We start from the raw sequence: 57,671 nt of genomic DNA on the forward strand, positions 1-57,671 counted from the left end.
TTTAGTAATATTCTTTTTTTTAATAGCATTAACTACAGTCTTCGTAGGATCAGAATTCGCATTAGTTAAAGTGCGTACTACTAGGATTGAACAACTTGCAACAGAAGGCAACGGTAGTGCACGTGTTGTTAAAAAGATGATTAAAAACTTAGACTATTACTTATCAGCATGTCAATTGGGTATTACCGTGACATCTTTAGGATTAGGTTGGTTAGGTGAACCAACATTTAACAAGTTGCTACACCCATTATTTGAATTAATCCATTTACCTGAAGCACTAACGACAACTTTTTCATTTATAGTAGCGTTTATCATTGTGACATATTTGCATGTTGTCTTGGGTGAATTAGCACCGAAAACGCTTGCTATCCAATATACCGAAAAATTGGCACTATTTTATGCTAGAACGCTATATTATTTCGGATTTATAATGAAGCCATTAATTTGGTTAATGAATGGTTCAGCAAGAATGATTATTCGTATGTTTGGTGTGGATCCTGATGCAAATAATGATGCTATGTCAGAAGAAGAAATAAAAATTATAATAAATAATAGTTATAATGGCGGAGAAATCAATCAAACAGAATTAGCATATATGCAAAATATCTTTTCTTTTGATGAAAGACATGCTAAGGATATCATGGTACCGCGTACACAAATGGTTACACTAAATGAGCCATTTAATGTAGATGAATTATTAGAAACAATTAAAGAACATCAATTCACGCGTTATCCAATTACAGAAGATGGCGATAAAGACCATGTAAAAGGGTTTATTAACGTAAAAGAATTTTTAACCGAGTATGCTTCTGGTAAACCGATGAAAGCAAGTAACTATATCCACGATTTGCCAATGATTTCCGAAACTACTAGAATCAGTGATGCGCTTATCAGAATGCAGCGCGAACATGTTCACATTAGTTTAATTATTGATGAATATGGTGGTACTGCAGGTATTTTAACCATGGAAGATATATTAGAAGAAATTGTCGGTGAAATTCGTGATGAGTTTGACGATGATGAAGTCAATGATGTTCTCAGACTAAGTGATAATAAATACCAAATTAACGGTAGAGTGTTATTAGATGATCTAAACGATCAATTTGGTATTGAATTTGAGGATTCTGAAGATATAGATACAATTGGTGGTTGGTTACAAGCACATAATACCAACTTACAACCAAATGATTATGTAGATACACAATATGATCGTTGGGTAATATCGGAAGTGGATAATCATCAAATTATCAATGTTATCTTAGAGTTTGAATATCATGAAACACGTCCAACTCGAGAAGAAGATGAAGACGAAGAAAATAGTGATAATTAAGCTGCGAATGATGATAATTCAGTGATGTTTGAGTTTTTAACATAGCAATTATCATTTGCTAGCAAAATATCACCATATATTTTGCACCATACGCATACAACTTGTATTATAAAAATGAGTAAGTATTGCAAAAACTGGGACATCAATCAATGTCCCAGTTTTTTTATAATCATCTTAATAGAAAAATTATGTGAATAGGGTTTTTTTATTTAAAGGATGAAAATATATATTTATACTAATAAAGAGGAGGATAAATTTATGATAGAAGATACATATTATTTAAATAATGGTTATCCTATGCCGAAAATCGGTTTGGGTGTTTACAAAATCACTGATGAGGAAATGGAAAAAGCGATATCTAGCGCTTTAGATATCGGTTACCGTGCTTTTGATACAGCTTACTTTTATAAAAATGAAATTGCATTAGGCAACGCTTTGAAAAAATCCGATGTACCTCGTTCTGAATTGTTTATTACTTCAAAGATATGGAATGATTATCAAGGATATAATAAAACAATTGAATTTTTCACAAAATCTATAGAGAATTTAGGCACTGATTATTTAGATTTATTTTTAATACATTGGCCATGTGAAGAAGATGGACTTTTTATTGAAACATATAGAGCGATGGAAAAATTATACAAAGAAGGTCGAATACGCGCAATTGGTGTATGTAACTTTAAGCAACATCATTTAGAAAAATTGATGGCTGAGACAGAAATTACGCCTACAGTAAATCAGGTGGAGGTACATCCTTATTTCAATCAGCATGAATTACAAGATTTTTGTGATAAGCATGATATCGCCGTGACAGCTTGGATGCCGCTCATGCGAAACCAAGGTTTACTTGAACATCCTATCATTGTTGATATTGCCGAACGTTATAGTAAAACACCTGCGCAAATCGTGTTGCGTTGGCATTTAGCACATAACCGTTTGATTATACCTAAATCTAAAACGCCAAAACGTATTAAAGAAAATTATGAAATTTTTGATTTTAATTTAGAATTAACAGACATTGCTGAAATCGATAATCTAAATCGAGATGCACGTCAAGGTAAAGATCCTGATCAAGTGCGTATAGGTGATTTGAAATAATTTATTTAAAGTAGCAAGTTTAAATCGTTTTATCAGCATGTGTTGCTGAATAATAATTACAAAATTAATAAGTGGCAATTATAATCAATGGTCTATCTTCTGTAACATATTCCTAAAAGGTTGTAAGCCGATTATTTTATATCGTGTAAGATAGAGAATTGTTTTAATGACACTTAATTCTCTATCTTATTTTTTTAATTTTACTAATATTAGGTTTTGTTTCCATTTCTGACAAATAGTTGATAAACTAGATGGACAAAGTTACAACTTTTTACAAAAAAGATATAGAGCAATATTTATGTATATATATATAATCTGTTTTATTAGAAAAATTTGAAAATTGTATTTTAGATTTTCTTTATTATACAAATCATTGATGTTCTCTGTTTTAGCAATTTTTTTAAAAGCGTGTAAGTTTTATAATTGAATATTAAGGAAATATAAAAATTATGTAAATCTAAATGAAAAGAATGGCGAAATAACTGTAATTATTGGTAAAGTGAAATTGAAGTAATTGAAATGAAGGTGTTTATTATGCAGATAAGAGTTATAGTGCCATGTTATAACGAAGGTGAAGTAATATTAAAAACATACCATAGGTTAACTGAAATACTAGAAAAAGATAGTCTTAACCGTCACTATAACTATGATTTACTATTTGTAGATGATGGTAGCCATGATAAAACGATTAATTATATTCAAGAAATGGCAGCTCATGATGAACATGTGAAATATATTTCGTTCAGTAGGAATTTCGGTAAAGAATCAGCGATGATAGCCGGTTTCCAACACAGTGTGGAATGTGATGCTGTTGTGATGATTGATGCTGATTTACAGCACCCGCCAGAGCTTATACCACAGATGATTGATAGTTATTTGGATGGCTATGATCAAGTCGTCGCAAAACGTGATAGAACAGGTGAAAAACGTTCGAGAAAATTTTTAACTAAATGTTATTATAAAATGATTAATCACTTTGTTGAGGATATTAAATTAGAAGATGGCGTTGGAGATTTTAGGTTGCTTAGTCAACGCGCACTACACTCACTAACATCGTTAAATGAATATAATCGTTTTTCAAAAGGATTGTATGAATGGATAGGTTATAATACTAAGGTTTTCACTTATGAAAACGTTGAAAGAGAAGAAGGTACATCTAAATGGTCATTTGGTAAATTATTAAACTATGGAATAGATGGCTTGATTTCATTTAATAATAAGCCGTTACGGGCTATGATTTATTTAGGACTTATCGTATTTTTTGTGAGTCTACTTTATATTGTATTTAGTTTTGGTAATATTATGATTAATGGTGTGAAAACACCAGGGTACTTTTCAACAATTGCAGCTATTTTATTACTTGGAGGTATCCAACTTATTTCAATAGGTATTGTAGGCGAATATATCGGTAGGATATATTATGAAGTAAAACAGCGCCCAAAATATATTGTTCAAGTAACTAATTTGAAACCAATACACAAAACAACAGGACTGGGCTCTGAAATAGAAATGTCTGAATATCCAGAAGAAACAGAAGAAAATAATGAAAACAGAATAAATAGAGAAGAGCATTTTTATGTACCGTCACATAAGGTGGAAACTGAAAAAAATAAGACGCTCGTTAAACACAGGTAATTCTAGCTCTCAGTCTATGCTAAAAGCGTAGGTTGAGGGCTTTGTGTATAAACAGAATGATTATCACGATTTTGACCTTACATGCTTGGAGATATGATTTGAGGCTGTAGTCTTTCACGCATATCAATCTCAAGCATTAGCACATTACAAAATTGTATAAGAGCCAAATTAGTTAAATACTCTTAAAAGCAAAAATAAAAATGTTATAGTCAAAGAAATTTTGATACAGAAGTAATGTTTAGTTTTATAAAGGTTGTTTTAGATTTTAGGTTATTGTTGAACCCATACACACAAAGTGAAACAATAACTAAGGTTTATACGAATGACATTTTACGAAAGATAGATCATAAACCCTCAAGATAATAACACTTTAAAAAACAAAAAACGCCAATTTCTATAGTATGTTAATAGAAATTGACGCTTATTTTTGTTTTAGATTTTAGTATTCCTGAGTGCTTTCACTATATAGTCATCTTCTGTCGATATAGAAACTATGACATTAAGTTTCAGGAATTTCTTTTAAAACTAAAAATTTAACAAACCAATTATTTTTTACGTAATTTACCCAAAATAAATGATAAAAGGGCAACAAGAATAATTGTTCCAAGTAGTGCAGGGAAGATAGCGATACCGCCTAAGTGCCAACCCCAATCACCTAATATCCATGAACCTAGTGCAGAACCTACGATACCAGCAATAATATTACCTAAAATACCTCCTGGGATATCTTTACCGACGATACCACCAGCAATCCAGCCAATCAAACCGCCGACAATTAACATAATAATAAATCCAAACATAAGTATACCTCCTTTTTAAATATCATCATCAATTACTACATACCACAAAATATAATTTGCTAATCATTTTTTTGAAAAAAATATATTCTGCCATAATAAAAAAAGTAAGAATAATAAATGTACAATAATAAAGGCATACCAATAAGGTGTTAATAAAGGCATGATTGTAAAAGATAATACAATAATAATTTGCCCAATCACTACTGGTTTTCGAATACGATTCAAGATTTTAATTTGTTCTTTTTCATGTGTTTGGAATGTACTATAGAACAATAAAGTTGCACCTATGAGAAAAATAGCTGGAGCTAAATACGGAATGGACATATAGTAAGAATCTTTACTTGTATCGAATGAAAGGATTAAAGACGTACTCATGATAATCGTTAAAATAAAACCGATAAATTTTTGATCAGTTATCACATATGTTTTTGTTTTTTTATTGAGATACAATTGCAATAATGTCCAAATAATCAATTGGGTGCAAGTGTAGAATGTTATGTAATCGTATTTACCAACAAAGACTAAATTGATGATACTGTTAATAGTTATTGATAAAAGAATAGAGCTAAACTTAAGTTGTTTGAAATTCTGACGATATAAATCAATACCGAGTATGATTACTACCGTAGCTATATTTATGATTATATTTATTAGCATGTTGCTCTCCTAACCTAGATACTTCACTGCAACATTATATCAATTAAGTTAGATTTAATCATTTAATAACAGTTGATGTTTTAAAAAATTATAAGTCATTATCCGACATATTGTAAAAATGTTATTATTTTTAATAATTATATTTACAGTGACAATCATTGCTATATTTAATGTACAAAAGAAAAACCGGTTTATTGTATAGACAAAGAGCATTATACAACGAATCGGTTGATTTACTCAATTTAAACACCTTTTTTATTACTCCAAAGTAAAGTGTGTAATTGAGGTAATACATATACATTATTCATGTCACTACTATCCATAACACGATTGACAAGGGCTTCATATAGTGAAAGTAACTTTTCTGTATGAGATTCGACATATTCTCCATCTAGATATGGATTCCCAACTTGTAAATAAAATGGCACATTAGGATATCTATGATGAATCATTTTTGCGAATTCAAAGTCATCGTCATCAAAAATAACTATTTTGAGATTGAGTGTTTCTGGCTTACATTTAGCAATGACATCATCTAATATAGGTAAATTTGGTTTCATCATTGAACTAGGTGGTTTTGGACTAATTGTTAAATCATCAATTTGTGTCATCCATGGCTGGAATTTGCTTCCTTGGGTTTCTAAAGCGCTTTGTATACCTTTTTCTTCGAATAAATCGACTAAGGCTTGAATACCTTTTATTAAAGCTGGATTACCTCCTGAAATTGTTACGTGGTTAAATGATTCACCTGCAATGTCATATAATTTCTCATAAATCTCTGTTGCATCCATCATGCGTATTTCTTCTTTAGCACTGCCATCCCATGTAAAACTGGAGTCACACCAACTACAACGGTAATCACATCCGGCTGTACGTACAAACATGGTTTTACGACCGATTACACGGCCTTCACCTTGTATCGTTGGACCAAAAATTTCAAGCACAGGTATTTTACTCATCATTTAGCTCCTTTGGTCGATATATGACATAACTTGTTGGCGTTTCTCTAACATAAACTTGTAAGCATTGTGGTTTGTTTGGTCTTTGATCTAATGAGGATTGGACCATCTCATATATCGTTTGTGCAACAATTTCAGTCGATGGACTTTTACCTTCAAATTGAGGTAACTCATTCAATAATTGGTGGTCGAATTGTCCGTGAACGAGTTGCTTCAATTCACTAAAATTCACTAAAAATCCATTATGGTCTACGGTATCTCCACCGATTGTTAAGTTGACAAAATAAGTATGTCCATGCGTACGCATGCATTTTCCAGCGTCTTCACTTGGGATATAATGTGCAGCTGAAAAATTAAAATCCTTATTAAGTTCAAATTGGTAATTGTGGTTCACACTCGGATAATTTTGTTGGAACATATTAATTCGCTCCTTTTTCTTTTAAATAAGCATTAAGACCACGTGCGCGTAATTTACAGGCAGGGCATTCGCCGCAACCTTCACCAATAATACCGTTATAACAAGTTAACGTTCGATTTCTAACATAGTCTAATACACCGAGCTCATCACTCAATGCCCATGTTTGTTTCTTATCAAGCCACATTAACGGTGTATGAATAACGAAATCTTTATCCATAGAGAGCGAAAGTGTAACGTTCATTGACTTTATAAAGTTATCCCGACAATCAGGGTAACCAGAAAAGTCTGTTTCACATACGCCTGTGATAATATGTTTTGTATTTGTTTGATAAGCTAGGGCGCCAGCAAATGATAAGAACAACAAGTTACGTGCAGGTACAAAAGTGTTTGGCATACCGTCTTCATCTTCATCTATATCGATGTCATGTTGTGTGAGTGCATTAGGAGTGAGTTGAGATAATAGTGACATATCAAGTACATGGTGTTCGACTGCTTGCTCCTTGGCGATTTGTTTTGCAACTTGAATTTCTGTATCGTGCCTTTGTCCATATTCAAAAGTTACTAAGACTACTTCATCAAAATGTTTTTTTGCCCAAAATAAACAGGTTGTACTGTCTTGGCCCCCGCTAAAAACGACGATGGCTTTATTATTGTTTAATGGCTGTTGTGTCATTATAGTTTACACTCCTTAAAATATCGTGCTAGCTTTGCCATATAAAACTTATGACGCCATAAAAAAACGCCTATCTCTATAAAAAGATAGACGTCGTTCAAGTGTCTAGTTTTTTATAGAGGGTGTCAGCTAGAAACCTCTGTTATATTTATACCGTGACTAGAATAATACATTTAAGCTGTAAAATCAAGTTGAGATTTGGGATAATGACTATATTAGAACAATATATAATTATAATTGAGGTGATTCAATGCTACTTGTAATCGATAATAAAGACTCATTTACCTATAATATCGTGGACTATCTCAAACAATGTTATTCAGAGGCAATCACAGTGATTGATGTGGACGAAATTAATATAGAAAAGCTGATCAATATGAAACCGTCAGTAATTGTAATATCGCCAGGACCGGGAACGCCGTCAGATTATCCGATTTTAAATGAAGTCATAACACAATTTATGAACCATGTACCGATTTTGGGTATATGTTTAGGATTTCAACAAATTATTACTTATTTTGGTGGGCACATCGTAAAGAACTATAAGCCTGTCCATGGCCATACAACTTTAATTACGCATACAGGCAAAGGTATTTTTAAAAATTTACCAAAATCATTTAATGTAATGCGTTATCATTCATTAATGGCTGATATACATACATTTCCTGGAGAGCTAACCGTGACAGCAACCAATGATAAAGGGATTATTATGGCTTGTGAACATCGAGTATTTGCTGTTTATGGTGTCCAATACCATCCCGAATCATTTTTGAGTGAATACGGTATCGACCAAATTAAATTATTTATTGAAAGTGTGGAGGCACATCATGCAAGTAAAATTTAATTATCAATATTACATAAATGAAACACAAACCGAAACTTATCAATACCTATTTAAACAATGTGTATGTAAAAAAATAGCATATCAAAAGCAGGACATTGGAGCAGTCATTCAATTTGCTGAATTACATCAAGGCAAAGGGGAGTATGTAGCTTTATATTTACCATATGAAGCGGCAAGTTTTTTTAACGATCAGTTAGCAACAGTAACTCCCGATGGGGTATTCGTTTATGCTGCTGCATATGTATTTGAAGCAGTAGACGATGGCATAAATGAGCAAAATGTTACATATCAGCGTAAATATAACTTTGAATTTCAATATGAACATGCGCAAATGATTGAACATATAAAACAAGTACAAAAAGCGATTGTTGAAGGCAATACATATCAAGTTAATTATACAACGAGATTGAGTGATGATATACAAGGTCCGATTTCTGAACTTTACCATGTACTACAGGGTGGGAATCATGGCCATTATTCAGCACTGATTGATACAGAAGAAGTTCAAATTGCATCATTATCACCAGAGTTATTTTTTCAATATGGGCCCTTTAAAAATCAATCAAATATTGTATTAAGCAAACCCATGAAAGGGACAATAGCTAGGGGAGAAACAGAATTAGAAGATAAGGAACATTTTGAAAAATTAAGAAACTCTACCAAGGATAGAGCGGAAAATGTAATGATTGTTGATTTGTTGCGTAATGATATAAGTAGAGTAGCCAATACTGGAACAGTTAAAGTATATAAACCGTTTCATATTGAAAGATATCAAACAGTTTATCAAATGACATCCATGGTAACTGGACAATTACCAAATCATATGCGTTTATTGCGTGTTCTAGAAGCCATTTTCCCCTGTGGTTCAATTACCGGTGCACCGAAACTGAATACAATGAAATATATTAAACAATTAGAGCAAACACCAAGAAATGGTTATTGTGGAACTATAGGCTTATTGCTACCTGATGGGAAATCTATTTTCAATGTACCTATTCGAACAATTCAATATATTAATGGGAAAGCTGTTTACGGCGTTGGAGCAGGTATTACCATTGATTCTAATCCAGAATCTGAAGTGCAAGAATTTATAGATAAGACAAAAATATTGGAGAGATTATAATGCAGTTATTTGAAACATTACGATTAGATTCTGGCAATTTTTCAAGGCTGACATATCATTATGACAGAATAAAACATTCGGCAAATCAATTCCAAATGACTTTCGAAGATGAGCAATGGAACAAAACGATTTCGGAAATTAAAGGCTTATATTTTACAGGAACTTATAGAGTGAAAATTATATTACATCCTAATGGTGTTTTTAAATATGAAGTTGCTGAATTACCTCAAAAAGATAGCTTTACGGCAAAAATTGTACCATTAACCACAATTCAAGATAAACGAGTACTTACGAATAAAACAACAAATAGGGATCATTTAGCGCATAATCATGAAACTGATCTCATCTTACTCTATGACAAATCAGGAAAAATATTAGAATTTGATATTGGAAATATTATGATCAAAGAAAGAAATTATTATTATACACCAGTATATAATGAAGACTTTTTAAAAGGATGTAAGAGACAAGAGTTAATAGAAGAAGGTAAATTAATTGAAAAAGATTATAGTTTGACAGATTTTAAGCACAAGTTAAGGCAAAATCAAATTCAAGTTTTTCTGATAAATAGTTTGAGAGAGGTTGCCGATGTTACAATAAATCTATAGAATATAGAAAGTATAAGAAAAATATTAATTTTAATTCTAATAATTGTGATAAAACGTTGTTGCGAGTGTGTTTGATATCAATAGTTGGAAGTATCAAATATGCCACACATAGATATGGTTTAACTGTATGAGGTGAATTAAGATAAACAAAGTTATACGAGTCTTAAAAAATCTAATGTCAGCAAGCGAGGCAAAATAATGATATTGATTTGGATCTTATTAATTATTACGCTAATCGGCCTTACAAAATGGTATGTAACCTATTTAATGAATCAACATAAATATTCTGCTACTAAGTTAATCATCACTATTTCATGTGCTATTCAGTTGATATTTATCTATGGTTTAGTTAAAGAATTAATACGCTACTTAACACAAATATTAAATGTATTTTATCGATAGTCACAAATAGACACAATAGATGAGGTGAATTTATGAAGATATACAGTCAAGGTGACCAAGCAATTGTGGTTTCTATAGAAAAAGAAGTCTCCAAAGATTTAACTGACGATCTACTCGCGTTAAAAACATATCTTGTTAACAAAAATTATCCTTTTATTACAGAAATTGTGCCAACAGAGTCAGATATGATGATTTGCTATGACGCTAGAGATATGATTAAACATCACAACATAAAATCACCATTTTTATATATGAAAGCATTGTTGCAATCTGTGCAATTAGAAATAAAACATGTAGAAGAGGCGTCTGAACCAATTCAAATACCTGTAGTATATGGTGGTGAATTTGGTCCAGATTTAGCGTCTTTGCTAAAATATTATAAAATGGATTTCGACAAATTTGTAAAATTACATACAAATTCGAACTTTTTCGTATCAATGATGGGCTATTCTCCAGGATTTCCATATTTAACAGGGATGGATAAGCGTTTATTTGTAAATCACACAGGTGGTAAAAAAGCATTTATTCCTGCGGGATCAGTAATCATTGAAGGTAAGAAAACAGGTATTACTACGATTGATACTTATGGCGATTGGCTAGTGATAGGTTATACGCCAGTTGAATTATTTAATCCACATCAAACAGATTTTACGACTTTAAAATTAGGTGATAATGTGCAATTTCAAGCTATGACAGCAGAAGCATTGGATTTAGGAGGATTTAAACCATGTCAATCATAATAGAAAATGAAGGATTGTTCTCAAGTTTTCAAGATTTTGGTCGTATCGGTTTTGAACACAATGGTGTAATCCCAAGTGGTGCTTTAGATCCATTATCACATGAAATTGCTAATCGGCTAGTAGCCAACGATAAACATGAAGCAACATTAGAAATGACCAATAGAATGGCCAGTATTCGTTTTACTGAACCAACTTTAATCGCATTAAGTGGCGGCAGTTTTAAAGCTAAAACCTCTAATTTAAAAGTCTTACCTAATAAACTTTATTTAATGGAAAAAGGTGATGTACTTGAGTTTACAGAGACTTCACGGACCTCAAGAGTTTACTTAGCTGTTGGTGGAGGGTTCGAGTTAGACGAATGGCTGGGTTCTACTTCTACTGATTTTATGTCTAAACTAGGTGGTTTTCATGGTCGCAAACTAGAAATAGGCGATGAAATCAATATGAAACGTGATTATACAGAACGTCACCATAAACTTTTTGAGAATCTTGAACATACACATCAAACAGATTGGGGTATAGATGGCTATGCACTTTCTTTTAATTATATGTCAGATGTATTTCATGTCATTAAAAACAAAGGAACAGAAGATTTTAATCAAGATGCTTTAAATCGTTTTACTTATGGGGAGTATAAAGTGACAAGTAAAGCGAATAGGGTGGGCATGTATGTTGAAGGCCAACCTGTTAAAGCATTTTATGAAGATATGCCTGCACATCAATCTGTACAAATAGGAACAATTCAAGTTAAGAGGGATGGTACACCTATTATATTGTTAAATGATCATTACACATTGGGAAGCTACCCGCAAATAGGGACAATCGCCAGTTATCACTTAACGAAGTTAGGCCAAAAACATCCTGGTACTAAGTTGAAGTTTCAATTCATAGATGTTGAAACTGCAGAAAAGAATTTAATAAAATATACCAATTGGTTAAATCAACTGTTTCATGGCATTGAGTATAGAATGCAATTAGAAATGTTAAAATAGTATACGCAATCAAAAAATAAAACGTATTAGTGTATAGCAATACGTTTCGAAAGTGTTCATTTAAAATTAAAAATCTTTTAGCCATAAAATAATTATTATATCAATATGTCTTTTGGTTAATGAATTTTAGAATGTATCCAAACCTTAGGTGATAAATTACCTGAGGTTTTTTACATTAGATGATTTACTCAATATGCATAAATCTTAGACAAATGTTTGACTAAAATATAGTTCTGAAATTTATTTAGTGATACATATTCAGTGATTATTCGATAGACATTCAGATATAGTGATTAATTCTTAAATATTTGAACTCATTTATCTAGTATAATAAACGGTAATCGTGTTGAATATGATAAGATTAAGTAATTACATAAGTCATTCAGTATAAATTAACCATTATCTAAATAGGTCCAAGGCCTGATTAATTTATTAAATAGAGCAAGTATAATTATAAAGGAAATTTAAATTTTAATCTTCTTTTAATCATGTATTCACAATAGGTTAATGATACCTTCATAAAACGGTTAAATCAGCGTTTTTAATTAAAAAAAGTGTGTTTTTACTTGATATTAGACAAGAATTGCTTTATATTTATTAATTGAACTATAATCGTTTTATTACAAGGATGTTACAGAGTGAATGCAGTGTAAAAACGATGTAAAACATAATAAAATGCATTAACATAATTTACATTACAACAAATATAATTTTTCAAAAAGAATCAATAAATTTCATTAAAAATAAAAATTGCTACTTTATAAAAATAAATTAGTGACAAAAGACAAAAAGATGTGTTTTAGAGGAAAGATACAGGATGTCGCCCTATTTTTCTTACTTAAATTTTAACTTTCGCAAATAACGATAAAGACATTGTTAGATAATCTAAGCTACGCATTAACAATGATTACAAAGCATTTTAATTGGGCTAGGTATTAGCACCAACTTTTATTAATTTATATCGGGGGAACAGACATGAGTCTACACAAAAAGAAACTAACTCTTTTTGCGTTTTTTATTTTAACTGTATTAACAGTTACTGCTAAAACGTATTTTTCATACTATGTTGACTTTTCTTTAGGTGTTAAAGGGTTAGTTCAAAATTTAATCTTATTAATGAATCCATATAGTTTAATTGCATTAGTATTGAGTATTTTCTTATTCTTCAAAGGTAAGAAAGCATTTTGGTTTATCTTTATAGGCGGTTTTATTTTAACCTTCTTATTATACGCAAATGTTGTATATTTCAGATTCTTCTCAGACTTCTTGACTTTCAGTACGTTAAATCAAGTAGGTAATGTTGAATCAATGGGTGGTGCTGTATCAGCTTCATTTAAATGGTATGACTTTGTTTACTTTATCGATACAATCATTTATTTATTTGTATTAATATTTAGACAAAAATGGTTAGACAAGCGTGTGTTTAGCAAAAAATTTGTTCCAGTGATTATGGCAGCATCTGTTGCATTATTTTTCTTAAACCTAGCTTTTGCTGAATCTGATCGTCCGGAATTATTAACACGTACATTCGACCATAAATATTTAGTTAAATACTTAGGTCCATATAACTTCACAGTTTATGATGGTGTAAAAACGATACAAAATAATCAACAAAAAGCATTAGCAAATGAAGATGATTTAACTAAAGTCTTAAATTATACGAAACAAAAGCAAACACAGCCGAATCCAGAATACTTCGGCGCGGCTAAGAAAAAAAATGTGATTAAAATACACTTAGAAAGTTTCCAAACTTTCTTGATTAACAAAAAAGTAAATGGTGAAGAAGTTACACCTTTCTTAAATAAACTTTCTACTGGTAATGAAGATTTTAGATACTATCCAAACTTCTTCCATCAGACAGGACAAGGTAAAACTTCAGACTCAGAGTTTACAATGGATAATAGTTTATATGGTTTACCACAAGGTTCGGCATTCTCACTTAAAGGTGATAATACGTTCCAATCATTACCAGCGATTTTGCATCAACAACAAGGTTACACATCTAGCGTGATGCACGGTGATTATAAAACTTTCTGGAACCGTGACCAAGTTTATAAACACTTTGGCGTAGATAAATTCTATGATGCAACGTACTATGATATGTCAGAGGAAAATCAAGAGAATTTAGGTCTGAAAGATAAAGAGTTCTTTGATGAATCAGCAGATTATTTAGCGAAGGAAAAAGAACCTTTCTATAGTCATTTGATTACACTAACGAACCATTATCCGTTCACTTTATCTCCAGAAGATGCATCAATTGATAAACCAAATACTGGTGATTCAACAGTTGACGGTTATGTACAGACAGCGAGATATTTAGACGAATCGTTAGAACAATTTGTAAATGAATTGAAGAAAAAAGGCGTCTATGATGATTCAGTTATCATGATTTACGGTGACCATTACGGTATTTCAGAAAATCATAACAAAGCAATGGAAAAATTATTAGGTGAAGACATTACACCAGCTAAGTTTACAGATTTAAATCGTACAGGTTTCTGGTTGAAAATCCCTGGTAAAGAAGGTACTGTTGATAAAACTTATGCTGGACAAGCAGATGTAATGCCTACATTACTACATTTAATGGGTATTGATACTAAGAATTATCTCATGATGGGTACAGACTTATTATCAAAAGATCATAACGATACTGTGCCGTTTAGAAATGGTGATTTTGTAACGAAAGATTACAAATATGTAAATGGCAGAATATATGATAATAAAAATAATGAGCCAGTAACAGAAAAACCTAGTGATTTTGATAAACGTAAGCAACAAGCTGAAAAAGACTTGCAAATGAGCGATGATGTCCTAAATGGTGACTTAATGAGATTTTATGATAACCCTGATTTTGATAAAGTGAAACCATCAGATTATAAATATGAAGTAGGTCCAAAAGGACAAGAGAAAAAATAATAACTAAATTAAGCCCTAATCCATTTTAAATAATGGATTAGGGCTTTTATATATGTAAGCGTATTGAATGGTGTTTTATAGTGAAGTTTAAGAAGGACAGGATAACGGATTAATCCATATCTCAAGCCAGCACTTACGTTTAAAATAGCAAAAAATGAATGTTAAAAAGGGCTGGGGGATAAATCCCCATTCTCAAAATAAGATTGCCTGAGATATATAGTTCTTGTATAAATATGACGTATTCTGGCGAGACGCTTGTGGGAACAGGACAAGCTGAAGACTATAGCCTCAAGCTGTCTCCTAGGAAAGCGAGCCAACAATACGAAATATTGAATAAAAAAGAGGCACTCAGATGAATTGAATTAAATCATCTGAGTGCTATTTTTCTGGGATTTATGTCCTAACCTCTTTATTTTGAGCTTGAGATGGTTGTCCCAGACTCATCATTTTTATTTGAAGAAATGGATCCAAGTTATTTCTTTTTCTTTTACCTTTTATCCAAGTGCAACGTCTAAAATCATCATAATAGTAAAACCTAGCATTAAACTTAATGTTGCTAAATCAGTGTTATTACTAGCTTGAGAATCTGGTATAAGCTCTTCTACAACTACAAATATCATTGCTCCAGCGGCAAAAGCGAGTGCATAAGGTAACATAGGCGTAATGAAAAGCACTGCAGCAGCGCCTATTGTAGCAAAAATGGGCTCAACAATTGCAGATGCTTGTCCGTAGTTAAATGCTTTCCATCGTGATGCGCCAGCAGCTCTGATAGGCATTGAAAGTGCAGCACCTTCGGGGATGTTTTGAATCCCGATACCAATTGCTAAACCGAGTGCGCCTAAAAAAGTTGCTTGGCCATTACCAGCTACTACGCCACCAAATGCTACACCAATAGAAAGACCTTCTGGTATGTTATGCAATGTAATAGCTAATACAAGTAATGTATTTTTATTGAGTTTTTTCGTTCCTACACCTTCTTGGTATTGGTTAGAGTCTTGGGTGTTTGGGTGAATGTGTGGAATAATTAAATCTAACGCGCGTATAAAAAAACCGCCCAATAAAAAACCTATTGCTGCTGGTAACCATGCAAAAGATGATCCAGAACCGTAATCGATTGATGGTTGTAATAGAGACCAGAAACTTGCAGCAATCATAATGCCTGCAGCAAATCCTTGCATTGAATTCAGTATTTTATCATTTACTCTTTTAAATATAAAGACTGCTGCAGCACCTAATGCAGTCAATAACCATGTGATGATACCTGCGATTAGTGCTTGGATAAAAGGAGGTAAGTCTTGGAAAAAATCTGACATAAGCTACGCTCCCTTGTATCATTTGAGTTCAAAAAGGTGTATAATATATAGAACTGAAATTAAGTTTAACAGAATTAATTATAATTTTCGATATTAAAAAGGATGTTGGACGATGGAAGCCTACAAAATTGAACATTTACATAAATCTTACGCTGATAAAATCATTTTCGATGATTTACATCTGTCTATTTCTGAAGGAGAAAAAATAGGTCTTGTAGGTATTAATGGTACAGGCAAAAGTACTTTGTTAAAAGTAATCGCTGGTTTGGATGAAGACTTCGAGGCAGAGGTCTCACATCCTAATGCATATCGCATACGTTATTCTTCTCAAAAACAAGAGTTTGAAGGAGATTTAACTGTTTTTGAAGCGGTATTAACGTCAGAGACAAAGACACTTCAGGTGATTCGCTCATATGAAGCTGCTGTAACAAAATATAGTGAGACGCAGAATGAGACAGATTTTCAACAAATGATGCAAGCACAAGAAGCAATGGATACATATCAAGCTTGGGATTATAGTGCTGAAATTAAGACTATTTTATCAAAGCTAGGCATCAATGATACGACTAAAAAAGTGAGAGAACTTTCAGGTGGGCAACAAAAACGTGTTGGTCTTGCTAAAACACTTATAGAGCAACCAGATTTATTACTTCTGGATGAACCTACGAACCATCTAGATTTTGAGTCAATCAACTGGTTAATTAATTATGTTAAACAGTATCCGCATACAGTGCTGTTTGTAACACATGATCGTTACTTTTTAAATGAAGTATCATCTCGCATTATTGAATTAGATCGTGGTAAATTAACTACTTATCCAGGTAATTATGAAGATTACATTGCACAACGTGCTGAAAATGAAGTTGTTGAGCAAAAACAACAAGCGAAACAGCGCGCATTATATAAACAAGAATTAGCTTGGATGCGTGCAGGAGTAAAAGCGCGTTCTACAAAACAACAAGCACGAAAAAATAGATTTAAAGATTTAGAACACGATGTGAAAAACCAACAACAACAAGATAAAGCATCTTTAAATCTTGCGTATTCACGTTTAGGTAAACAAGTTTTTGAACTTGATAACGTGTCAAAATGTATCGGCGATAAAATATTGTTTGAACATGTCACTGAAATTATTCAAAATGGACAACAAATTGGTATCGTCGGACCAAATGGTGCTGGTAAAACAACATTGTTGAATATTTTGAATGGTGATGACCAAGCGTTCGAAGGGGAATTGAAAGTTGGTCAAACTGTTAAAGTTGCTTATTTCAGACAGACTGAAGCACGTTTAGACCGGGACATCAGAATGATTGATTATTTGCGTGAAGAAAGTGAAGTAGCGAAAGAAAAAGATGGAACTGCTGTGTCAGTTACGCAATTATTAGAACGCTTTTTATTCCCAAGTGCAACACATGGTAAAAAAGTTTACAAATTATCAGGTGGAGAACAAAAAAGATTGTATTTATTAAAATTATTAGTGCATCAACCTAATGTTTTATTATTAGATGAACCAACAAATGATTTAGATACAGAAACGTTAACTATTTTAGAAGATTATATCGATACGTTTGGCGGCACAGTTATCACGGTGAGTCATGATCGCTACTTTTTAAATAAAGTTGCTCAAGAATTTTGGTATATTCATGATGGAAAAATAGAACGTATCATAGGAAATTTTGATGACTATGAAGCATATAAAAAAGAGATAGATAAATTACAAACGCAAGAAAAACAACAAGCTAAAGTGAAACCAACGTATGAAAAGAAAAAGAAAAAAGGTTTATCGTATAAAGAAAAACAAGAATATGAAACAATTATTGCGCGTATTGAAACAACCGAGCACAGATTAGAAGAAATCGAGCAAGAAATGGTTGAAGCAAGTTCTGATTATGCTAAAGTAAAAGAATTAAATGAAGAACAACAAAATCTTAATATGTTGTATGAAGAAGATATAACAAGATGGAGCGAACTTGAAGAATTAAAAGAACAATGAGGGATTATATAACATGGAAGCAACATTATCACATTATTTTGGCTATGACACATTCCGTCCAGGTCAAAAAGAAATAATAACTAAAGTAATGGATCATCGTAATGTGCTTGGCGTTTTACCAACTGGTGGGGGAAAATCAATTTGTTACCAAGTGCCAGGATTAATGTTGGGTGGTACGACAATCGTAATCAGCCCATTAATTTCACTTATGAAAGATCAAGTTGATCAATTAAAGGCCATGGGCATTCGCGCAGCATATTTAAATAGTAGTTTGACTCAAAAGCAACAAAAAGAGATTCAAGCACAACTAAAAAGTGGAGAAATCCAATTTTTATATGTTGCACCGGAACGTTTTGACAATGCTAATTTTATGCGCTTATTACAGCAGTTAGATATACACTTAGTTGCCTTTGATGAAGCCCATTGTATTTCAAAATGGGGACATGATTTTAGACCAAGTTATCAGGAAGTCATCCATAAGGTTTTTGCCTTGCCACAAGATTTTTCAATTGTAGCATTAACAGCAACGGCAACAATTGAAGTACAAAAAGATATTATGGATCGTTTAAATATCGATAAGCATGACGAAATTAAAACAAGTACAAAACGACGTAATTTAATATTTCAAGTTAATCCAACGTACCAACGTCAAAAGTTCGTATTAGAATATGTTAAAGATCATCAAAAAGAAGCAGGCATTATTTATTGCTCGACACGTAAACAAGTAGAAGAACTACATGAAGCACTTGAAAACAATAAAATTAGTAGCACAATATACCACGCTGGTTTATCCAATAAAGAGCGTGAAGCAGCACAAAATGATTTTGTATATGATCGCGTGCGTGTCGTTGTAGCAACGAACGCATTTGGTATGGGTATTGATAAATCTAATGTGCGATTTGTGATTCACTATAATATGCCTGGTGATTTAGAGTCTTATTATCAAGAAGCGGGACGTGCTGGTCGTGATGGATTGAAGAGTGATTGTATTCTTTTATTCAGCGATAGAGACATTGGATTACACCAATATTTCATTTCATCTTCAAAAGCAGACGATGATTACAAAGAAAAAATGGGTGAAAAATTGAATAAAATGTTGCTATATACGAAAACTAAAAAGTGTCTAGAAGCAACACTTGTACATTATTTTGAACCTAATGAAAAACTAGAAGAATGTGAACAATGTAGTAATTGTGTTAGAGAAAATAAAACATATGACATGACGAACGAAGCGAAGATGATAGTGAGTTGTATTGCACGTATGAAACAGCAAGAAAGTTATAGTGTCATTATTCAAGTTTTAAGGGGCGAAGACTCTGATTACATTCGTTATTGTGATTATAATCAATTGACAACGCATGGTATTATGAAAAACTATACGACTTCTGAACTCAGTCATCTTATTGATGAATTGCGATTTAAAGGATTTTTGAATGAACACGATGAAATATTAACCTGTGATGTTTCTGTAAAGGAACTGCTTAATAACCAAATTTCGATATATACAACACCATTTAAACGCAAATCAAAAGAAAAGGTTAACATCAACACTGTAGAAGGTGTAGACCGTGCTTTATTCGATGAATTAGTTGCTGTACGTAAACAATTAAGTGAAAAATTAACTATTCCACCAGTAAGCATTTTCTCAGATTTCACTTTGGAAGAATTTGCAAAGAGAAAACCAGAATCAAAACAAGATATGATATTAATTGATGGTGTTGGAAGTTATAAATTAAAACACTACTGTCCAATATTTTTAGAAACAATACAATCTTATAAAGCTCAAATTTAGTTGAGCAAATAATTGTTTTTAGAATATATAATCCCATATACTTAATTTTAACGGTATTGGTATTTTACATTGAAATGATTGCAAAAAATACGAAGTTAATTTGACAACGATTAATATACTATACAGGCACAAATGTAATAGTAATATTGATGAGTTTGAATTAACTTCGTATTTGTTTTATTTAACTGTGATTAAAAAGGTTAAATTGTTAGTAAATCGGTTATGTGTTAACTATGTGAATTTTTTTAAGTGATAGTAAAGGCAATGAGAAGAGTGAGGGTGACAAATTGATAGAATTTAAAAATGTTATGAAACGTTATGGGGATAAGAAAGCTGTAGATGATCTTAGCTTTAATATAAAAGAAGGTGAATTTTTTGTTTTAATCGGACCTTCAGGTTGTGGTAAAACAACGACATTAAAAATGATTAATCGTTTAATTTCATTAACAGAGGGATTTATTTATTTTAAAGGGAAACCAATTAGTGACTATCCAGTATATGAAATGCGCTGGGATATTGGTTATGTTTTACAACAAATTGCATTATTTCCGCATTTAACGATAAAAGAGAATATTGCACAAGTGCCACAAATGAAAAAATGGAAAGAAGCAGATATTGATAAACGTATAGATGAGTTATTAAATATGGTTGGCTTAGAGCCAGAACTATTTAAAGATAGAAAACCAGATGAATTATCAGGTGGACAACAACAACGTGTTGGTGTGGTACGTGCATTAGCTGCAGATCCACCAGTTATTCTGATGGACGAACCTTTCAGTGCATTAGATCCAATTAGCAGAGAAAAGCTGCAGGATGATTTAATAGCATTACAGCAAAAAATTAAAAAAACAATCGTTTTTGTAACACATGATATACAAGAAGCGATGAAGCTAGCTGATAGAATTTGTCTATTAAACAAAGGACATGTAGAGCAAATAGATACACCTGACAATATGGTTAATCATCCTAAAAGTGATTTTGTAAGACAATTTGTTGGGGATAAATCACTGAAAATAGAAAAAGACGTAAAACTATCAGAACTTATCGGTGAATTAACGATTAATGAACAGGAAGCTACCAAAGGTTATCCTATTGTTAATAGTAACGCGTCTATTAAAAGCATTTATAGTGATTTAGCTAACCACGATGCAATCATTATTAATGATGATTCGACTGCTACACAGCATGTGCTTAAACGCGAAGATATGTTTAAATATCTATCGGAGCATACAGGGGGTAGTCAAAGATGAATGAATTAATAAATACACTTTCAGATCGGAAAGGACAATTGTTAACTACCATATTTGAACATATCCAAATATCGTTTATTGCATTGCTCATTGCTGCAGTAATTGGGGTACCGCTAGGCATTTTACTCACAAAGACACGCAAGGTTTCTGAGGTTGTGATGAATATCGCAGCCGTGTTACAGACAATTCCATCATTAGCTTTGCTTGGTTTGATGATACCGCTGTTTGGTATAGGTAAGGTACCAGCAGTGATCGCATTAGTAGTTTATGCATTGTTGCCGATATTAAGAAATACATACACAGGTATCAATGAGGTAGATAGCTCGTTAATTGAAGCAGCTAAGGGTATCGGTATGAAACCAGGTCGAAGATTAACGAAAGTGGAATTGCCAATAGCCATGCCAGTAATTATGGCAGGTATTAGAACAGCAATGGTATTGATTATAGGTACTGCTACATTAGCAGCGTTAATTGGTGCAGGTGGTCTTGGTGATTTGATTCTTTTAGGTATAGATCGAAATGACACATCATTGATTATTATTGGTGCGATTCCTGCAGCTTTATTAGCAATTCTATTTGATTTAGTTTTACGTTATATGCAAAAACTATCCTATAAAAAATTGCTTATTTCTCTTGGTGCAATTATTATAATACTGTTATTAGTGATTATTGGACCAATGTTTGCTCAAAAAGGAGATAAAATTACATTAGCAGGTAAACTTGGGTCAGAACCATCTGTAATTACTAATATGTATAAAATTTTAATTGAAGAAGAAACAGATGATACAGTAGAAGTGAAAGATGGCATGGGGAAAACTTCATTCCTATTTAATGCCTTGAAATCTGACGATATAGATGGCTACCTTGAGTTTACGGGTACAGTACTTGGAGAGTTAACAAAAGAAGATTTGAAGTCTAAACAAGAAAATAAAGTATATCAACAAGCAAAATCAAGTTTAGAAGATAAATACGATATGACTATGTTAAAGCCAATGCAATATAATAATACTTATTCATTAGCGGTGAAAAAAGATTTTGCGAAAAAGCATAATATTAAAACGATAGGTGACTTAAACAAAGTGAGCGATCAAATTAAACCAGGTTTCACATTAGAGTTTAATGATCGTGAGGATGGTTACCCAGCTGTTAAAAAAGCATATGATTTAGATTTCGGTGACGTGAAGACGATGGAGCCGAAATTAAGATATCAAGCAGTTGAAAGCGGAGATATTAATTTAATCGACGCATATTCAACAGATGCTGAATTAAAACAATATGATATGGTTGTATTAGAAGATGATAAAAAAGTATTCCCTCCATATCAAGGCGCTCCTATGTTTAAAACATCGTATTTAAAAGATCATCCTGAAATTAAAGCACCGCTTAATAAATTAGCAGGTAAGATTTCTGATGAAGATATGCAAGAAATGAATTATGAAGTTACAGTAAAAAAAGAAGATCCATATGAGGTAGCAAAAAACTATCTAGAGAAACATCATTTAATTGATTAATTCATAAGACAATACGAGTTTAACAATGCATTTTACTACGTACAAAAATGCATTAAGTTGAACTCGTATTTATATTTGATTAAATTCTAGCTTTAAAAATTTAAGTTACATTGATTTCCAATGGAAATAAGGTATATAATGGTTACTAAGTTTTGAAATTTCTGTAAATTCAAGGAGGCCCGAATCAACAATGAAAAAACAAATAGAGCAATTATCAGCATATCAACCAGGTTTATCACCAAGAGCACTAAAAGAACAATATGGGATTGAGGGTGAACTTTATAAATTAGCTTCTAATGAAAATTTATATGGACCGTCACCTAAAGTGAAAGACGCAATCACGCAGCATTTAGATGAATTGCAATTTTATCCTGAAACGGGTTCTCCGTTAATTAAAGAAGCGATAAGTAAACATTTGAATGTTGACCCAGCACGTATTTTATTTGGTGCAGGATTAGATGAAGTGATATTAATGATTTCACGTGCTGTTTTAACCAAAGGAGATAAAATTGTTACAAGTGAAATGACTTTTGGTCAGTATTATCATAATGCCATAGTTGAAGCAGCAGATGTTGTACAAGTACCACTAAAAGATGGTGGATTTGATTTAGAAGGCATACTTTCTGAAGTTGATGACTACACTAAGCTTGTATGGTTGTGTAACCCTAATAATCCTACCGGCACATACTTTACTCATGAAGACTTGCAACGATTCTTATCACGTGTACCTCAAGATATACCGGTAATTATAGATGAAGCTTATGTTGAATTCGCGACAGCTGAAGACTTTCCGAATTCATTAGCTTTACAAGAACAATTTCCAAATGCTTTCTTACTGAGAACATTTTCTAAAGCATATGGATTAGCCGGCATGCGTATTGGATATGTGATTGCTGCTCAAGAAGCGATTGAAAAATGGAATATTATACGACCACCATTTAATGTAGGGCGATTATCAGAACACGCTGCACTTGCTGCGTTAGAAGATCAAGATTATTTAGATTCTATTCGTGAAAAAAATGCACAAGAAAGAGCAAAATTCTTTGATTCAGTTAGTAGTCATAAATTAAATCCAAGCCAAACGAACTTTATTTTTGTGAACACGTCGCGACCTCACGAATTATATGAAGCATTGTTAAAACAAGGGTGCATTACAAGAGAATTTCCGAATGGTGTCAGAATTACGATTGGTTTCCCTGAGCAAAATGATAAAATGATCGAAGTATTAAATAACTTTGATTTATAAAAAGTAGTATTTATAACGTTCAATAAATTAAAATGTATAAAGCTTAAACTATATAATGAAAATAATTAATTTATATAGTATATTATGATATGCTCATATACAATTTTGGTTTCATTGAACGTTTTTTGCTATACTAATAGTGATAAACAAGATCATGTTCTAAGATGACCAATGTAATAATGCGTTATCATTGTTAATGAACAAGAACTTAAAAGGGAGTAGAGTACGAGATGACTAGAAAATCAATTGCTATTGATATGGATGAAGTACTTGCTGATACAGTAGGTGCATTGATTGAAGATGTGAATAAACGTACAGATTTAGGAATAACATATGATATGTTGGATGGTAAAAAATTACGTCATGCTATGCCTGAACATGATGGGTTATTGCATGAAATTTTACGCGAACCAGGTTTTTTCAAAAAATTAAAAGTGATGGCACATTCACAAGAAGTTGTGAAAAAACTAACTGAGTATTATGATGTCTATATTGCTACTGCTGCAATGGACGTTCCTACATCGTTTCATGATAAATATGCATGGTTAAGAGAGTATTTTCCGTTTTTAGACCCACAGCATTTTGTTTTTTGTGGTCGTAAAGATATCGTAAACGCGGACTATCTCATAGATGACAACCCTCGTCAGTTAGCTATATTTACTGGTAAACCAATTATGTATACAGCATCACATAATGTTAACGATGATCGTTTTACACGTGTGAATGATTGGTATGATGTTGAAAAATATTTCTTGGGTGATCGTGATTACGATATATAATACAAATGACATGAATATGTTTTTGGTGTTTAAATATAAAATTTAATGATGTTATACTTATAATGTGGGACATTTGAATATGTTATGAGTGAAAGGTTAAGGGCTATCTATATTTCAAGTAAGTAAACACGTTCTAACACTATATCAAAAGGACTAATCCATATGTACGTGGATTAGTCCTTTTTTATTAATCATTATATATAGTGTGTTTATTCATATTCAGTGTCAGGTGTGTTTTCAGGTAACGTCAAAATTTGAATTGCTTTTGGTATAACTTCGATATGGATGGGTGTTTTTAATGCAATTTCGCCATCGATATCTACTTTCATTTCAGGTTTAGTCTCTATTTTGATATCTTTGGCTAATAAATGCTGAATACCGTTTGTCATGTGGTTCCAGTTCATACTATCTCTTTGTTTAAATATATCACTCAGTACACTTGAACTGTGTTCTTTGAAGATAAATAAATTCAGATAACCATCACTAGGTGAAAGGTCTGTTAAAGGTATACGACTGCCTCCTATAAATGACCCATTAGCAACAACAAGCATGGCAGTATTACCATCAATTACTTTACCATCAACGGTTAATTGATAATCAAAGTGCTCCGGATTAAGTAAAGTTTTAACAGTAGACCCTACGTAGCTCAATTTCCCAAAAATGTCTTTATTGCCATTTTGAACATTTTCTGCATTTTGAACAATGAGACCCAATCCAGCAAAGTTTAGTGCATACTGATCATTTATTTTCATAACATCATAAGATTGTAACTCTGATTGAATAAGTTGTTGACTGGCTATTTTATGACGTGGACTTAGGTTTAATGTTTTAACGAAATCATTAAACGTACCACCTGGAATAATACCAATAGGGATATTCAATTCATGTTGCATCATGCCATTGATTAATTCGTTGACAGTACCATCTCCACCAAGGAGAAAAATGATATCTACATCGTCACTGTAACTTTGATCTTTAATCTTCTGGCAAAATCTTATGATATCACCTTCATCTTCACTTAGTTGGATTGACAGATGTTTACAAAACGTAGTTAAAGAAGCTGCTACATCTCCCAGTCCTCGATATATATCTTTAATACCACTATATTCATGATAAAATAAGACACCGTGTTTGAATTTAGTATTTTCCAATTTTCTTCACCATATTCTTTTAAATTTTGTTGCTTATTCACTTTACCCATATTTCTATAGTTATAAATATATTTTGGCGGGCGAAACATATATTTCAATTCAAATGATTTCTTCATACTATTATACAAGGATAATTAGGTCGATGTTTACCTAAGCTTTAGCACATGGAAAAAGCCCACTAACTCAATAAATTGAGAAGAGGGCTTTTTGCATGCGCTATTTAATGCCACGCATACCTTTGATGATTTTTGGTACAAATGCTAAAACAATTAAACTAACTACAACTGCAATACTACCTAAAAATAGGAAGTAGTTTTTGTGTCCAAGAGGTTCGATTAGTTTTACTAATGTACCATTTATAGCCTGCGCACAGGCATTAGTTAACAGCCATAAACTCATCATCTGTGTGTTGAAAGCTTTTGGAGCAAGTTTAACTGCTGCACTGTTACCTGTAGGTGATAAACAAAGTTCACCGATTACACAAATGATATAAGATAAAATAATCCAGTTGACACTAATATCGGTACCGCCAGCTGAATGACCGATAAAACCAATCATTATGTAAGAAGCACCTGCTAATATTGCGCCTAGAACAAATTTTGTGGCTATACTTGGTTGGCGTCGAGCCATTTTTGCCCAAATCAATGAAATCACTGGTGCTAGTAATACAATAAATAATGGATTGATCGACTGGAAGAGCGTAGGACCGAAATCTGCTTTCCATCCAAATATATTTAATTTCATATCACTGCTTTCAAACGCAAAGAGGTTAAGTACGTTGGCACCCTGTTCTTGAATTGACCAGAATATTACACCGAGTATAAATAGTGGTATAAACGCTATTACTCTTGAGCGTTCATCATCTGTGATTTCTTTACTTCGAATCATAATTGTGAAATATATGATAGGTAATGCCACACCTAGTATGAGTACCGTTGTACTAACTAAGTTAAATGATAATGTACCTGTTAAGCCGGTAATTAATAATACCGCTGCAATGATTACGATGATTGCAGCAAATAAAATGCTATATTTCTTTTTCTCGCTTTTATTTAATGGGTTTGTTGGTTTTGAACCAATTTGCCCTAAATTTCTTTTATTGAAAAATATATACCATACGAGTCCAAGTGCCATACCAATCGCAGCGATTAAGAAACCACCGTGGAAGTTACCTGTATGTACAAAGCGATCTAAAATAATTGGTGAAATTAATCCACCTAAGTTAACAGACATATAGAATATAACAAAACCAGCATCTATACGTGTATCTCTATCAGGGTATAATCTACCGACAATATTTGAAATGCTTGGCTTCATTAAACCAGAACCCACAATAATAAAGAACATAGAAATAAATAGTCCTATAATATCTAAAGGTAAACTTAAGAAAATATGTCCAATAATGATCAACACGCCACCGTAAAATGTTGCTGCGCGCGTCCCTGTAATTCTATCGGAAATCCATCCACCCAGTACAGATGTCATGTATATCAGTGCACCGTATACTGCCATAATAGACTGTGCAGTGCCTTTATCCATACCTAGTCCGCCATCTTTGATAGCGAAATACATGTAGAAAATCAGCAAGGCACGCATACCGTAGTAGCTGAACCTCTCCCAAAATTCAACAAAGAATAATACGCCTAGCCCCTTAGGATGTCCAAAAAATCCTTTTTGTGGAATAGATTGAACTGCTTGTTCATGGGCTTTATCTTGATTTTGCATAAAAACATTCCCCGTCCTTTCATACTCCCTATAAGAATGTATAAAAATGATTTTACGCTTAATTAAATTAAATTTCAATAATATTCTCAAAACAACAATATTCAAAATATTCTGATTTATTATCACTGTATATAAACATAAATTTTTATTTAGTTATATTTAAATTGTTGGCAGTGTATTTTTACAAAAAAATAAACAATATAGAAATCTTTAAAACCAGATCTCTATATTGCTTATTAAAAAATATTATCGTTTAAGTGATTAATATATACCTTTCATTGCACGTTTTACTTTTGGTGAAATAATCAATAATATAACTCCGATAACAACTGCAACTAATCCTGAATACATAAAGTAATCACTTTGATCCATTTTTGTGTATACAACAACGAGTTGAGCGTTAAGACCCTGTGCTGTTGCGTTACTTAACATCCACAAGCTCATCATACGCGCCGTGAATGTGACTGGTGCTAGTTTTGTAGTAGTTGATAAACCGACTGGAGATATACAAAGTTCACCGATAGTAATTAATAAGAAACTGAGTACAAGCCATAATGGGTTTATTAAGTCATTGCCTGTAGCCAATGGAATAATCATGACTAGATAGGAGAACCCAGCGATAATAGCACCATAAGCAAATTTATGCACCGTAGGCGGATTCTTTTTACCTAATTTAACCCATAGCGTTGCAAAGACTGGCGCTAAGAGAATGATAAACAATGGATTTAAAGATTGTGCCCATGAGGCAGGAATTGAAAAATCAATTAATCCGTTCGTTAATACAGACATTTCTAGTTGTGTCTTTTTATCTGCAAATGTTGCGAGAATCGTTGACCCTTGTTCTTGTATCATCCAAAAAGCAACAGATGTAATATACAAGGGTATGTAACTATATACACGTGAACGTTCATCTTTCGTAACGTCTTTATGTAAAATCATATTAATAAACAAGTAGATTGGTAATACGATACCTAAAATGGTAATTAAAAAGCTGAAGTTTTCTAAGCTTAAGGCATTATTTAAATGTAGAATTAATAAATATGCTAAAAATAATACAATAATACCTGAACTAAATAACACGAACTTTTTGATTTCTGGTTTAGTTAAAGGATTCGGCACGTTACGACCAGCCAAACCTAAATTCACCTTACGTTTTAGTGCATATACTACTAAGCCACAGAACATGCCGATAGCAGCTACTAAGAAACCTGCATGGAAACTTACTCTAGTTTGTAAATAACCTGTAAGTAATGGCGCAAACAAACTACCAAAATTAATCCCCATATAGAATAAAGTAAATGCAGCGTCTCGTCTTACATCATTACGATCATACAGTTCACCAACAGTTGATGAAATGTTTGGTTTTAATAGACCAGTACCTGCAATGATGACTGCGAGCGCAACCATTACTAATGTTAAATTATTAGGTAAGGACAATAAAATATGCCCAATCATGATCAGGAATCCACCGTAGAAGACAGCGCTTTGTGTCCCGGTTATCCGATCTGCAATCCATGCCCCAATAACACCTGACATATAAATTAAAGTTCCGTAAATTGCGACAATTTGCATTGCCACGGCTTGGCTTAAACCAAAACCACCCTCAGCCACACTATAATAAAGATAAAATATTAGTATCGCTTTCATACCATAATAACTGAATCTCTCCCAAAATTCAGTGAAAAACAGTGTTCCTAGTCCTTTTGGATGTCCGAAGAACCCCTTTCTCGGAGTACTTTTCATAATTTCCTCGTGCGTGTAACTTATCTGTTTCATAATTTCCCTCCCCTAAATGGTTGGATTTATTTTATAATGTTTTCACATAAATAACAAGTGTATATATCAATAGTACAAAATTATATAAGTAAGCGTTTTAATATCTAAATGAAATAAATAAAAAAATAATCCACACGAATTATTTTTAGTTCGTGTGGATTATTCATAGTAGGAATGAATTAACGATTATCTATTTTTTCTGGATAGAGGTCATGATTCATTAAACGATGTTCTGCCATTTTTTCATATTTACTGTCAGGGCGGCCATAATTTGTATAAGGGTCTATAGATATACCACCACGAGGCGTGAATTTGCCCCAAACTTCTATATAATGTGGATCCATTAAGTCGATGAGATCATTCATAATAATATTCATACAGTCCTCATGAAAGTCACCATGATTTCTAAAGCTAAATAAATATAGTTTTAATGATTTAGATTCGACCATTTTAATATTTGGGATATAAGAAATATAAATTGTAGCAAAATCAGGTTGACCTGTAATAGGGCATAAAGATGTGAACTCAGGGCAATTAAATTTAACAAAATAATCACGGCCTGGATGTTTATTATCAAATGATTCTAATACATCTGGTCGATAATCAAAATCATACTTATTGTTTTGGTTTCCTAGTAAAGTAATGTCATTTAAATCTTCTTGTTTACGTCCTTCAGACATCGTAATTGCTCCTTTAATATTTAGATTTTTGTTCCTTTTTCTGAATTGTTAGCGGTTGGCGTCTGGCTTTTTCAAACATATAATAACTTGCACCAATGATAATGATGTAACCTAAAATAGCATAGAAATCTGGTGATTCGCCAAATAAAATAAAACCAAATAACGCAGTGAAAATAATAGATGCGTACGTAAATATTGAAATATCTTTAGCTGGTGCAAAACTATATGCTAAAGTAATACCTATTTGACCAGCAGCTGCAGCTAAGCCAGCACCGATTAAATAAACAACTTGCATGACAGACATTGGTTCGAATGTAAAAATCGTAAATGGAATGAGAACTATTATAGAAAAGAAAGAAAAATAAAAAACAATCGTATAAGGTGCTTCTCTACTACTTAATGCTCTAACACAAGTGTAGGCACTTGCCGCGAAGATACCTGATAACAATCCACCAATCGCTGGTATCATTGATGAGGAAAACTCAGGTTTTACAACGAACAACATACCAAAAATGGCTACAATCATAGCAACAAATTGATAGTTGCGTACTCTTTCATTTAAGAAAATTAAACTAAGTAGTATCGTCCAAAAGGGATTCAATTTCATTAATGTGTCTGCATCACTGAGTATCATATGGTCGATGGCATATATATTTAATAATACGCCAATCAAACCAAGTGCAGAACGAGATATTAATAAAGGCTGACTACTTAATTTACCAAAAAGTGGTTGCTTATATTTAAATATAAAATACAAAGGTATAAACATCGCTACTAGGTTTCTTGCCAATGATTTTTGAAAGACAGGGAGATCTCCAGCTAATCTAAAAAAGACAGACATAAAGCTAAAGCCAACTGCAGAAATTAGAATAGCAATAATACCTTTTATTTTTGGATTCACATACATCGCCTCAATTTTAAAATTTTAACGTATCTATATTAGCATAGTTAATTAGAAAATGTATATATGCTTGAAATTAAAGTAGAAATATATTAAGATAATATACGAACAAACGTTCTATTAAGGAGCATATAATCGAGAAAATTTAAAAGTAATTTAGAATAGTAATTAGTTCGAAAATATAATATATGAAGCGCAATATATATGAGGGTAGATTAAGTAATGCAGGTATATCAAGGCTTAAGAGAAAATTAAAAAAAGCAAGCATTGAGACTCTAAAAATGACAAAAATATTTTTTAAATTTTTAAAATTGATTTTAAAGTTGAATTGGTGCCATTTTCATACTGTTTTCATCGTTTTGTCATAAATTAAAGACTTTTAATAAGGCGATGAGTTATGTATAATGAAACACATAATATAGTATTTCTGGCCAGGACAAAACACAATATATTGTGTTTTGATACGTGGTCAATTTATTTATAATAAATCAAATTTTAAGTAAAATCACACAGTTTTAGGCTTTGAATAATGACAAATAAGGCATTAATACTTAAATGTTGAGTTTTTACATACCTACTTATAGATTTACAAGTTACTATATATAGTGGTTACTTCAATCATTTAAAACACATTCAAATAATAACACCTCGACAGCCTTACATTTTTTGATTTTCCAACTTACGTATATCTATTAGAAAGAAGGTGATCCAATGAAAGTGGTATATTTTTCGTTTTCCGGCAATGTGCGCAGATTTATAAAAAAAACCGAACTGACAAATGTTATGGAAATCACGCAAAATAATTGTTCAGAGAGAATAGAGGAGCCATTCGTTTTGGTCACTGGAACAATAGGATTTGGTGAGGTACCCCAACCAGTTCAAGCGTTTTTAGATGTGAATGATGATTTGTTAAAAGCTGTTGCAGCGAGCGGAAATCGTAACTGGGGACAAAATTTCGCAAAAGCTGGACGATCAATTTCGGAACGATATCAAGTTCCACTATTATTGAAGTTTGAAGTACAGGGCACTGCAGACGATATAAATGAATTTAAAGATAAGGTGGGAAATTTCAATGAAGATTATGGACGAGAAGAAATACAATCATATTGAATTAAATAATGAGGTTACAAAACGAAAAGATAATGGTTTCTTTAATTTGGAAAAGGACCAAGAAGCGCTAGCAGTTTATTTAGAAGAGATTCAAGATAAGACAATCTATTTTGATACTGAAATTGAACGTTTACGCTATCTTGTAGATAACGATTTTTATTTTGATGTTTTTGAAAAATATTCAGAAGCGGATTTACAAGAAATTACAGATTATGCTAAAAGTATAGACTTTCGTTTTGCCAGTTATATGTCAGCTAGTAAATTCTTTAAAGATTATGCGCTAAAGACAAATGATAAAACACAATTCTTAGAAGATTATAAGCAACATGTTGTGATTGTTGCACTTTATTTAGCAAATGGTCATAAACCGACAGCTAGACAACTTATTTCAGCTATGATTGAACAACGTTACCAACCAGCAACGCCAACATTTTTAAATGCAGGACGTGCGCGTCGTGGTGAGCTCGTGTCATGTTTCTTATTAGAAGTAGACGACAGTTTGAATTCAATCAATTTTATAGATTCTACAGCGAAACAGTTAAGTAAAATTGGTGGCGGTGTTGCTATTAACCTATCTAAATTGCGTGCAAGAGGAGAAGCGATTAAAGGCATTAAAGGTGTAGCAAAAGGCGTATTACCTGTTGCTAAATCTCTTGAAGGCGGATTTAGCTATGCAGACCAATTAGGACAACGTCCTGGTGCTGGTGCGGTGTACTTAAATATTTTCCATTACGATGTAGAAGAATTTTTAGATACAAAGAAAGTTAACGCAGATGAAGATTTACGTTTATCTACCATTTCTACTGGATTAATTGTACCTTCAAAATTCTTTGAATTGGCGAAAGAGGGTAAAGACTTTTATATGTTTGCACCACATACAGTTTATAATGAATATGGTGTAACGTTAGATGATATTAATTTAGATGAATACTATGAAAGTTTAGTAGCCAATCCAAATGTTGATAAAAAGAAAAAAGACGCTCGTGAAATGCTAAATATGATTGCTCAAACACAACTACAATCTGGTTATCCTTATCTAATGTTTAAAGATAATGCGAATAAAGTACATCCTAACTCTAATATTGGTCAAATTAAAATGAGTAACTTATGTACAGAAATCTTCCAATTACAAGAAACGTCTATTATTAATGACTACGGTACAGAAGACGAAATCAAGCGCGATATATCTTGTAACTTAGGATCTTTAAATATTGTTAATGTTATGGAATCAGGAAAATTCAAAGATTCAGTGCATACAGGTATGGATGCATTGACAGTGGTTAGTGATGAAGCAAATATTCAAAATGCCCCAGGTGTTAGAAAAGCCAATAGCGAGTTACATTCAGTTGGATTAGGCGTTATGAATTTACATGGTTATCTTGCTAAAAATAAAATTGGTTATGAATCTGAAGAAGCAAAAGATTTTGCTAACATATTCTTCATGATGATGAACTACTATTCAATTGAAAGATCCATGGAAATTGCAAAAGATAGACAAGAAACATTTAAAGACTTTGATAAGTCAGATTATGCCAATGGTAAATATTTTGAGTTTTACACTTCGCAAACATTTGCACCAAAATATGAAAAAGTACGTAAATTATTTGAAGGCTTAGAAATTCCTACACCTGAAGATTGGAAAGCATTACAAAAAGAAGTTGAAACTCACGGTTTATTCCATGCATATCGTTTAGCGATCGCACCAACACAAAGTATTTCTTATGTACAAAATGCGACAAGTTCAGTTATGCCGATAGTTGATCAAATTGAACGTCGTACTTATGGTAATGCAGAAACATTTTACCCAATGCCTTTCTTATCACCTGAAACAATGTGGTACTACAAATCTGCATTTAATACTGATCAAATGAAATTAATTGATTTAATAGCTACGATTCAAACACATGTGGACCAAGGTATTTCTACAATTCTTTATGTAAATTCAGAGATATCAACACGTGAATTATCTAGATTATATGTTTATGCACATCATAAAGGATTGAAATCTTTATATTACACTAGAAATAAATTATTAAGTGTTGAAGAATGTACAAGCTGTGCAATATAAAACGAAACTTTTTAATTAATGAAAAAGATATATGAATCTTGAAATAACGCATATGTTTTAAATGCAAAAAGGTGAGGCATTAAGTGAATGTCATTTAAATCAAAGTGTATCGACATTATAGAAATATAGTCACTTATGCAAAGGGATAGAAAATCTAAAAATATATTTAGATTTCTGTCCCACTTTCTGTGTTTTATAAATTAAACAAATATTTACTAGATAGGGGAATTATCTAAATGAAAGCAGTCAATTGGAATACTCAAGAAGATATGACAAATATGTTTTGGCGACAAAATATTTCGCAAATGTGGGTAGAAACTGAATTTAAAGTTTCAAAAGATATTGCAAGTTGGAAAACATTATCTGATGAAGAAAAAAATGCATTTAAAAAGGCATTGGCAGGTTTAACTGGTTTGGATACACACCAAGCAGATGATGGTATGCCATTAATTATGTTACATACAACAGATTTACGTAAAAAAGCGGTATATTCCTTTATGGCGATGATGGAACAAATTCATGCTAAAAGTTATTCTCACATCTTTACAACATTATTACCATCTAGCGAAACAAACTATTTATTAGATAAATGGGTCCTAGAAGAACCACATTTGAAATTTAAATCGGATAAAATTGTAAATAATTATCATAAATTATGGGGTAAAGAAGCATCTATTTATGATCAATATATTGCACGTGTATCAAGTGTTTTTCTAGAAACATTTTTATTCTATTCTGGTTTCTATTATCCTTTATATTTAGCTGGACAAGGTAAAATGACGACTTCAGGAGAAATTATTCGTAAAATTTTATTAGATGAATCTATTCATGGTGTATTTACTGGTATGGACGCACAAAGTTTACGCAATGAATTGTCTGAAAGTGAAAAACAGCAAGCAGACCAAGAAATGTATAAATTATTAGATGAACTATATAAAAACGAAGTTTCTTATACACAATCTTTATATGATGATATCGGTTTAACTGAAGATGTGCTTAACTATGTAAGATATAATGGTAACAAAGCACTATCAAACCTTGGATTTGATCCGTACTTTGAAGAAAGAGAATTTAATCCAATCATCGAAAATGCATTAGACACATCTACAAAAAACCATGATTTCTTCTCTGTTAAAGGCGATGGTTATACTTTAGCGCTAAATGTTGAAGCATTACAAGATGAAGATTTTATTTTTGAAGACTAAATTACAACTGTTTAACTATCATAATGTAAAAGTTGTTGATAGCAGATGTATGAAATATAAGTAAATTTTAAGCACCAACAAACGTCAATTTCTATTGGAATTATATAGAGATTGACGTTTTTTATTTATTAAAGTTTTGTTCGTTGCACTAATATTTTACACATTTTGTGCCAATACAATTAATTTAAGCACGTGCTTAAATTTATTTAGTATTTGCATTAGTTAGCCAACTGAAATGTCAAAAATTTTTATAAATACATAAATTCAAAAGAATACATTTGACTAAAAGGTTTTGTTTTTATTTTGAAAATTTTGACATAAATAGAGAATTGTTTTGATAATCTCTGTTATAGCTATTGAATTTACATGCAAAGATGATAAAATTTAACTTATAGGCATTGATAATGATTATCACATTCAATGAAACATGACGTTTATGAAAGGATTAATTACTCACTATGAAATTTTTACTCAATGGTGTTGTCTTAGCTATTATTTTATTCTTTTTAACTATCCTTTCTTTATTTATAGGCGTTAGCAAAGTATCAATTACTGATATTTTTCATTTAACGCATGAACAATTAAATATCATCGTGTCTAGTAGGATACCCAGAACAATAAGTATATTAATATCTGGAAGTACTTTAGCACTTTCTGGACTAATTATGCAGCAGATGATGCAAAATAAATTTGTGAGCCCAACGACAGCAGGGACTATGGAATGGGCAAAGTTAGGTATTTTAATATCAATGATATTTTTTCCGCAAGAAAACATTATTATTAAATTAATATTTGCGGTGATATTAAGTATTGGTGGCACATTTTTATTTGTTAAATTAGTTCAATACATACGATTCACTGATGTTATTTTTATTCCGCTTTTAGGTATTATGCTTGGTGGTATTGTGTCTAGCTTAGCAACTTTTCTTGCTCTAAGAACCAATACTGTACAAAGTGTAGGCAACTGGCTCAATGGAAACTTTGCCATCATTACGAGCGGTAGATATGAAATATTATACTTAAGCATTCCTTTATTGATACTTACATATATATTTGCCAATCATTTCACGATTGCAGGGATGGGGAAAGATTTTAGTAATAACTTAGGCGTCAACTATGAAAAAATAATAAATATTGGTTTATTTATAACTGCAACTATAACAGCACTTGTAGTTGTTACAGTAGGAACGCTGCCATTTTTAGGTCTAATTGTTCCGAATATTGTGTCAATATTCAGAGGTGACCACTTAAAGCAAGCATTACCTCACACAGCAATGTTAGGGGCGGTATTTGTTATGTTTTCTGACATAATTGGTAGGATTATTGTCTATCCATATGAAATAAATATTGGTTTAACAATTGGTGTCTTTGGCACGATTATTTTCTTGATCTTATTGATGAAAGGAAGACACAATTATGCAAATTAGTGCTAAATCAAAGTTAATGATATTAATTGCTGTCACTTTAATTGCTGCTTTAATATATCTTTTCATCGGTATTGATTTTGAAATTTTTAGATACCAGTTTATCAGTCGTTTTCGAAAGCTTGTGCTCATGATATTGGTAGGTGGAGCAATTGCAGCTTCAGTAGTCATCTTTCAAGCAATTACAACGAATCGTTTATTGACTCCATCAATTATGGGACTTGATGCTGTATATATGTTTGTGAAAGTATTGCTAGTATTTGTGTTTGGCGTACAGTCTGCATTTGTAACTAATATATATTTAAGTTTTGCTACTTCGCTGTTGGTTATGATTGTATTTTCATTATTATTATTTCAAGGTATCTTTAGAATTGGCGATGTGTCGATATATTTAATTTTACTCATTGGTGTTATATTAGGTACTTTCTTTAGAAGTATAACTGGATTTTTAGAACTGATTATTAATCCTGAAGATTTTTTAGCAGTTCAGAGTTCAATGTTTGCCAATTTTGATGCTTCCAATAGTAAATTGGTAATGTTGTGCGGCATTATATTAATTATTTTAATCATTATTACAGTGATTGCGATACCATATTTAGATGTGCTTTTATTAGGAAAAGACCAAGCAATTAATTTAGGTTTGTCCTATAAAATGATTACAAGATTATTGCTCATACTTGTTGCGATATTAGTATCTGTCTCTACTTCATTGGTAGGTCCGATTACATTTTTAGGATTGTTAACAGTTAATCTGGCGCATGAATTGATGAAAACCTATGAACATAAATATATATTACCGGCAACAATCTGTTTAAGTTGGTTGAGTTTATTTATTGCACAAGGTGTAGTAGAAAATTTATTTGAAGCGACGACGCAAGTAAGTATCATTATTGACTTAGTAGGTGGAACGTACTTTATCTATCTATTAATTAAAAGGAGACATGCGAATTGATACGTGTTCAAGGATTAAATAAAACCATTCAAGATAAAACGATTTTAAATGACATTAATGTAGATATAAGTAAAGGGCGTTTAACTTCAATGATAGGACCAAATGGTGCAGGTAAGAGTACTTTACTTTCAGCAATTACACGACTGATCGATTTTGATAAAGGGACAATTGAGATAGAAGGGAAAGCTATTTCTGAATTTAAGAGTAATGAATTGTCTAAAAAATTATCAATTTTGAAACAGGCTAATCATACTGAGTTAAATATTACTGTTGAGCAACTCGTAAATTTTGGAAGATTCCCATATTCAAAAGGCCGTTTAAATGAAGCAGATCGGGCGCAAGTTGAGTATGCACTTGAGTTATTGAATCTTAAAGAAATAAGACATCGTTACCTAAAAACATTATCAGGTGGCCAACGACAACGGGCATATGTAGCTATGACGATAGCGCAGGACACAGAGTATATATTGCTGGATGAGCCATTAAATAATTTAGATATGAAACATTCAGTTCAAATTATGAAAACGTTACGTCAACTCGCAAAATCACTCAATAAAACAATTGTTGTTGTGATTCATGATATTAATTTTGCTTCGTGTTATTCAGATGACATCATTGCATTGAAAGATGGAGAAATGGTCAAAGCCAGTACTAAAGATGAAGTTATACAAGAAAATACGCTCAAAACATTGTACGATATGGACGTTAAAATTGAAGAAATTCGCGGACAACGCATTTGTGTATATTTTGATGAAGAAACAGCAGATTATGAATTATCTATATTACAATCCGTTTAAAATGGAATGATTTATATTGAAGGGAGTGATGCAGCTGCAACGTTGCTCATTTTAAACGGCATATTGAAATGGTGATTAACTTTAGTATTCCAGGAGGATTAAACATATGAAGAAATTTGCTTTGTTTATGGTAATAGGTTTAATGTTTTTATTAGTAGCATGTAGTAATGGTGGCTCAGACGATAAAAAGTCATCGGATACAAAATCAGATAGCAATGAATCAAATAAAACAGTTAAGATAGAAAATGATTATAAAGCTAATGGAGAAAAACGTGATGGAAGCGATGCTAAATCTGTAAAAGAGACAGTTGAGGTTCCAGTAAATCCTAAAAACACAGTTGTGTTTGATTATGGTGCATTAGATACATTAAAAGAATTAGGACTTGAAGATAAAGTTAAAGCAGTTCCTAAAGGTGAAGATGCTAAATCATTACCAGATTTTTTAAGTGAATTTAAAAATGATAAGTATTTAAATACTGGTAGTTTAAAAGAAGTTAATTTTGACAAGGTTGCAGAAGCAAAACCAGAAGTGATATTCATATCTGGACGTACAGCAAACCAAAAAAACTTAGATGAATTTAAAAAAGCTGCACCAGATGCTAAAGTTGTTTACATAGGTGTAGATAATAAAGATGAAGTTAAGTCGCTTAAAGCAAATGCTGAAAAAATAGGTAAAATTTATCAAAAAGAAGACAAAGTTAAGTCTCTTAATAAAAAATTAGAAGATAAAATAGCAAGTATGAAAGAAAAAACAAAAGATTTAAAAGACCAAAAAGCGTTATATTTGTTAGTAAATGAAGGTGAATTATCAACATTTGGTCCTGGAGAACGTTTCGGTTCTATGATTTTTAATACAATGGGCTTTACACCAGCAGATAAAGAAATTAAAGAAAGTAATCATGGCCAAAATGTTACAAATGAATATGTTGCAGAAAAAAATCCTAGCATTATTTTTGCGATGGACCGAGGTCAAGCTGTAGCAGGTAAATCTACTGCTAAAAAAGCATTGAGTAATGATGTCATCAAAGATGTTGATGCGATTAAGCATGATAAAGTATATGAATTAGATCCAAAACTTTGGTACTTCTCAAGTGGTTCGACGACAACTGCGATTAAACAAATTGAAGAAGTCGAAAAAGCAATAGATAAAAAATAATAATAGACATGAGTGGGGATTGTCTTAATAATGCATACTCAAAGCAGTGAAAATCACTTTAATCGTGAATTCACTGCTTTTTTGATATGGATGATGCGTTCTGCTTACAAGAAGATATAAAATGTAACTGTGCTAATCTCAATTGTTTTTTGGTTGGCTCAATACTAGAATGGAATTGAGCACTTAAGTAATAAATTGATTTAAAAACTTGTATAATGAATAAAAATAGTAAAAGAAGGTGACATAAAAATGATTTTAGATAATGTAAACCCAAATGATTTATTTCCAACAGAAAAGAAAGGTCCTAGTGTACTAGGTACGATAGAGTATTCTGTACAAGGTTCTACAGAATTTGAAGGTGCATTTATTGCTACAAATGAACGTATTATTTTAAATGTAGATATGAATGGAGAATTCTATTATAGAAGTATTGGTTATGATGAAGTAGAGAAAATTACATACGAAGACGGTCGCATTCATTTCACGTTTAATATTGGGCCTATGCCGATGAAAAATATACAAAAAGGTGATGCAGAAGCGTTTGTACAATTTATAAAGGACAAAATAAACGCACAATAGGAAGATAGTGTTTGAATGAACTTGTGTATGTCATGTTTATGTTTATTTTTACAATGGTTTAAATAGATAAAAGAGCGACGTAGAAACTTGATTAGAAAATAAATTTCTGCGTCGCTCTTTTTGTTTAGCGTTAATTATATAGAAAAGTAAGTGCTGTAATGATATTTACAACGATTATTAAAATGTGCATCACAGTTTGGACACGCTTCAATCAGCATATATTCATTGATTGTCATTTCGTGTCTGCATACACCACATAAAATAGCTTTTGTATTAAATTCATCAGCATCCCATCTTTGTATTGAATGAGAGGTGTCCTCATTATGACATTTATAACATGGATAGTATTTATTACAGCATTTGAATTTAATTGCTATTACATCTAATGGTGTGTGGTAGTGTGTACAACGTGTTTCATTATCTACAGTTGCACCGTATACTTTCGGCATCTTATAACACTCCTAACGTTCAATAGGATGTTCACCAATTATTCTAACTTCTGGATGAAGTTCAACATCAAATTTTGCTTTAACCGTTTTTTGCACGTGATGGATTAAATCTTCGTAGTCAGTTGCAGTACCTTTATCAACGTTTACCATAAAGCCTGCATGTTTCTTAGATACTTCTACGCCACCTATACGATAGCCTTGTAGGTTTGAATCTTGTATTAATTTACCAGCAAAATGTCCTGGTGGTCTTTGGAAGACGCTACCACAAGATGGGTATTCTAAAGGTTGTTTCGTTTCTCTTCTATCAGTCAAATCATCCATTTTCTCTTGGATATCTTGTAAATTGCCAGGCGCTAATGTAAATGCAGCTTCTAATACAACTAAGTGTTCTTTTTGGACGATACTATTACGATAATCTAACTCCAGTTCTTTGTTTGTCAGTGTGATTAGATCTCCCTTTTCATTAACACATAGTGCATAATCAATACAATCTTTGACTTCACCACCATAAGCACCTGCATTCATAAATACAGCGCCACCAATTGAACCTGGGATACCACAGGCAAATTCTAATCCAGTAAGCGCATTATCACGTGCAGTACGTGACACATCAATAATTGCAGCACCGCTTCCTGAGATGATTGCATCATCAGAAACATCAATATAATTTAACTGAAGTAAACTGATAACGATTCCTCTGATGCCACCTTCACGGATGATGATGTTTGAACCATTACCTAGATATGTGACGGGTATATCATTTGTGTAGGCAAAATGGACGATAGCTTGGACATGCTCATTTTGGGTTGGAGATAAATAATAATCGGCTTGACCTCCCGTCTCAGTGTATGTATAGCGCTTTAGCGGTTCGTCAACTTTTATAATATCTTTTGGAACTATTGCTTCTAATTCTTTTAAGATGTCATCTTTATGCAATTATAGAACATCCTTTCCTGTTGAATTCATTTATATATTATACCAATGATTTAACATGTTTGCTAAATAGTATATCGTTTTATTGAAAACGATTAAGTTAATTTAATATTTTAGTGATTAAAGATTAGTTGTGTGTGTTCGATAAATCTTTATTAATTTTTCGGAGTAGTTGTTTGAAAAGTAATTGTTTTTGATTTTCATATTCACGAATTAGTACTGCATCTGTCGCTAAATTATACTTTTGCTTTCCAAAGTTGGTTGCTGAAGATGAGTTTATTGTTAAGTAATGATTTGTCTTCAGATAATCATTATAAAGTTGTGAATCTATTTGAACAATATGTAATCGAGCAATTTGTCTTAAATCAATGAGATTATTAAATTGAGCCATTACTACTTTTTTATGATATGGATGGTGAAGTCTATAAAACCCTTCATAATTTAATCTTTTTTCATCTAAAGCAGTTATATCATGTAAATCATTGACGCCAACTAAAACATCTAAAATAGGTTCAGTAGGGTAGTTGAAGTGACTCGTTCCTCCAATATGATGTGTTGTTTTTACAGGAGTATCTAAGAGTGTCAATAATTTATGACGTAGCATCTGATATTGTTTAATAAAAGTTTGTTGTATATCTTCATTGATAAAAGGTTGAACATTCGAATGCATTGAATTAAATCACTCCTTTAAATGATCAAAATAAATTGTTAAACTGTAAATTCTGGAATAATATATCATATATTATTTTCAAGTTAAATAAGTTTCTGTATAATACGTAATGATAAGGAGTGCAGAAATGAAAAAATTAATGTGCTTTGTTTTATTAGTTTGTTTTGCCGTAGTACTTGTCGCTTGCGGACATGAAGGTGCCAACGAATTTAAAGATTTCGATAGTACATTAACTGACGTAAAGCAAAAAGAAAAGGAATTTAATAAAGTAATGGATTCTATTGATTTAGAAAACATTAATGATTTAAGTAAAACAGATATGACTGATAAAAACAAAAAAGAATTCAATCAATTGCAAAATAACTTGAATAGCAAGTTAACACCTAAACTTGAAGCATATGAGAAATCTACCAAACATCTGCCAGCAAATTCTGAGGAAACCAAGGAATTAAAATCAAAATATTTAGCATCTGTCAAAAAGAAAAAAGCTGCCATCGAGGAAGTTAAAACATTTGTAGATTTATACAATCAAGCAGTTAAAGCGAATGAAGATATTTTAGATTATACAAAACTTTTTGAAAAGAATAGATCAGAAGTAGAAGAAAACATGAAAAAAGCTAATAATGCTGGTGAAAGTGTTAAAGGCTTTAAAGAGAAATTGGAACAAAATAACAAAGATTTAAAAAATACAGCGGAAAAAGAATCCAATTCTACAAATGCTAAATCAGAGAAGCAAGTCATTGAAACTCAAATTATGCCATTAATAAAAAAACAAATTAAAGACTTGAACAAGGCAGAAATAACAGATGGCTATGTGAATGATGCGCGTAAAAACACGATTGAGATGTACTATAGCTTACAAAATTATTATGAAACAAGAGAAGAAACAATTGAAATTGGTGAAGCAATCGCTAAAATAGACATCAATAAATTACCTAAAGAAAGTGAAGATTTAAAACATTATGATAAGGATTTTAATAAACGCTATGCCGAATTAAAAGAAAAATATCAATAATAAATTAATCGGGTAAGTTATGAGATTTGTAATAAACTGTTAACAATAAAAAGGGAATTGTGTATAATTGGAAACAATGATATGTGAATATCATTGGAATTTCACACTTTTAGAGACAATGTGGTGTGTTAAATATTTTTAGAGGTGAATAGAATGGCTATAAAGCTGAGTTCGATTGACCAGTTTGAGCAAGTTTTAGAAGAAAATAAATATGTATTTGTGCTGAAGCATAGTGAAACATGTCCAATTTCAGCAAATGCTATTGATCAATTCAACAAATTTTTATATGAAAGAGATATGGATGGTTATTATTTAATCGTACAACAAGAGAGAGCTTTATCAGATTATATAGAAGAAAAAACAAATGTTAAACATGAATCGCCACAAGCATTTTATTTTGTGAAGGGACAAGCGATTTGGAATGCAAGTCACGATCATATTAATGTAAAATCTTTGGCAGGCGCTGAAGAATAAAAAATAAATATTTAATAAAGAAACGCTTGTTAAGCTTTAAGTTATATTAAAAGGTTTAACAAGCGTTTCTTATAATGTGAAAAAATGTGTTTTGACATGTATAATATAAAGTTGAATTAGTAATGCATCTATGTGCATAGATGTATATTATTTATGTAACTATTGTATTTATCATCAATACGATGTTTGAACGTGATTACCAACCTTAAGTGTGATGATATTTTTACCAGCGGTTTAGTAGCATATGATTTGTGCTAATTTTAACACAAAGTGAAATGATACTTAGTTTGATTTCTGTACAGTTGAATTAAATATATCAATTAATCACAGCTATTTAAAATTTATAAGGTGTGGAAATCACGTTAACTTAAAAATAAAGCTATGAAAATTACAATGTAATATTAATATTAGAGGTGACAAAATGAAAGTATTAGTAGCAATGGATGAATTTAATGGTATTATATCTAGCTATCAAGCCAATCGGTATGTAGAAGAAGCGGTTGCTAGTCAAATAGAGAAGGCTGATATTGTTCAAGTACCGTTGTTTAATGGTCGGCATGAACTGATGGATTCTGTCTTTTTATGGCAGTCAGGTACCAAATACAGAGTGGTTGCACATGATGCAGATATGAATGAAGTAGAAGCTATTTATGGTATTACTGATAATGGTATGACAATTATTGAAGGTAATCTATTTTTAAAAGGTCAACGTCCAATTATAGAAAGAACAAGTTATGGTTTAGGTGAAATTATACTTGATGCAATAGAAAATGGTGCTGAACATTTAATTATTTCGCTAGGTGCTATTGGTAGTTTTGATGGTGGTGCTGGCATGCTTCAAGCACTCGGTGCTAAATTTTATGATGACGAGGCTCAAGAAATCGATGTTACACAAGGCAGTCGTGTTTTAAAATATATTCGTCGTATAGATGTATCTCAAGTTAATCCTAAGTTGAAAGATATTAGAATCCAACTTATGTCAGATTTTGATAGTAAATTATATGGTAAAAATAGTGAAATCATGCAAACATATGAAACGCATCAAATTTCGCATCAAGAAGCAAGTGAGATAGATAATTTAATATGGTATTTAAGTGAGATGTTAAAAGCTGAATTAAAAATCGCACTAGGGCCTATTCAAAGAGGCGGCGCTGGTGGGGGTATAGCTGCAATGTTAAATGGTTTATATAGTGCTGAGATTATGACGAGTCATGAACTGGTAGACCAAATTACGCATTTAGAGTCATTAATTCAACAAGCAGATTTAATAATTTTTGGTGAAGGTGTGAACGAGCAAGATCAAATTTTAGAAACGACTACCGTTCGCTTAGCCGAGCTAGCTACAAAATATGACAAACCGTCAATCGCAATTTGCGCAACAGATGATAAGTTTGATTTGTTTGAATCGATGGGTGTAACAGCAATGTTTAATACATTTATAGAAATGCCTCAATCTTTTACAGATTTTAAAATGGGAATTCAAATTAGACATTATACGGTTCAAGCGATTAAGCTATTAAAAACACAGTTTGATGTTAATAAATAAAATATAAATGCAAAACCGTCAATTTCTATTGTAATTATATAGAAATTGACGGTTTTTTAAATTCTACAAAAATCAGCAGTTGTTCGAAGTTACAATTATAAGACATAAATTTAATAAAAATTATTTTTAATACACATACGTATGATAAGAAACAATACTACCATAATGTTGGCACCCAGTGGTATCGTCTGATTAACAAATACAAGTTTGAGGTTTATACGAAATATGTGTTGGACTAGCATGCACAATCCAAATTGTAAGGTACAAAAATAAAAAAAGGGAGTAGGACAAAAATCTAATCTTTGAAAAGATTTCGTTGTCCTACTCCGACAAGGATGATGAGCATTGAAAAAGTACAAAATGACCTCTATATCCGAGTCATTTCTATTTAATCATTCTTTTGATAAGTTTGTACGACTTCTTGAGCGATACCTACTATGACATCTACAGCTTTTTCCATGACATCGATAGAAGCATATTCGAAAGGTCCATGGAAGTTATCACAGCCAGTAAAAATGTTAGGTGTTGGCAATCCCATAAATGATAGTTGTGAACCATCTGTGCCACCACGAATCGGTTCAGTATTAGCTGGAATATCTAACTTGTCAAAGACACGTTTAGGAATGTCTATAACATGTGGTTTTGGCTTAATTTTTTCTCCCATATTGTAATATTGGTCGTTTATTTCAACTTCGATCGGTTCATCTTCAAAATGACTATTGATATCATTTTTAATTTCTACTAAACGTTTTTTACGTAAATCAAATTCATGCTTATCATGATCACGAATAATATAGTAAAGTTTCGCTTTCTCAACATCACCATCAAATTTCATTAAATGATAAAAACCTTCATAACCCTCTGTACGTTCAGGCACTTCATTTTGAGGTAAAAGAGCGTTGAATTGTTGACCTAATAGCACAGCATTAACCATCGCATCTTTAGCAGAGCCTGGATGAACATTAACACCGTGACAAGTTACAATCGCTTCTGCAGCATTAAAACTTTCATATTGTAACTCACCAAATTGGCTGCCATCCATTGTATATGCAAAGTCAGCATTAAAACGTTCAACGTCAAATGCATGTGGTCCTTTACCAATTTCTTCATCAGGTGTAAAAGCTACTCTGATGCGACCGTGTTTGATTTCTGGATGCGATGTTAAATATTTTAAAGCTTCCATAATTTCAACGACACCAGCTTTATCATCTGCACCTAATAATGATGTGCCATCTGTAACCATTAAAGTATGTCCCTCTACTTGTTTCATAGCAGGAAAGACATCTTGACTTAAAACTCGATTTGTATCGCCGAGCTGAATCGGTTTCCCATCATACTGCTCAATAATTTGTGGATTGACATTTGTAGCATTAAAATCGGGTGAAGTATCAACATGCGCAAGAAAACCAACAGTTGGAATAGCTTCGTTAACATTACTTTCTAATGTTGCAAACAAGTATCCATTTTCATCAACATCAGTTTCTAGTCCTAAATCTGTTAATTCATCATTCAATAAATTCAATAAATCCCACTGTTTATTAGTGGAAGGTGTTGAATTTGATTGTGGATCAGATTGTGTATCAATTTTGACATATCTTGTAAGTCGCTCAATAATATCATTTTTCATAAAAACACCCCTTATGCTCTGTTATTCATATTATATGATTTCTTATATATTTTACCATTCATTTTACCAATGTGTTGTTTTATGCGTGTATAAAGATAATAAATAATCTCTGCACATAAAATACCAAAGGCAATTGCACCTGAAATAAGTGTTACTTCGAGAAATGTATTGACGGCATGTGTATATTGGTTGCTCACTAAATAGCGTGTTGCCTCATAGGCAAGTCCACCAGGAACGAGTGGGATGATGCCAGGCACAATAAAGATGATGACTGGTCTTTTATAACGTCTACTCATGGTATGACTCATAATTGCCAATATAAAACTTCCTAGGAACGAAGCCATTACCTTTCCTAGTTCTACATCAAGTGTCACTTTATATATAATCCATCCCATAGCACCAACGAAACCGCAAGCTAAAAGGAGACGTCGAGGTGCATTAAAAATAACAGAAAATAGCATTGTCGCTAAATAACTAACAATAAATTGTAAAACATAGTAGCCAATGACCATTTGAGCACTCCTTTTTAAAATATTAATAAAACGATTGCGACACCAGCACCTATAGCAAATGATGTTAAGGCCGCTTCGACACCACGAGACATACCAGCGATAAGTTCGCCTGCCATGAGATCTCGAATAGCATTTGTAATTAAAATACCAGGGACTAGTGGCATGACGCCTGCAATGGTAATAATATCTTGGTTTGCTGCCATGCCTAATTTTGAAAATGTAGCTGCTATTGTAATAACAACCGCAGCACTAATAAATTCCGAAAAGAATTTTATTTGTATATAACGTTGAACAAAATCAAAAGTTAAAAATGCACCAGCTCCTGCAAGAATTGCAAAAAAGAAGTCATTCATAACACCGCCAAACATAAATAAGAAAAAACCACATGCAATGGCAGCAGCAAAAAATTTAGTGATAGATGAAAACTGTAATGATGCATGGTGTAAATGAATAAGTTCAGATTTTGCTTCATCTATACTTAACTGATTATTAGAAATCTTTCTAGATAAACTATTGGTTAATGCAATTTTTTCTAGATCAGTCGTCCGCTCACGTATACGGATAAGTCTCGTGTTTGTTCGATTATTGAGTGAAAAAATAATCGCTGTAGATGTAACAAAACTATATGTATCATCTAAGCCGAAACTTGCTGAAATTCTATTCATCGTATCTTCAACACGATAAGTTTCAGCACCGCTTTCAAGCAATATTCTGCCTGCAATGAGCACAACGTCAATCACTTTATCTTCATCAATGATAGTGATCGAATCAGACATAGCTGGGCACCTCCTAAATTTTTCATAAATCAATTGAAAGTTTACCGTGTACTAAGGTAACTTTCAATAATATTTATTTCAGTATAGATTGTTTTTATAATTACCTCCTATATTGTAACAAACTTAAATTTGTAAATGATATGTTTTATTTTAAAAATATTGAAGGAATGCTTATGCATTGTTAAATCTTACGAGTGTTTTTATGTTTTCAATAATATTTTTAGAGTTTTACTTTCAAAAGAACTATGCGATGAAATACATTAATGTAGATGTTTAAATAGCCGCTTTCATAATATAAATTAAAAAAGCTTGAGATATAAATAACCATTCTCAAATCAAAAAGGATTAATCCACTTTATATGGAATGGTCCTCTTTATATTTAAAATATTACGATTTTGATCGTGCATGCTTGCCTGGGGATATGGCTCGAGCCTGTAGTCTCTCACACATACTATTACCCTGGGCGTCAGCACATTACAAAATCGGTACAATATATAAATTAATATTCAAAAAACAAGGCACTTTCATATAATTTAATAAACATTCACTCGAATATCAGTTCGAGGAATAAATAAACTTAAACAAGAACTTGGTTTTGTATTAATGGCATTTCATAAAACTAAAGAAAACGTCAATTTCTATATCTTCTCAATAGAAATTGACGCTTATTTTTTAGTCAGAGATATTTATGTCCCAGACTCTTGAAAATGGCTTCATTTTATTTAGTTATAATTTAACAATAGGGTTAAACATGACTTGATTACGTCCTTCATTTTTAGCCATATGCAACATATCATCTGCGACTTTAAAGACGGTACGTTGAGATTTATAATCATCTTTAGTTAAGTATCCAACACCAATAGAAACTGATAATTTAATAATTTCTTTATTTGGTAAATGGAAAGTAGATTGTTCCACGCCTTTACGGATACTTTCACTTAATTTAACGCATTGATCTAACGTATAGTCATATAATACTACAGAAAACTCTTCGCCACCGTTACGGTAAATACTAAATTGTTCTGGCACGTAGTTTTTCAGTAATTGTGCGATTTGTCGTAATACAGCATCACCAGAATCATGTGAATACATATCATTAACATCTTTAAACCCATCAATATCGATGAGTAGTAAACCTAAACTTTCATCATTTTCTTCTGCAATACGTGTTGTTTCATTCAAATGTCTATCGAATTCTTTAACATTGCCTAAACCCGTCAAATAATCAAATTTATCTTCATTCTCATAGCGGTTTACTAAAGAGAAGAAATGCCAAATATCTACGAATGTAATCGAAGAAGTGATTGTTAAAATGAACGATAACGGTATCATATATAATACTTCTTTAAATTCATAATATGGACTGATAAATGACAAGAGGACAAAAATGACTAGCGTAATTAAGTTGAGTATTTGTAATGAGATGATGTCATTTTGTTTTAAAAATGGTCCTATTGCTCCGACAATGATGGCTATTACAATTAAGATCATTGCAGTTATAATCGTATAATCGCCAATTAATACATTAACTAAAGACACGATAAACGCTGCTAAAACTGTATAAACCATATTTGTATATCTACCTAAAAATAAAATCGGCACAAAAGATAAATAGAGTACATATTCATTGAAGATAGGGACAGGCTTTACAGATAATAATAATGCTACAATGGTCATTAAAACCGTGACGTATTCTTTTGAAAACACCATATTTTTATTTTCAGAGTACTGTAATCGGTGGAATAAATAAATTCCTGCGACAGTAACCGCAATATTGTAAATAATAGCTTCAAACATTTTTCTTACGCTCCTTTAAATACACACTTAGTCATTGTAAGTGAAAAGTTACATTTTGTCATCATTGATATTTAGAAATTAATAACATTTGTTTAAAATTCATGTTAGAATACTTATTTGAGTGATTGTAAAATAAATAAATTGTTTATTCTATAAAAAAGAAAGTGAATTTCTGCGTTGAATCTTACTAATGATTACATTACTATTTGTATTACTAAAAGTACATCGTGTATTATAGACTTAATTGAATCATTTATAGAATTACTCGAAATATATAAAGTTAATTATGTTTTAAAAACACACATGTGTATATCCATTCCAAATATGATTTCATATTTGGAATATTTATAGAGATTTTAAATTCAAATTCAAAAATATAAAGACTTAAAATAATGAAGGTGAACTGATGTATACGTTATTATTAATCATTTTTTCAATGATTGTCAGTTTAATACTTACTCCCATTGTCATAAAGGTTTCCCATAAATTGGGTGTTGTTGATCAACCTAATTTTAGGAAAGTACATAAAAAACCAACTTCTGTCTTAGGTGGTACCGTGATACTACTTTCCTTTTTATTAGGGATTTGGTTAGGACATCCAATTGAAACAGAGGTGAAGCCACTCGTCATTGGGGCAGTATTAATCTACTTAGTAGGATTGATAGATGATATCTATGATTTAACGCCAATCGTAAAATTATTAGGCCAGGTGGTTGCAGCACTGGTTGTCGTTTATTATGGTGTAACCATTGATTTCATCTCTTTACCGATTGGACCAACAATACATTTTGGTATATTAGGTATCCCTATTACAGTGATTTGGATTGTTGCGATTACCAATGCAATCAACTTAATTGATGGTTTGGATGGTTTGGCTTCTGGTGTAGCAACAATCGCATTGATGACTATTGGGTTTATCGCAATATTACAAGCAAATATATTTATAATTATGATCTGTAGTGTGCTTATCGGTGCGTTATTAGGTTTCTTATGTTTTAATTTTCATCCTGCTAAAATATTTTTAGGGGATAGCGGCGCATTACTTGTTGGCTTTATTGTTGGTTTTCTTTCACTCTTAGGTTTTAAAAATATTACATTTGTGTCTTTATTCTTCCCGATTGTTATTTTAGCAGTACCGTTTATAGACACTTTATTTGCTATGATACGACGTGTGAAAAAGGGCCAACGTATTATGCAAGCGGATAAGTCACATCTACATCATAAATTACTAGAGTTAGGTTATTCACATCGTCAAACAGTTATTCTGATATATTCAATCGCATTGTTATTTAGTCTTTCAAGTATTATTTTATATTTATCGCAACCATGGGGCGTACTCATGATGCTTGTACTCATACTCATTACAATTGAACTCATTGTTGAATTTACAGGATTAATAGATGACGATTATAGACCACTCTTAAAATTAATTGAAAATAAAGAACGACATAAAAAAGATGAATAGTTAGACTACTAATTAGAACCTGAGATATTAATATCTCAGGTTCTAATTTTGTTTTATGAACAGCGATAAATTAAAGCAACGACTGATATACTTACTTTTTTAAATTTCACTTTAATTACAAATATCAATGCATATCAGTAAGGTTTTTTCATTCTTTTAACTTTGTAGCAGGATAGATATTATTTATGATGGATGGTGCATATAAATAACTTGAAATAGCTATACTTCAGGTTGTTGGTATGTCAAATGGTAACTTAATGATATCTTGCTCAACTAAATCATAGTTACCAGAAGTAATTTTATTTAGAAAAGCAATAAAATCATCATATTCCGCTTCTACCACATCTATTTGATAACTCACTTTGTCTGTGTAATTTGTGTTTCTTAAGAAGAAAGATGTTTGCGCTAATTCATATTCAAATTTACCAGTAAGATCATAATCAATAGTGATTGTAGTTGGTATTGCTGAGCGTAAAGCAACACGCCCCACTTCATAAATGACATCTCTCACGGCGCCACTGTAGGCTCTTATTAAACCGCCGCCACCCAATTTTATACCACCGAAATAACGCGTAACTACGACACAAACATTGTGAACTTCTAGTTTTTTTAATATTTCTAGCATTGGTACACCTGCAGTTCCACTTGGTTCTCCATCATCATTTGCTTTTTGAATATTCATTTGTGCTCCAACCGTATAGGCAGAACAATTATGTGTTGCTTCTCGATGTTCTGATTTCACCAAGTTTATAAAGTCTTTAGCTTCTGCTTCAGAGTCAACAGGTTTGATATGGGCAATAAAGCGTGATTTGCTAATTACATTTTCTATCATATGTTCTTGCTTTATTGTTATGATCGATTCATCCATATTTAAACACTCCAGTCATAGTTTCAATCAATACATATTATTATACACGGTTCTGAATTCAAGTTTAATGTAAAAATAAATTTTCTTTTAATATAAAATAATGTATCATAGTTGTGAGTATAATTGAGGAGGATTATGATGAAAATTGCTGTATTAACAGATTCAACGAGTTATCTATCTCAAACATTAATTGATAAATATAATATAAATATTGCGCCACTAAGTGTAACTTTTGATAACGGTGAAAATTTTGTAGAAAATGCATCTATTTCAGCAGATGAATTTTATGAAAGAATGAAAACATCTAAAACAATTCCTACGACAAGCCAGCCGGCAATTGGTGAATTTATAACAAAATACGAGCAATTACGCGATGAAGGATATACAGATGTCATAGGCGTTTTCCTATCTTCAGGTATCAGTGGTACTTATCAAACAGCTACACAAGCGGGAGAAATGGTTGAAGGGATTAATGTGCATACATTTGATTCAAAAATTTCAGCGATGGCAATGGGGATTTACGTATTACGTGCAATTGAATTAATTGAACAAAACGATGAACCTCAGGCAATCATTAAAGAGCTTGAAGCAATGCGAGAAGTCACAGGTGCGAGATTGATGGTAGACGATTTGAAAAACTTGCAAAAAAGTGGTCGTATTACTGGTGCTCAAGCGTGGGTTGGTACGATGTTGAAAATGAAACCAGTTTTAAAATTTGAAGATGGTTTAATTTTACCTGATGAAAAAATACGTACTAAAAAACGTGCACTTAAAGAAATTATCAATAAAGTGATTGAAATCGTTAAAGATTATGAAGAGGTTACTTTATTAGTGATAGGTGGAGATGTTCGAGAAGATGCAGACTGGATGTACAATGAATTACAAAACAACTATCCACAATATAAATTATATCGTTCTTATTTAGGTCCTGTAGTCGCAGCTCATTTAGGCTCAGGGGGTATGGGATTAGGTTTCACAGGTAGGTCCGTACGTACAGACTAAATGGCAGATTTGAAAATACTTTTATCATGTGTTAAGTAAAGTAGCGTTTTGCAAGAGATACTTGTTATAAATATAACTGTTCATTCAGTCATTAATACCAACAATAAGATGACAAATGAGTTGTTTAGCGTTTAAATTTCTGTACGATAAATCAATGAATTAATTATTTTATAGCGGGTCTTGAAATTAAAGTAAAGTTTAATTTTTGACTCGCTTTTTAGTTTGGAGGAAATAAACGATTAAATACTATGGAAGAATGATTAATGATAAGTCCTTATTAACTGATGAACGTATAAGACAAACGACGAAAGGTGTTATATTAGATAACGGCTATTGGACGTGTTCGCAATGTCATTCACACCGACCAACGCATTTTTATAAATATCAATCTATGGTATTAAATAAGCCAATCGTCTACTGTAGAAATTGTATCAATATGGGGAGAATGGATAATATTACCGAGGTTTATATCATAGAAAGTCACAATGTAGTGACGCCTTGCCATTATCAATTATCATTCAAATTATCAGAGCAACAGCAATTTGCATCCGACAAAATTGTATCAGCGATTGCAAGCTTCCATTCTCTATTACTTCATGCTGTCACAGGTGCAGGTAAGACTGAGATGATATTTGAAGGAATTAAATATGCGAGGAACCAAGGTTATAATGTCGCAATCGTATCTCCACGGGTTGATGTCGTTTTAGAAGTGAGCATGAGGATTAAAGCAGCATTCCGCGAAGAAGAAATAGATGTATTACATCAATCATCACAGCAACAGTTTAATGGTCATTTTATTATTGCCACAGTTCATCAACTTTATCGTTTCAAACAACATTTTGATGTAATTATTGTAGATGAAGTAGATGCCTTTCCATTACCCACAGAACCAATGTTGATAAAAGCATTACAGCGTGCCTCGAAATTAAAACACTGTCATATATTAATGACTGCTACACCCACAAAATCATTAATTAGACAAATTAGCAATTTAGAAATCATTCAATTACCCGCGCGTTTTCATAGACATCCTTTACCAGTGCCTCAATTTAAATTTCTGAGAATTAATCCCAATAAAAAGCAATATCAATTATTACGATTTTTACAACATCAAGTCAGTCAACAACGATATACGCTCGTCTTTTTTAACGACATTATTTTAATGAAACAATTGTATCAATTATATAAAGATGCCTTACCATCTTTAATATATGTTTACAGTAATGATGTGTTTCGATTTGATAAAGTAAAGCGTTTGAGAGATGGCGAACACGCCATTGTTTTCACCACTACTATTTTAGAAAGAGGCTTTACTATGGCAAAACTCGATGTTGTGATCATAAATAGCCACCAGTTTGAGACGAGCGCCATCATTCAAATATCAGGAAGAGTTGGAAGAAAAGCGGAAGCACCAACAGGAAGCGTATTTTGTATGCATGAAGGTATCACACTGTCTATGCTTCAAGCTCAATATCAGATAAAGAAAATGAATAAACTTGCAAAAAAAAGAGGGTGGATAGACTGACAGCGATATGTTTATATTGTCACACTTATTATTCAGAACCGTTAAATGCATTTACCTTTTATAAAAAAACTTCAAAATTGTGCCATATTTGTAATCATCAATGGGATATAATGAAATTAAATGCGACGAATCGCTGCCCAACATGTATGAAGTTACTTAATGAAACAGAAAAATTATGCTCAGATTGTACCGAATTATCTTTGAAATTTAAATTAATGAATAAATTATATTGTTTTTACCGATACGACGGTATTGTAAAAGAAATGATTCAACAATATAAATTTAAAAGAGATGTTGCAATAGCAGAAATAATTGCAGAAAGAGTTAAATTGCCTCATTACAAATATGATTACATTATCCCCATACCGTCTCCTCTATATAGAGATAGGGAAAGAACATTTAATCCTATACAATCAGTATTAGACTTAAAAAAGGTTAAATATCATTGTCTGCTTGCCACACACTCATGTATAAAACAATCAGAATTAAGTAAACAAAAACGCATGCAACGACCGAATCCTTTTGAAATAACACGATATGTAGATTTAAAAGAAAAAAATATTTTGTTGATAGATGACATATATACTACAGGCTTAACGGTTCATAATGCAGGACAATTGTTATTTGATAGAAAAATCAGAAAATTCGATGTGTTTACGTTTGCACGGTAAGCTATTCGTGGTATTATAGATATAAGCACTATTACCAATATAGAGGTTTTAAAGGAGTCGATTACTATGATCAGATTTGAAATTCACGGAGAGAACCTCACTATTACTGATGCGATTCGCAACTATATTGAGGAGAAAATTGGTAAATTAGAACGTTACTTTAACAATGTGCCAAATGCAACTGCACACGTTAAAGTTAAAACGTACCAAAACTCAGCAACTAAAATAGAAGTAACTATTCCATTGAAAAATGTTACGCTTAGAGCGGAAGAACGTCATGATGATTTATACGCTGGTATTGATTTAATTAATAGCAAATTAGAAAGACAAGTTAGAAAATATAAAACGCGTGTAAACCGTAAAAATAGAAAGAATGACGAACCAGAAGCATTCGCATCATTACCTGAAGAACAAGAGGCAGAAAAACTACAAAATGATGACAATGATAGTGAAATTGAGATTATTCGTTCAAAAAATTTCAGCTTAAAACCTATGGATTCTGAAGAAGCGGTATTGCAAATGGATTTATTAGGCCATGATTTCTTCATTTTTACAGATCGCGAAACAGATGGTACAAGTATTGTCTATAAAAGAAAAGATGGCAAATATGGACTGATTGAAACAACTGAATAATTCAATTGCATTAGTATCATATTTGTAAAAGTAGTAGCGTCCATGATTGAGTGAAATCATGGACGCTCATTTTTTGCTATGTTATTATGTAATAATTTGAAAGTGAACATGTATGTTGTGTATATTTTTATTGAGGCAGTATTTCAATATGTATTCCGAAACATGTAAGTAAAATATAGCGTAGGTAGTACGATAAACGTAATAAGTGTAAATTTAAGCTTATAAATGATATTATAAATTGTTGTAAACGAAGAGTTATAATGAGTTATAAAGCTAAAGGAGCGAACAGAATGGGTTTTTTATCAAAAATTGCAGATGGCAATAAAAGAGAAATAAAACGCCTTGGTAAATTAGCCGACAAAGTCCTCGCATTAGAAGAGGATATGTCGATATTAACTGATGAAGAAATTAAAGAAAAAACGAAAAATTTTCAAGCGCAAGTTCAAGAAGAAGAAGATATTAAAAAGCAAAATAAAATTTTAGATGATATTTTACCAGAAGCATTTGCTTTAGTTAGAGAAGGATCAAAACGTGTGTTTAACATGATTCCTTATAAAGTACAAGTTATGGGTGGTATAGCGATCCACGGCGGCGATATTTCTGAAATGAGAACCGGTGAAGGTAAAACATTGACGGCGACAATGCCAGTTTATTTAAATGCTTTATCAGGACGCGGTGTACATGTTATTACAGTCAATGAATATTTATCTAGCATACAGAGTGAAGAAATGGCTGAATTATACGAATTTCTTGGATTAAGTGTTGGTTTGAACTTAAATAGTAAAACGACCGCAGAGAAAAGAGAAGCTTACGCAAGTGATATCACTTATAGTACCAACAACGAATTAGGATTTGATTACTTACGTGATAACATGGTGAATTATGCGGAAGAACGCGTGATGCGATCACTTAATTTTGCGATTATTGATGAGGTAGACTCAATTTTAATTGATGAGGCACGTACGCCATTGATTATTTCAGGTGAAGCAGAGAAATCAACTTCACTTTATACTCAAGCAAATGTTTTTGCTAAAATGCTTAAAAGCGAAGATGATTATAATTATGATGAAAAAACAAAAGCAGTCCAATTAACCGAGCAGGGTA

Annotated in this window: 52 protein-coding genes (2 of these 52 only partly in view); 33 read left to right on the top strand and 19 right to left on the bottom strand. The window is 32.0% G+C overall.

All coding sequences use genetic code 11. The features are described 5' to 3' along the window. From KA873_RS11005 to KA873_RS11015, 3 genes are all read left to right on the top strand, one after another. Positions 1–1,330, top strand: partial view of a hemolysin family protein gene (locus KA873_RS11005; protein ID WP_210140378.1) — the 3' portion only. 23 nt of this gene lie to the left of the window's left edge; the window shows 1,330 of its 1,353 coding nt (coding positions 24–1,353); its start codon lies off the left edge, out of view; the stop codon is at positions 1,328–1,330. A 258-nt stretch (positions 1,331–1,588) separates the two neighbouring features. Next, positions 1,589–2,428: an aldo/keto reductase gene (locus KA873_RS11010; protein ID WP_119517610.1), complete on the top strand. Its 840-nt coding sequence runs from the start codon at positions 1,589–1,591 to the stop codon at positions 2,426–2,428. A 534-nt stretch (positions 2,429–2,962) separates the two neighbouring features. Beyond that, on the top strand, positions 2,963–4,063 hold the full coding sequence (locus KA873_RS11015) for a glycosyltransferase family 2 protein (protein WP_107384459.1): 1,101 nt from the start codon (positions 2,963–2,965) through the stop codon (positions 4,061–4,063). Positions 4,064–4,608: 545 nt separating this feature from the next. Here KA873_RS11015 and KA873_RS11020 read toward each other — a convergent pair. The 5 genes from KA873_RS11020 to queC all read right to left on the bottom strand — a co-directional run bounded on the left by KA873_RS11020 (position 4,609) and on the right by queC (position 7,570). Continuing rightward, positions 4,609–4,863 (bottom strand): GlsB/YeaQ/YmgE family stress response membrane protein, encoded by a 255-nt coding sequence (locus tag KA873_RS11020; RefSeq protein WP_107384458.1) that lies wholly within the window; start codon positions 4,861–4,863, stop codon positions 4,609–4,611. 63 nt (positions 4,864–4,926) lie between these two features. Continuing rightward, positions 4,927–5,520, bottom strand: coding sequence for a hypothetical protein (locus tag KA873_RS11025; RefSeq protein WP_107384457.1), 594 nt, complete (start codon positions 5,518–5,520; stop codon positions 4,927–4,929). A gap of 242 nt (positions 5,521–5,762) precedes the next feature. Beyond that, complete coding sequence (gene queE / locus KA873_RS11030; RefSeq protein WP_107504983.1) at positions 5,763–6,479, bottom strand: 7-carboxy-7-deazaguanine synthase QueE; 717 nt, start codon at positions 6,477–6,479, stop codon at positions 5,763–5,765. Next, entirely contained in the window at positions 6,472–6,897 is a 426-nt protein-coding gene (queD, locus tag KA873_RS11035; RefSeq protein ID WP_107384455.1) for a 6-carboxytetrahydropterin synthase QueD, read from the bottom strand. Before queD ends, queE begins: the two co-directional genes overlap by 8 nt. Position 6,898: 1 nt before the next feature. Next, positions 6,899–7,570: a 7-cyano-7-deazaguanine synthase QueC gene (gene queC / locus KA873_RS11040; protein WP_107384454.1), complete on the bottom strand. Its 672-nt coding sequence runs from the start codon at positions 7,568–7,570 to the stop codon at positions 6,899–6,901. A gap of 250 nt (positions 7,571–7,820) precedes the next feature. On the opposite strand from queC, the gene KA873_RS11045 reads away from it, so the two are divergent. The 7 genes from KA873_RS11045 (at position 7,821) to ltaS (ending at position 15,195) form a co-directional block, all read left to right on the top strand. Next, positions 7,821–8,414 carry an anthranilate synthase component II gene (locus KA873_RS11045; RefSeq protein ID WP_210140379.1) on the top strand — a complete coding sequence of 198 codons (594 nt, stop codon included), beginning with the start codon at positions 7,821–7,823 and terminating at the stop codon, positions 8,412–8,414. Beyond that, positions 8,398–9,537, top strand: coding sequence for a chorismate-binding protein (locus KA873_RS11050; protein WP_107386255.1), 1,140 nt, complete (start codon positions 8,398–8,400; stop codon positions 9,535–9,537). The genes KA873_RS11045 and KA873_RS11050 overlap by 17 nt, the downstream gene beginning before the upstream one ends. Continuing rightward, entirely contained in the window at positions 9,537–10,145 is a 609-nt protein-coding gene (locus tag KA873_RS11055; RefSeq protein WP_210140380.1) for an aminotransferase class IV, read from the top strand. Before KA873_RS11050 ends, KA873_RS11055 begins: the two co-directional genes overlap by 1 nt. Before the next feature lie 198 nt (positions 10,146–10,343). After that, positions 10,344–10,547, top strand: coding sequence for a hypothetical protein (locus KA873_RS11060; RefSeq protein ID WP_213014055.1), 204 nt, complete (start codon positions 10,344–10,346; stop codon positions 10,545–10,547). Between the two features lie 32 nt (positions 10,548–10,579). Then, positions 10,580–11,287, top strand: coding sequence for a 5-oxoprolinase subunit PxpB (gene pxpB / locus KA873_RS11065; RefSeq protein WP_119517615.1), 708 nt, complete (start codon positions 10,580–10,582; stop codon positions 11,285–11,287). Beyond that, positions 11,275–12,279 (top strand): 5-oxoprolinase subunit C family protein, encoded by a 1,005-nt coding sequence (locus KA873_RS11070; RefSeq protein ID WP_107384448.1) that lies wholly within the window; start codon positions 11,275–11,277, stop codon positions 12,277–12,279. Before pxpB ends, KA873_RS11070 begins: the two co-directional genes overlap by 13 nt. Positions 12,280–13,254: 975 nt before the next feature. Further along, positions 13,255–15,195, top strand: a complete 1,941-nt coding sequence (gene ltaS, locus KA873_RS11075; protein ID WP_107384927.1) for a polyglycerol-phosphate lipoteichoic acid synthase LtaS — start codon at positions 13,255–13,257, stop codon at positions 15,193–15,195. A gap of 494 nt (positions 15,196–15,689) precedes the next feature. On the opposite strand, the gene KA873_RS11080 is transcribed toward ltaS, so the two are convergent. Next, positions 15,690–16,508, bottom strand: coding sequence for a ZIP family metal transporter (locus tag KA873_RS11080; protein ID WP_107384929.1), 819 nt, complete (start codon positions 16,506–16,508; stop codon positions 15,690–15,692). 112 nt (positions 16,509–16,620) lie between these two features. Here KA873_RS11080 and KA873_RS11085 point away from each other — a divergent pair, with 112 nt between their 5' ends. The 6 genes from KA873_RS11085 (at position 16,621) to KA873_RS11110 (ending at position 25,079) form a co-directional block, all read left to right on the top strand. After that, positions 16,621–18,501, top strand: a complete 1,881-nt coding sequence (locus tag KA873_RS11085) for an ABC-F family ATP-binding cassette domain-containing protein (protein ID WP_107384930.1) — start codon at positions 16,621–16,623, stop codon at positions 18,499–18,501. Between the two features lie 13 nt (positions 18,502–18,514). After that, entirely contained in the window at positions 18,515–20,293 is a 1,779-nt protein-coding gene (recQ, locus tag KA873_RS11090) for a DNA helicase RecQ (RefSeq protein ID WP_107384931.1), read from the top strand. A gap of 287 nt (positions 20,294–20,580) precedes the next feature. After that, positions 20,581–21,543, top strand: coding sequence for an ABC transporter ATP-binding protein (locus tag KA873_RS11095; protein ID WP_107384932.1), 963 nt, complete (start codon positions 20,581–20,583; stop codon positions 21,541–21,543). Continuing rightward, the gene (locus tag KA873_RS11100) at positions 21,540–23,054 is read left to right on the top strand and encodes an ABC transporter permease/substrate-binding protein (RefSeq protein ID WP_107384933.1); all 1,515 of its coding nucleotides are present in this window, start codon (positions 21,540–21,542) and stop codon (positions 23,052–23,054) included. The genes KA873_RS11095 and KA873_RS11100 overlap by 4 nt, the downstream gene beginning before the upstream one ends. 190 nt (positions 23,055–23,244) lie before the next feature. After that, on the top strand, positions 23,245–24,300 hold the full coding sequence (gene hisC, locus KA873_RS11105) for a histidinol-phosphate transaminase (RefSeq protein ID WP_107384934.1): 1,056 nt from the start codon (positions 23,245–23,247) through the stop codon (positions 24,298–24,300). 230 nt (positions 24,301–24,530) lie between these two features. Then, positions 24,531–25,079: a 5' nucleotidase, NT5C type gene (locus KA873_RS11110; RefSeq protein WP_107505188.1), complete on the top strand. Its 549-nt coding sequence runs from the start codon at positions 24,531–24,533 to the stop codon at positions 25,077–25,079. Positions 25,080–25,288: 209 nt separating this feature from the next. Here KA873_RS11110 and KA873_RS11115 read toward each other — a convergent pair whose 3' ends face one another. The 5 genes from KA873_RS11115 to KA873_RS11135 all read right to left on the bottom strand — a co-directional run bounded on the left by KA873_RS11115 (position 25,289) and on the right by KA873_RS11135 (position 31,312). Continuing rightward, positions 25,289–26,230: a diacylglycerol/lipid kinase family protein gene (locus tag KA873_RS11115; protein ID WP_107384936.1), complete on the bottom strand. Its 942-nt coding sequence runs from the start codon at positions 26,228–26,230 to the stop codon at positions 25,289–25,291. Positions 26,231–26,446: 216 nt separating this feature from the next. After that, positions 26,447–27,955 carry a peptide MFS transporter gene (locus KA873_RS11120; protein WP_210140381.1) on the bottom strand — a complete coding sequence of 503 codons (1,509 nt, stop codon included), beginning with the start codon at positions 27,953–27,955 and terminating at the stop codon, positions 26,447–26,449. 261 nt (positions 27,956–28,216) lie between these two features. Beyond that, positions 28,217–29,731 (bottom strand): peptide MFS transporter, encoded by a 1,515-nt coding sequence (locus KA873_RS11125; protein WP_107505191.1) that lies wholly within the window; start codon positions 29,729–29,731, stop codon positions 28,217–28,219. Positions 29,732–29,910: 179 nt separating this feature from the next. After that, complete coding sequence (gene queF, locus KA873_RS11130) at positions 29,911–30,411, bottom strand: preQ(1) synthase (RefSeq protein ID WP_019469521.1); 501 nt, start codon at positions 30,409–30,411, stop codon at positions 29,911–29,913. Between the two features lie 13 nt (positions 30,412–30,424). Beyond that, on the bottom strand, positions 30,425–31,312 hold the full coding sequence (locus KA873_RS11135; protein WP_107505192.1) for a DMT family transporter: 888 nt from the start codon (positions 31,310–31,312) through the stop codon (positions 30,425–30,427). Between the two features lie 711 nt (positions 31,313–32,023). On the opposite strand from KA873_RS11135, the gene nrdI reads away from it, so the two are divergent. From nrdI to KA873_RS11175, 8 genes are all read left to right on the top strand, one after another. Beyond that, a complete protein-coding gene (gene nrdI, locus KA873_RS11140; protein WP_107385216.1) occupies positions 32,024–32,422 on the top strand; it encodes a class Ib ribonucleoside-diphosphate reductase assembly flavoprotein NrdI in 399 nt (132 codons plus the stop codon). Continuing rightward, complete coding sequence (gene nrdE / locus KA873_RS11145) at positions 32,385–34,490, top strand: class 1b ribonucleoside-diphosphate reductase subunit alpha (RefSeq protein ID WP_107521312.1); 2,106 nt, start codon at positions 32,385–32,387, stop codon at positions 34,488–34,490. Before nrdI ends, nrdE begins: the two co-directional genes overlap by 38 nt. Positions 34,491–34,726: 236 nt before the next feature. Beyond that, positions 34,727–35,695 (top strand): class 1b ribonucleoside-diphosphate reductase subunit beta, encoded by a 969-nt coding sequence (gene nrdF, locus KA873_RS11150; protein WP_019469517.1) that lies wholly within the window; start codon positions 34,727–34,729, stop codon positions 35,693–35,695. Positions 35,696–36,153: 458 nt separating this feature from the next. Then, positions 36,154–37,122 (top strand): ABC transporter permease, encoded by a 969-nt coding sequence (locus KA873_RS11155; RefSeq protein WP_107385214.1) that lies wholly within the window; start codon positions 36,154–36,156, stop codon positions 37,120–37,122. After that, entirely contained in the window at positions 37,112–38,071 is a 960-nt protein-coding gene (locus tag KA873_RS11160; protein ID WP_107385213.1) for an iron chelate uptake ABC transporter family permease subunit, read from the top strand. Before KA873_RS11155 ends, KA873_RS11160 begins: the two co-directional genes overlap by 11 nt. Further along, positions 38,068–38,868, top strand: coding sequence for an iron ABC transporter ATP-binding protein (locus tag KA873_RS11165; RefSeq protein WP_040030228.1), 801 nt, complete (start codon positions 38,068–38,070; stop codon positions 38,866–38,868). Before KA873_RS11160 ends, KA873_RS11165 begins: the two co-directional genes overlap by 4 nt. A 106-nt stretch (positions 38,869–38,974) precedes the next feature. Then, positions 38,975–40,024, top strand: a complete 1,050-nt coding sequence (locus KA873_RS11170; RefSeq protein ID WP_210140388.1) for a ferrated catecholamine ABC transporter substrate-binding lipoprotein SstD — start codon at positions 38,975–38,977, stop codon at positions 40,022–40,024. 249 nt (positions 40,025–40,273) lie between these two features. After that, a complete protein-coding gene (locus KA873_RS11175; RefSeq protein ID WP_210140389.1) occupies positions 40,274–40,603 on the top strand; it encodes a PH domain-containing protein in 330 nt (109 codons plus the stop codon). A gap of 134 nt (positions 40,604–40,737) precedes the next feature. On the opposite strand, the gene KA873_RS11180 is transcribed toward KA873_RS11175, so the two are convergent. From KA873_RS11180 to KA873_RS11190, 3 genes are all read right to left on the bottom strand, one after another. Further along, positions 40,738–41,052, bottom strand: coding sequence for a CHY zinc finger protein (locus KA873_RS11180; protein ID WP_107385210.1), 315 nt, complete (start codon positions 41,050–41,052; stop codon positions 40,738–40,740). Between the two features lie 12 nt (positions 41,053–41,064). Continuing rightward, complete coding sequence (gene murB / locus KA873_RS11185; protein ID WP_107385209.1) at positions 41,065–41,988, bottom strand: UDP-N-acetylmuramate dehydrogenase; 924 nt, start codon at positions 41,986–41,988, stop codon at positions 41,065–41,067. A gap of 124 nt (positions 41,989–42,112) precedes the next feature. Beyond that, the gene (locus KA873_RS11190; RefSeq protein ID WP_210140397.1) at positions 42,113–42,655 is read right to left on the bottom strand and encodes a GrpB family protein; all 543 of its coding nucleotides are present in this window, start codon (positions 42,653–42,655) and stop codon (positions 42,113–42,115) included. A gap of 127 nt (positions 42,656–42,782) precedes the next feature. Between KA873_RS11190 and KA873_RS11195 the strand changes: the two genes are divergently transcribed. The 3 genes from KA873_RS11195 to KA873_RS11205 all read left to right on the top strand — a co-directional run bounded on the left by KA873_RS11195 (position 42,783) and on the right by KA873_RS11205 (position 45,690). Continuing rightward, positions 42,783–43,670, top strand: coding sequence for an EMYY motif lipoprotein (locus KA873_RS11195; RefSeq protein ID WP_119517880.1), 888 nt, complete (start codon positions 42,783–42,785; stop codon positions 43,668–43,670). Between the two features lie 153 nt (positions 43,671–43,823). Beyond that, positions 43,824–44,144: a bacillithiol system redox-active protein YtxJ gene (gene ytxJ, locus KA873_RS11200; protein WP_019469507.1), complete on the top strand. Its 321-nt coding sequence runs from the start codon at positions 43,824–43,826 to the stop codon at positions 44,142–44,144. A gap of 421 nt (positions 44,145–44,565) precedes the next feature. After that, positions 44,566–45,690, top strand: a complete 1,125-nt coding sequence (locus tag KA873_RS11205) for a glycerate kinase (protein ID WP_210140402.1) — start codon at positions 44,566–44,568, stop codon at positions 45,688–45,690. Positions 45,691–46,078: 388 nt separating this feature from the next. Here KA873_RS11205 and pepT read toward each other — a convergent pair whose 3' ends face one another. From pepT to gdpS, 4 genes are all read right to left on the bottom strand, one after another. After that, positions 46,079–47,317: a peptidase T gene (pepT, locus tag KA873_RS11210; RefSeq protein WP_107383664.1), complete on the bottom strand. Its 1,239-nt coding sequence runs from the start codon at positions 47,315–47,317 to the stop codon at positions 46,079–46,081. A gap of 11 nt (positions 47,318–47,328) precedes the next feature. Then, positions 47,329–47,829: a threonine/serine exporter family protein gene (locus tag KA873_RS11215; protein ID WP_107383665.1), complete on the bottom strand. Its 501-nt coding sequence runs from the start codon at positions 47,827–47,829 to the stop codon at positions 47,329–47,331. 14 nt (positions 47,830–47,843) lie between these two features. Next, complete coding sequence (locus KA873_RS11220) at positions 47,844–48,605, bottom strand: threonine/serine exporter family protein (RefSeq protein WP_019469503.1); 762 nt, start codon at positions 48,603–48,605, stop codon at positions 47,844–47,846. A gap of 727 nt (positions 48,606–49,332) precedes the next feature. Further along, entirely contained in the window at positions 49,333–50,403 is a 1,071-nt protein-coding gene (gene gdpS, locus KA873_RS11225) for a GGDEF domain-containing protein GdpS (RefSeq protein ID WP_107383666.1), read from the bottom strand. Between the two features lie 406 nt (positions 50,404–50,809). On the opposite strand from gdpS, the gene KA873_RS11230 reads away from it, so the two are divergent. Beyond that, on the top strand, positions 50,810–51,868 hold the full coding sequence (locus KA873_RS11230) for a glycosyltransferase family 4 protein (RefSeq protein WP_019469500.1): 1,059 nt from the start codon (positions 50,810–50,812) through the stop codon (positions 51,866–51,868). A 226-nt stretch (positions 51,869–52,094) separates the two neighbouring features. On the opposite strand, the gene KA873_RS11235 is transcribed toward KA873_RS11230, so the two are convergent. Beyond that, a complete protein-coding gene (locus tag KA873_RS11235; protein WP_119517671.1) occupies positions 52,095–52,736 on the bottom strand; it encodes a YigZ family protein in 642 nt (213 codons plus the stop codon). Positions 52,737–52,874: 138 nt separating this feature from the next. Here KA873_RS11235 and fakB1 point away from each other — a divergent pair, with 138 nt between their 5' ends. The 5 genes from fakB1 to secA all read left to right on the top strand — a co-directional run. Then, the gene (gene fakB1 / locus KA873_RS11240; RefSeq protein ID WP_107383668.1) at positions 52,875–53,738 is read left to right on the top strand and encodes a fatty acid kinase binding subunit FakB1; all 864 of its coding nucleotides are present in this window, start codon (positions 52,875–52,877) and stop codon (positions 53,736–53,738) included. A gap of 256 nt (positions 53,739–53,994) precedes the next feature. Continuing rightward, positions 53,995–55,263: a DEAD/DEAH box helicase family protein gene (locus KA873_RS11245; RefSeq protein ID WP_210140404.1), complete on the top strand. Its 1,269-nt coding sequence runs from the start codon at positions 53,995–53,997 to the stop codon at positions 55,261–55,263. A gap of 215 nt (positions 55,264–55,478) precedes the next feature. After that, positions 55,479–55,934, top strand: coding sequence for a ComF family protein (locus KA873_RS11250; RefSeq protein WP_245335995.1), 456 nt, complete (start codon positions 55,479–55,481; stop codon positions 55,932–55,934). Between the two features lie 66 nt (positions 55,935–56,000). Continuing rightward, entirely contained in the window at positions 56,001–56,567 is a 567-nt protein-coding gene (gene hpf / locus KA873_RS11255; RefSeq protein WP_019469495.1) for a ribosome hibernation-promoting factor, HPF/YfiA family, read from the top strand. A gap of 290 nt (positions 56,568–56,857) precedes the next feature. Beyond that, a protein-coding gene (gene secA, locus KA873_RS11260; RefSeq protein ID WP_107383670.1) for a preprotein translocase subunit SecA crosses the window boundary here: on the top strand, positions 56,858–57,671 show its 5' end (the start). 1,718 nt of this gene lie beyond the right edge of the window; only the first 814 of its 2,532 coding nucleotides appear in the window; its start codon is at positions 56,858–56,860; its stop codon lies off the right edge, out of view.

The organism is Staphylococcus sp. GDY8P45P (assembly GCF_017892745.1).
GTDB lineage: Bacteria > Bacillota > Bacilli > Staphylococcales > Staphylococcaceae > Staphylococcus > Staphylococcus cohnii.

What these genes read in the sequence shown, in the direction of transcription:
- KA873_RS11175 (WP_210140389.1), top strand. Translation starts at nt 40,274, where the DNA reads ATGATTTTAGATAATGTAAACCCAAATGATTTATTTCCAACAGAAAAG.
- ltaS (WP_107384927.1), top strand. Translation starts at nt 13,255, where the DNA reads ATGAGTCTACACAAAAAGAAACTAACTCTTTTTGCGTTTTTTATTTTA.
- KA873_RS11045 (WP_210140379.1), top strand. Translation starts at nt 7,821, where the DNA reads ATGCTACTTGTAATCGATAATAAAGACTCATTTACCTATAATATCGTG.
- queE (WP_107504983.1), bottom strand. Translation starts at nt 6,479, where the DNA reads ATGAGTAAAATACCTGTGCTTGAAATTTTTGGTCCAACGATACAAGGT.
- KA873_RS11050 (WP_107386255.1), top strand. Translation starts at nt 8,398, where the DNA reads ATGCAAGTAAAATTTAATTATCAATATTACATAAATGAAACACAAACC.
- recQ (WP_107384931.1), top strand. Translation starts at nt 18,515, where the DNA reads ATGGAAGCAACATTATCACATTATTTTGGCTATGACACATTCCGTCCA.
- KA873_RS11230 (WP_019469500.1), top strand. Translation starts at nt 50,810, where the DNA reads ATGTATACGTTATTATTAATCATTTTTTCAATGATTGTCAGTTTAATA.
- fakB1 (WP_107383668.1), top strand. Translation starts at nt 52,875, where the DNA reads ATGAAAATTGCTGTATTAACAGATTCAACGAGTTATCTATCTCAAACA.
- hpf (WP_019469495.1), top strand. Translation starts at nt 56,001, where the DNA reads ATGATCAGATTTGAAATTCACGGAGAGAACCTCACTATTACTGATGCG.
- KA873_RS11205 (WP_210140402.1), top strand. Translation starts at nt 44,566, where the DNA reads ATGAAAGTATTAGTAGCAATGGATGAATTTAATGGTATTATATCTAGC.
- KA873_RS11215 (WP_107383665.1), bottom strand. Translation starts at nt 47,829, where the DNA reads ATGGTCATTGGCTACTATGTTTTACAATTTATTGTTAGTTATTTAGCG.
- KA873_RS11160 (WP_107385213.1), top strand. Translation starts at nt 37,112, where the DNA reads ATGCAAATTAGTGCTAAATCAAAGTTAATGATATTAATTGCTGTCACT.
- KA873_RS11125 (WP_107505191.1), bottom strand. Translation starts at nt 29,731, where the DNA reads ATGAAACAGATAAGTTACACGCACGAGGAAATTATGAAAAGTACTCCG.
- KA873_RS11220 (WP_019469503.1), bottom strand. Translation starts at nt 48,605, where the DNA reads ATGTCTGATTCGATCACTATCATTGATGAAGATAAAGTGATTGACGTT.
- nrdI (WP_107385216.1), top strand. Translation starts at nt 32,024, where the DNA reads ATGAAAGTGGTATATTTTTCGTTTTCCGGCAATGTGCGCAGATTTATA.
- KA873_RS11120 (WP_210140381.1), bottom strand. Translation starts at nt 27,955, where the DNA reads ATGCAAAATCAAGATAAAGCCCATGAACAAGCAGTTCAATCTATTCCA.
- KA873_RS11110 (WP_107505188.1), top strand. Translation starts at nt 24,531, where the DNA reads ATGACTAGAAAATCAATTGCTATTGATATGGATGAAGTACTTGCTGAT.
- KA873_RS11195 (WP_119517880.1), top strand. Translation starts at nt 42,783, where the DNA reads ATGAAAAAATTAATGTGCTTTGTTTTATTAGTTTGTTTTGCCGTAGTA.
- KA873_RS11070 (WP_107384448.1), top strand. Translation starts at nt 11,275, where the DNA reads ATGTCAATCATAATAGAAAATGAAGGATTGTTCTCAAGTTTTCAAGAT.
- queF (WP_019469521.1), bottom strand. Translation starts at nt 30,411, where the DNA reads ATGTCTGAAGGACGTAAACAAGAAGATTTAAATGACATTACTTTACTA.
- KA873_RS11020 (WP_107384458.1), bottom strand. Translation starts at nt 4,863, where the DNA reads ATGTTTGGATTTATTATTATGTTAATTGTCGGCGGTTTGATTGGCTGG.
- KA873_RS11010 (WP_119517610.1), top strand. Translation starts at nt 1,589, where the DNA reads ATGATAGAAGATACATATTATTTAAATAATGGTTATCCTATGCCGAAA.
- KA873_RS11250 (WP_245335995.1), top strand. Translation starts at nt 55,479, where the DNA reads ATGAATAAATTATATTGTTTTTACCGATACGACGGTATTGTAAAAGAA.
- nrdE (WP_107521312.1), top strand. Translation starts at nt 32,385, where the DNA reads ATGAAGATTATGGACGAGAAGAAATACAATCATATTGAATTAAATAAT.
- pepT (WP_107383664.1), bottom strand. Translation starts at nt 47,317, where the DNA reads ATGAAAAATGATATTATTGAGCGACTTACAAGATATGTCAAAATTGAT.
- KA873_RS11055 (WP_210140380.1), top strand. Translation starts at nt 9,537, where the DNA reads ATGCAGTTATTTGAAACATTACGATTAGATTCTGGCAATTTTTCAAGG.
- queD (WP_107384455.1), bottom strand. Translation starts at nt 6,897, where the DNA reads ATGTTCCAACAAAATTATCCGAGTGTGAACCACAATTACCAATTTGAA.
- KA873_RS11155 (WP_107385214.1), top strand. Translation starts at nt 36,154, where the DNA reads ATGAAATTTTTACTCAATGGTGTTGTCTTAGCTATTATTTTATTCTTT.
- KA873_RS11245 (WP_210140404.1), top strand. Translation starts at nt 53,995, where the DNA reads ATGATTAATGATAAGTCCTTATTAACTGATGAACGTATAAGACAAACG.
- KA873_RS11015 (WP_107384459.1), top strand. Translation starts at nt 2,963, where the DNA reads ATGCAGATAAGAGTTATAGTGCCATGTTATAACGAAGGTGAAGTAATA.
- KA873_RS11170 (WP_210140388.1), top strand. Translation starts at nt 38,975, where the DNA reads ATGAAGAAATTTGCTTTGTTTATGGTAATAGGTTTAATGTTTTTATTA.
- nrdF (WP_019469517.1), top strand. Translation starts at nt 34,727, where the DNA reads ATGAAAGCAGTCAATTGGAATACTCAAGAAGATATGACAAATATGTTT.
- KA873_RS11235 (WP_119517671.1), bottom strand. Translation starts at nt 52,736, where the DNA reads ATGGATGAATCGATCATAACAATAAAGCAAGAACATATGATAGAAAAT.
- hisC (WP_107384934.1), top strand. Translation starts at nt 23,245, where the DNA reads ATGAAAAAACAAATAGAGCAATTATCAGCATATCAACCAGGTTTATCA.
- KA873_RS11080 (WP_107384929.1), bottom strand. Translation starts at nt 16,508, where the DNA reads ATGTCAGATTTTTTCCAAGACTTACCTCCTTTTATCCAAGCACTAATC.
- gdpS (WP_107383666.1), bottom strand. Translation starts at nt 50,403, where the DNA reads ATGTTTGAAGCTATTATTTACAATATTGCGGTTACTGTCGCAGGAATT.
- KA873_RS11100 (WP_107384933.1), top strand. Translation starts at nt 21,540, where the DNA reads ATGAATGAATTAATAAATACACTTTCAGATCGGAAAGGACAATTGTTA.
- KA873_RS11180 (WP_107385210.1), bottom strand. Translation starts at nt 41,052, where the DNA reads ATGCCGAAAGTATACGGTGCAACTGTAGATAATGAAACACGTTGTACA.
- ytxJ (WP_019469507.1), top strand. Translation starts at nt 43,824, where the DNA reads ATGGCTATAAAGCTGAGTTCGATTGACCAGTTTGAGCAAGTTTTAGAA.
- KA873_RS11085 (WP_107384930.1), top strand. Translation starts at nt 16,621, where the DNA reads ATGGAAGCCTACAAAATTGAACATTTACATAAATCTTACGCTGATAAA.
- KA873_RS11190 (WP_210140397.1), bottom strand. Translation starts at nt 42,655, where the DNA reads ATGCATTCGAATGTTCAACCTTTTATCAATGAAGATATACAACAAACT.
- KA873_RS11025 (WP_107384457.1), bottom strand. Translation starts at nt 5,520, where the DNA reads ATGCTAATAAATATAATCATAAATATAGCTACGGTAGTAATCATACTC.
- pxpB (WP_119517615.1), top strand. Translation starts at nt 10,580, where the DNA reads ATGAAGATATACAGTCAAGGTGACCAAGCAATTGTGGTTTCTATAGAA.
- KA873_RS11060 (WP_213014055.1), top strand. Translation starts at nt 10,344, where the DNA reads ATGATATTGATTTGGATCTTATTAATTATTACGCTAATCGGCCTTACA.
- queC (WP_107384454.1), bottom strand. Translation starts at nt 7,570, where the DNA reads ATGACACAACAGCCATTAAACAATAATAAAGCCATCGTCGTTTTTAGC.